Origin of the sequence: Syntrophothermus sp., from assembly GCF_013314835.1 — a bacterium.
GTDB lineage: Bacteria > Bacillota > Syntrophomonadia > Syntrophomonadales > Syntrophothermaceae > Syntrophothermus > Syntrophothermus lipocalidus.
The window spans coordinates 1-50,456 of the sequence record NZ_JABUEX010000019.1 but is presented as its reverse complement, the minus strand read 5'-3'; the positions used below and the strand labels follow the sequence as shown (position 1 = coordinate 50,456).

Here is a 50,456-nt window from a genome sequence, read left to right as displayed (position 1 = left end):
AAATCCCGAAACCCGACGGGGGCAAGAGGCTTCTTGGGATACCCACCGTATTGGACCGGCTAATCCAGCAGGCCCTGCTGCAAACCCTGACACCCATATTCGACCCAACCTTTTCACACTCAAGCTGTGGTGTGAGAGGACGGGGGTTAGCCGCCCCCTCCTACTCGATTTTTGGAGAGTATAAACGGCATTACTTAAAAAATTCTGATTACCTCGTAAGCCAATTCTTCTGACCCGGTGATAGAGGTGACATTATCGAGATAGGTCTTGGCTACCCTTACCGCTTCTTCGATCTGCTCGCGAGTCGGGCGGGGCCAGGGGCTACCCGCAACCGGAAGATAGGCATCTATGCGCAGCGGCAGCCCGCGGTCGACCTCGCTTATAAACCGGGCAATACGCTCAATCTCGTCCACGTCAACAAGCCCGGGGATGAAGACTGTCTCTACGTACAGTTTCTTCGGCAAACGATAAACCGTGACGAAGTTTTCCAGGATCTTTTGGTTGCTCTTGCCGGTGTAGGAACGATGAATAGAGTCGGTGTAGGCTTTTATGCTGAACACCACAACATCCACATACTCCAAAGAGGGCAACTCGAGCCCGTTGGTAAGCAGCACGTTCTGGGTCGCAAACCTATCGTGAAGCCACTCCGCCAGCTCGGGCATACTGGGATCGACGGTAGGCTCGGCTCCCATAAAGATGACCTGTTTCAGTTTGAGCTGCCCGAGGATTTCCTTTAATTCTTCCAGGTTTAAGAATCGTGCGGGTCTGCCCGGAGCAACTTTCTCCGGGTCGAACAAACCTTTTCTGGTTTCGGGAAGGTGACAATCGTAGATTTCCTTTTTCAACAGGCAAGCCCGGCAGCGCAGGTTGCAGCCCCAGAAATAAAGACAGGCAATCTGGAAATCGGGTGAGTAAGTAACATGATAAACATTCGTGGCTTTTGCCAGCTGTAAAGAAGGGTTTGACAACCCCGGTATTTCTCTCGCCTTCATCATGCTTTTCCACCGCCTTATTCCTCTAACGTCTTCTTCAATCGCACCTCACCACATGCAGGATCATTTTCACAATGTCTCGAACCATTAACATGAGAACTCGCCTTCACCCTCCTTTGTTGACATCGTGTTGGGGTTTGGTTACCTTATGGAGGCAACCTGCGGGGTTTCTTCTTCTACTTTCCGCCTTAATTTACCTGCTCAAATTTTATACTTTCGCGGGCTAAATGCGACACGCCTTAAAGCATTGTTCTTGACAATCGTGTTTGACAGGACGTATATTTACGACAGAGGTATCTTGGGGAAATTGGGGTTTGTTTACGTTACAGCTGGCCGGTTTCCCAGTAGCGGAGGTTTATAATGGCTGTTACCAGGCGGCAGATGGACTTCTTACGAATCATCAAACAGGTCTATGAAGCTACGAGCCTGCCCGTGCACTACGCTCGCGTGGCTGAATTGCTGGGGATAAGCAAATGGAGCGCTTATGAAATGCTGAAAACGCTGGAAAGAAAAGGATTATTGACCAGCCAGTATGAGGTTGACCAAAACAAAAAGTATCCTGGGCGGGCACGGGTAATGTTTGCGCCTACTCAACTGGTTAATCTGGTCCTGTCTGGAAAAACGTTGGAAGACATGGGACCCGTCAAAGAGTTTCAGTTGCTCAAAGAGAAATTAATGTCTTTGTACGAGAAAACCACCAAGACCGCTCCGGAAGAACTTGCGGAACAAATGAGGACTGAATTGTCCGGCGTCGAAAATCCCTTGGTTTTTTGTGCATATGTAATCACTATCTTGATATTGGAGCTGCAAACCTTGAGCAAAACCAGCATTTCTCTGCTCAAAAACGTGGCTTTAGAAGTATCCGAGGGAAAAATAGGGCTGGCCATGTTTGTAGGTGCTGCTTTTGGCACTATGGCGAAAGCAGCCTCCCAGGTTCAACTACTTTCTCACATGTCTGAGTGCCTGTCGGCGTTCCAAAAAAATCTGGCCAAATTGAACCAATTAGAGCAGACGCTGTTGATGGACTTTTTGAGTGAAGCATTGGCAAAAACGACGTAATTTTTTTGCGAGTTATTTGTGGAATTTGGGGACAATGTTGATATTGGGGTAATTTTTTTAAGATGATTTTGGGGATTTTGGGGAAATACATGGGGAGTGATGAATTTGAATCAAAACCTGGACAGCCTGATACTGCTCTTTGTGATTTACTCTTTTCTGGGATGGATTATAGAGACATTCTTCAAGAGTGTGCAGGCCAAGAGATTCGTTAACAGCGGGTTTCTATCTGGCCCGTTCTGCCCGGTGTATGGGTTTGGGGCCCTGCTGGTACTTCAGTCCAGGCAACTGGTGGATGGTGCCGCATCAATAGTAGACCCGACTACAAGAACGGTCGTCAGCGTAATACTGGCCATTATGGGTACCACGGCCTTGGAATATTTGACCGGCATGTTGCTGGAAAAGATTTTTAACCGCAAATGGTGGGATTATAGTGAAGAACGGTTCAACCTTCAAGGGAGAATCTGTCTTAAATATTCCGTATATTGGGGGATATTGGCCTATCTAATGTTGGAGTTTATTCACCCGTCCCTTATAAGTTTTGTAAACACTGTTCCAATGAACGTAAAATATCTGCTCGCCGGCATTATCATGCCTTATTTCATGTTTGATTTGATAAACTCCGTGGAAAACGCTTTGGAGACGGGTGAGCACAGGTCTTGGCCTTATCTCCGATATTCGTGGAAAAGACGGCTAAGAGAATACCTTCGGCTACCTTCGGCTTTTTCCCGGCTGAGCCTAGCCATTACCGATAAGGTTACATATTTCGGAAGCTCTCTGAATGAAAAATGGAGATATATCCGCGATATCGAGGAGTACAGGAATTGTATTCATTATGTGATCCACTCTGCTCCCGTTGAGAGAATGAAACAGATTAGGCATCACGGTCATGTAACGTGTTTCGAACACAGCTTGAATGTCTCTTTCTACAGTTTTATGCTCTGTAGAGCTTTGGGACTCGACTATAAGGCAGCCGCCAGGGCAGGACTGCTCCATGATTTATTCCTGTACGATTGGAGAACGACCAGACTGAGTCATGGGAAACATGCGTTTGTTCACCCGCGGCTTGCTTTGAACAACGCATCAGCAGTGTGTCTTTTGAATGAAGTAGAAAAAGACATCATACTAAAACACATGTTCCCCTTGACCTGGCAACTGCCATCGTACAAAGAATCGTGGATCGTGTGCTTAGTTGACAAGTGTTGTGCATGTGCGGAGATTGCCGATTCCATATTCTCTATAAAACAGCGGTCGTATGACTACACAAATGCAATCAGATGACCCAAAACCGGTGAAAGAAGCTTCCTGGAGTGTTTAGAAATGAGCATTGCCAACGTTTTGACCATCTTGCGGATTGCAATGATCCCAGCGCTGATAATTCTGTTCTATAGAGATACATCCGATGGTTACATGCTACAAGCCTTCGTTTTCTTGCTGGCGGTTCTAACAGACGGTATTGACGGGTTCATCGCCCGAAAATACAAGCAGGTGACTGTACTGGGGACTTTTCTTGATCCGCTGGCCGACAAACTACTGATAATGGCTGCCTTCGTGTGTCTGGTAGAACTGCATAAGATACCGGCCTGGATTGTAATAATCATTATTGCGCGCGAGTTTGCGGTTACAGGTCTGCGAGCAATTAAGGCAGCAGAAGGAGCAGTTATTCCTGCGAACAGATGGGGTAAGGTCAAAACGGTTACCCAAATTCTGGCCATACTCGTCGTCATTCTCCATCCCCAATGGCGGACATATATCTCTTATCCTTTGGATCTCTGGAGTGTATATATCGCAACTGCGGTGACTGTTTTGTCTGGATTGAAATATTTTCTGGAGTTGGAGCTTAGTAGCGTACAAAAGTTGTGAAACTTTTCCGAATTAGGAGGTGAGAAGTTGTCTTCTTAATTCCCTTTCGCCTTTTAGGTTCCAACGCGCGGTTAGCACAATCCCAAACCGATAACGGAAAGAAAGGAGTGACTCCCAAGTGTTTGAGTACGCCAAAAAAATGGTCGGAGAAGCCGTGATAACGGAAGCGGCGAATTACCTAGCCAAAGACCCGGAAAACAACATTGAAAAACTTCTAAATATCGCCGGTAAGCTGGCCATACGCCAAAACCATAAAGAACAGATTGCATCTGCCGGTAAACACCTTTCCGACAGAGATTCTCACTGGCACAAGCTGTTTGTCAGGACTTTGAGAGAAACCCATCCGAAAGTCCGCGAACGTCTGGCCGTCAATTTCATCATCAACTCGGTGCTGCTCGGGATACCCAAACAATACGAATTAGCGGAAAAGCTGGGTTATGCCGTACCGTGGGCTATTCTCATGGACCCTACCGACCGCTGCAACCTGCGGTGCAAAGGTTGCTGGGCGGGCGAATATGCCAAGAAAAACGACCTCACTTTTGAACTGATGGACCGAATAGTCAAGGAAGGCGAGGAACTCAACATATTTTTCTACCTCTTCTCCGGCGGCGAACCGCTCCTCAGGAAAGACGACATTTTAAAGCTGACAAGAAAACATCCCGACAGCGTTTTCCACATCTTCACCAACGGGACTCTGATTGACGAAAAGTTCGGCGAAGAATGCGCAGACGCAGCCAACATAATATTCGCGATCAGCATCGACGGTTTCGAGGAATCCACCGACATGCGCCGCGGAAAAGGGACCTTCGCCAAAGTCATGCAGGCTGCCGATATCCTGCACAAATATGGGCTTATTTACGGTTTCTCAACCACTTACCACCGCCACAACGTCGAAGAAATCACCTCCGACGAATACATCGACATGCTCGTCGACAAGGGTTTCCGTTTCGGATGGCTTTTCACCTATGTTCCGGTAGGCTCTGAATCTGATTTGGAATTCATGGCCACTCCTGAGCAGAGGGCGTATGTTTGTAAGCGCATCCGAGAAATCAGGGCCACCAAGCCTATCCTTGTTGCCGACTTCTGGAACGACGGCGAACTCACCGGCGGGTGCATCGCGGGGGGACGGCGCTATTTCCACATCAACGCGGCCGGCGATGTAGAGCCGTGTGCATTTGTCCATTACGCTTGCGTCAACATCAAGGACACGAGCTTAAAAGAAGCGCTCGGTAATCCGCTTTTCCTGGCTTATCAGAAGCGGCAACCGTTCAACCAGAACCACCTGCGCCCCTGTCCCCTTATAGACAATCCGCGGGGGTTGGCGGCCTGTGTCAAGGAGAGCGAGGCTCGTTGCACCCAGACGGTTTCGCTTGATGCCGAAAAGCTTGCCACGAGCTTAGAAGCCTACGCTGCCGAGTGGGGCAGGAAGGCCGACAGGATTTGGGAAGAAACAAAAACAAGTTGAGGGGAGGGCTGAGCGGCAAAGAGGGTTTGACTTGCTAGGTGTCTAGGTCTGGGGGTCCGCATCCGGGCTTAAGCATCTGGTTTTGAAGCAAGGATCGCGGGGTGTTCGATCCGACTCATTCAGCAATGTTTGGGAAAAGGAGCAATGCAGGGTGGACTTGAGGAACAGACCCAAAGCGGCGATTTGCGCTTTTGTGGTGTTAATCCTTGCTTTAGCTATTGTATACGGTGTTTTCCATCACATCCAGCAAGAGAAGAAGAAAGAGACGACTGCAAGCGGCAAAGGAAGCATTCCCGTGCAGGTGGCCGAGGCGAAAGTAACCAAGCTCGAAAACGTGCTGGAACTGACAGGGGAGATTAAGCCGGGAACTGCGGTGGATGTTTACCCCAAAGTGGGCGCAGAAATCATCGAGAAGATGTACGTAGAAACCGGAGATTACGTAAAAAAAGGGGACCTGATAGCCGTTCTAGATGACGATGTCATAAAAGCGCAGTTGGAGGAAGCAAAGGCCGGCCTGGCTGCAGCGGAGGCCGGCCTTGGGCAGAGCGAGGCCAATCTCGAAGTCTTAGAGAAGGACCGGTCGCGGATAGAGTATCTGTATGAGCAGAATGCTGTATCCAAACAAGAGCTGGATCACATAAATGCTCAGTACAAAGCGGCTGTGGAATCGAGAAAACTCGCGAGCGCTCAGATTGAAAAGGCCAAAGCAGCCCTAAACCAGCTTCAGGTGCTTTACGGGGAGTACACTATACGTGCGCCTATCTCGGGGTTTATCGCCGCCCGCTACATGGAGGAGGGGAGCCGGACAAGTCCGGGGCAGCCGATTGTTCGCATTTCCTACGAAGACGAGCTCAAAATCGTATGCAGTGTGACAGAAAAGGACTTTCACTCGCTCAGGAAGGGGATGAAAACAGAAGTAACCGTAGATGCTTTCCCCGGCAAGGTTTTTAAAGGTGTGGTCTCGGTTGTCAGTCCGACCATCGACCCTTCCACCCGCACAGCCCAAGTTGAGATACATATTCCGAACCAAAAACACCAGCTTCGATCCGGCATGTTTGCGCGTATTAAGTTATACCTTGGCGAACGGAAAGGCCTAGCGATTCCCAGTGTGGCCCTTAACAAGATGCCGGGAACAGGAAGCTATTACGTGTACGTCATCAAGGATAACAAAGCAATTCTCAAAAACGTAAAGACCGGCATTACGCAAGGTGATTTAACCGAGATAACCGACGGCTTATCGGAAAACGAACTGGTCGTTACCAGGGGACAAAACCGGCTGTATGACGGAGCTAGGGTTTCTGTAGAAGACAAAGAAGGAAAGGGAGGTTACAGACGGTGAGGCTTCCTGAATTCTCGGTGAAACAGCCTGTGGCCGCCTTAATGGCTTTTCTAGCTGTGATTGTTCTGGGAATTTTTTCTTTAACCAGGCTTTCCATCGACCTGCTTCCTAACGTGGAAATGCCGGCAGTAACCATCCTGACCGTCTGGCCGGGAGCGAGTGCTTTGGATGTAGAGACGGAAGTTACGAAGCACATCGAGGATCAGCTTAGTATGGTAAATAACTTGGATACAATTACGTCCAAGTCTTTGGACAACCTTTCTATGGTTTCCTGCCAATTCGAATGGGGTACCGATCTGGAGGATGCTACCAACGACGTTCGGGACAAACTGGAGCTGGCCAAAAAGAAGCTGCCAGATGATGCAGAAGAACCGGTGATTTTTAAGTTTAGCAGCGCCAGCATTCCCATTCTGGCCATGACCGTCACCGGGGACACCAGTTGGCCAAGGCTTTATTATCTGACGGAGAAACAGATCGCCGACGAATTAAAAAGTGTTCCCGGGGTCGGTGCTGTTCAGCTGTACGGGGGTGTGAAGAGGCAAATAAATGTTCATTTCGACCTGCAGAAAATAAACGGTTACCACCTGAATTTACTTCAGGTCAAACAGGTTCTGGCGGCAGAAAACCTAAACCTGCCGGCCGGCAGCATAAAATCGGGCCCCCAGGAGTTTTCTATTCGGGTCCCGGGCAGGTACAACGATGTGGACGAAATAAAGAACACGGTCGTCGGCTATTTTAACGGCAGGCCGGTTTACCTTAAGGACGTTGCCGAAGTTGAAGACGGCTACAAAGAGCAGACTGTGAACGGCTGGGGAGATGGGAAAAAAGCGATCGTTCTTATTGTACAAAAGCAGAGCGGCAAAAATACCGTGAAAGTTGCGCGGGACGTCGAAGACAAGCTTAGAGAAGTAGAGAAGAACCTGCCCGGCGATGTTAAAATCAATACTGTATTTGACACTTCTGAAAATATTTTACTGGCCATTAAGACTTTACGGGATGAGTTATTGAGGGCCATCTTTCTTGTGTTACTGGTAACGATTTTATTTTTAAGGAGAGTTAAGGCGGCTGCCATCGTTGCCCTTACTATCCCCTTTTCCCTTATAAGTGCTTTTATATTCCTTTACTTATTCGGTCGAACCATCAACATTATTTCTCTGCTGACGCTTGCCATTGCCTGTGGATTGGTGGTAGACGACGGTATCGTAGCCCTGGAAAATATCACCCGCCACCTGGAGCGCGGGGGCCGGCCGAGAACCAGCGCCATTCACGGTGCAAGCGAAGTGGGAATGGCCATGACGGCTTCAACTATGACGGTCGTGGTGGTTTTCGTCCCGCTGATGTTTGTAGGGGGAATTACGGGAGCCCTGTTTAAGGAACTAGGGTTTGTCATGGTCGTGACTCTGCTGGCGTCCCTTTTTACGGCTTTGTCCATGACGCCTATGCTGTGCTCGAAATGGCTGGAAAGCGGACGTAGAGAATTTTCTGGGAAACAAGGTTTGTGGGGCAGATTTTACGAAGCCGCTGAGAACTTTCTGATTTTCTTAGAGGAGTTTTACGGTCGAATCCTGGCCTGGGCCTTGTCGCACAAGAAGGCCGTTGTTATAGGATCAATACTTATTTTCGGCAGCAGCTTGGCTCTGGTCCCCCTGATAGGTACGAGCTTTTTGCCCGACATGGATTCGGGTGATGTCAACGTTGAATTTCGCCTGCCGGAAGCGACGAGAATAGAGGAAACAAACCGGGTTATGGAGAAAGTCCTGCAAACCATTGGTGAAACAGTAAAACCGGAGGAATTGAGGCATTCTTACGCCTTCGACGGGCAGAGCGAAGAGGGATTCGGCGCGGCTATGGGCATAGACGAGGGACCTAACGTGGGTATGATCGGCTTTAAGCTGGTGGACCGGGACAAGCGCGAACGCAGCGCCAGTGAAATTGCCAGCGAATTGAGAGAACGGCTGGAAAAGATACCCGGCCTAACCCGGATGAAGGTCACTGCGACGAGCCCCCTGTCCTCCCTTATGACCGGGGGAGGAAAGCCGATCGTGGTTGAGGTGTCAGGTCCCGACCTGGATGCGAACCTAAAAGTGGCAGAGCAGGTAAAGAAAATTGTTGAAAAAGTTCCCGGCACGACAGATGTTTCCATCAGTCAAAAAGACCCGCGGCCAGAGCTTTGGGTGGAAGTGGATCGCGAGAAAGCATCGTCGCTCGGGCTGAACGTGGCCACCATTGCAGGGCAGGTGCGCAAATACTTTTACGGGGATACTCCCACCGATTTCCGAGATGCAGGGGACAGCTTTGATGTCTTCATGCGTTTGACTGACGCGGACAAAAACAAGCTGGAGAGCCTGCCGGAAGTGCCGATCTTCACTCCTGACGGCAGGATGATTAAATTAAAGAATATCGCCGAGATAAAGACTGGCCAAGGACCTGTAGAGATTGAACGGGAAAACCGACAGCGTATCGTCAAGGTAGAAGCGGACAGGTACGGTCGTTCCCTAGGTGAAATCACCGCCGATATCAAGAGTGCCCTTGAAAACCTGGACATACCTGCCGGAGTTTCAATCAGTTTCGGCGGAGAAATTGAACAGCAGCAAGAGGCCTTTAAGGATCTCGGGTTGTTGCTGCTCCTGGGAATTATGCTTGTTTACATGGTTCTGGCCTCGCTCTACGGCAATTTGCGGGATCCCTTAATTATAATGTTCTCCGTACCCTTTGCTTTAACGGGTGTGTTTTACGCCTTTGCTCTAACCGGTACCACCCTGAGCTTAGTCTCTTACATGGGTATAATCATGTTGGTAGGAATTGTGGTTAAAAACGCCGTTATTTTCCTCGACTATACCCACCTGTTGCAAAACAGAGGTCAGCCTTTGCTGGAAGCAATAACTAATGCCGGACGCAGCAGGTTAAGACCAATTTTGATGACTACCGCCGCCATGTTTTTCGGCATGTTGCCTCTGGCCGTTTCCAGGGGTGTGGGCGCGGAAATATGGAATCCGCTGGGAATTACCATGCTGGGAGGGCTTACAGTGTCAACCCTGGTTACTCTGGTTCTCATTCCGACGGTTTACTGTTGGTTTGAGGAGAGGAGACTTCGGAAGGCGGTCAGCATCCGGGAGGTGGGGATGGATGTTTCCTGAGCAGCAAGATGTGGGAACTCGTGATTTCGGGCAAGGGCTGTTTTCTGGGGGGTGCGCCGATGAAGATGCTTTTTATTACCTATGATGCGGAACTTGACGAGGATGTTATGGAAATGCTCGAGTCGCTGGGTGTCAACGGGTTTACCAAATGGGACAGGGTGTTGGGCAAAGGTAAAAACAGTGAGCCCAAGCTGGACACCTCCGTATGGCCGGGATACAACTGTGCGTTAGCTGTGGTAGTCGGCGATGACGATGAGGCGAGGATCATAGAGGAGCTTAGGAAGTTTTCCGAACGGCTCGAAGGCAAAGGCGTTAGAGCCTTTGCCCTGCCGATTTTAAGGGCCATTTAGGGGAGGGAAGGCTTCACAGAGGTCGATAATACCATAATGTAGTCTTGCAAAATAAATGTCCATAGCATTTGTAGCATAGTGGACATTGTTTACCCCATCGGTGAGACGGCCCAATGAAATTTCTATTACGAGGGGGTTACAGTTTTTCCTCTGTCACCCTGTATTTTAAAATTTTAAAGCCTGTGAAGGCAGTCAACTAGTCTTTATACCATTCTTGAAACTCCTTAAACGACACCTTTAGGTCCCTGGCGACAGCCTCAACGAGCGGTGGCGGGTATTTCCTGGTGCTTCCATGTTTAACGTGCACGGCGAAAGGCTTTCCTTCCCTGTTGAGTCCAACCCATTTGTTATTGCGAAATCTAAGCGAGCCTGGCATGCTGAAATGTAGCAGGAAAGCTTCGAATTCCTTTCTATTTAGCTCCGGAAACTTGCTCATACGCTTACCTCAAGCACCCGGAAATCGACCTCCGGGCTAATGTCTTGGAACACTGCTTCCCGGCCAAATTCGTTAACCATTTCGTCTATGGCCTCTTTCAGGTTTTTCAACGCTTCGTCAGGCGTTTTTCCTACAGCAGTAGCTCTCAAGGGTTCGCAGTGCGCAATGTATTCTTTACTGTGTAACTTTATTGTTACAGGTAGTCTGTAGTTCAAACTAGGCTCACCACCCTTTGCCAGTGTCATTTTCATTATACCACGACCAGTAACTTAGAATCGCCCGTGCTTCCGTATGCGGCTGGCGGGGCTCTGAGGTATCTTTGTCAATCAAGGAGTTGACTACCTAGGGTAAGAAGTAAATGTTATACTGAGTTTGGGATTGGCGCTATGTTTTCATCTGTCATGCATTCGGAAGGAGGCATGTCTGCTGGATAATCGGCGTACATATAGATTAGAAGCCTGTAGGTTAACCTGGGTTGGCAACACAGAGCAGAGGCGAAAAGAGGGGTTAATCTGGCGGGGGAGGGGATGGCTCTTGAATGCCGGGGAGTTGCTCATAGATGCTATCACGACGGTCCCTTACATCGCCGCAATGATTGTAGACAAACAAGGCTACGTGGTGTTTGTCAACAAGACCTACCTCAAGATGCTGAAGCGGAGTGAAAAAGAAACCATAGGCAAGCACATCAGCGAGATCACACCTAACAGCCGCACTTTAGAAGTTCTCAAGACGGGCAAAGCTATCATCGGCTACTATTGGCCGATCAACGGGTATGAAGGGGTCGCTTCCAGTATACCTTTGTTCAAAAAAGATGAACTGGTCGGCTGCCTCGCGTACAGCATATTCCTGGATGTTTGGGACGGCAAGACCTTAATGGAAAACTTGGTTAACGAATTAAACGTATACAAGAGGGAAGTAACCAGTTTGTACGCGGCGAAGTATACGTTTGACGCCCTCATCGGCGAATCACAGGCTTTGCAGAAGGTCAAGAAACTGGCTTGTCAGGTAGCAAACCACCCGGATACTACAGTGCTGGTTACCGGAGAGAGCGGAACCGGAAAGGAGTTGCTGGCTCACTCGATTCATAATGCATCAAGCCGCGGCCGATTTCCTTTCGTGAAGGTAAACTGCGCAGCCATACCGGACAACCTGCTGGAAGCTGAACTATTTGGATACGGGGAAGGGGCTTATACCGGGGCCAAAAAGGGCGGTAAACCCGGCAAGTTTGAGGTAGCTAATGGCGGCACCGTTTTTCTGGATGAAGTCGGAGACATGTCTTTGGGAATGCAGGGGAAACTGCTGGTAGTCTTGCAGGAAAAAGAGATGGAAAGGCTGGGAGATAACAAACCGATACGGGTGAACGTCAGGGTCATAGCTGCTACCAATCGCAGCCTCGAAGAAATGGTCGAACAGGGGAGGTTCCGCGAAGACCTTTACTACCGGCTAAATGTTGTAAGGATCCACATGCCAGCGCTGCGCCACCGGTCTGGAGATATCCCTCTGTTAGTTAAACATCTACTGTGTAAACTGAACAAAAAGTTAAAAACGTCGGTGACGGGGGTATCCGCGCCGGCTATGGAAAGGATTATGAAGTACAGCTGGCCGGGTAACGTGCGTGAGCTGGAAAATGTTTTAGAAAGGGCGTTGATTCTTGCAGACATGAGCGGGTCCAACACCATAACCCCTGAGTACTTAGTGTTGATGAACGACAGGGCAAATGCGTCTGCGGTTTCATTTGGGAAAGGGCTAAAGGCCCTGACCGAGGAGTTCGAACGAAAGGTAATCGCCCGTGTCTTGGAAGAGACCGGCTACAATAAGATGGAGGCTGCCAGTCGCCTGGATATCGATGCTTCTTCGCTCTACCGCAAGATAAAACGGTACGGGCTTGGGATCGGCAAAGGCGCTGGGGTCTAATCGAAGAGGGTTTAAAATGTCGGCGGCAAAGCCAAAGAGGAACCTTAAGCTGCCAGTTCCGCCTAATTGAAACTGGCAGCTTGCATTTTCTCAGGCCTTTTTTACAGTCCCCTTCGAAATACCCCCTCGGGGTACACGACCCCAGTTTCCATAGGATGCCAAACCCTTGACCTTAGGGTTTAACGCCCTTTGTAAACGGGTTTCCGTTTCTCCATAAAAGCTTTCATCCCTTCTTTCTGGTCATGGGTAGAGAACAAGAGGGCGAATACTTTCTGTTCGAAAGCAAGCCCTGATGCGAGATCCACGTTCATACCGTAGTTGATAGCTTTTTTGAGAACATGCAGGGCCACCGGAGGTTTGGCCGCGAGTTTGGCTGCTATTTTTTTGGCTTCGTTCATTAATTGGTCTGGAGGAACCACTTTGGCGACGAGGCCGAGACGTAACGCGGTGTCTGCATCAATTGGGTCCCCCAGCATCGTCAAGTACTTACACCACCCCGGGCCAAGTAGGCGGGCCAGCCGCTGGGTTCCGCCCGCTCCCGGAATGATGCCCAGGTTGATCTCGGGCTGGGCGAACTTGGCATCTTCGGAACAAATGCGGATGTCACAGCACAGCGAAAGTTCGCACCCGCCTCCCAAAGCCATCCCAGCTATAGCCGCTACAACCGGTTTTTCCAGGTTGGCAATCTTATCAAAAGCCTGGTGACAAAGGGCGATAAACGATTCGGCGGTGAGCGAATCGGCCCCCGACATGAACGCTATGTCCCCACCGGCGGCAAAGACCTTTTCGCCGCCCGTTATTATGAGCACCTTTACTTCGTCGTCCGCCGCTATATTGTCCATAGCATTCGACAGCTCGGTTAACATTTCACCATTTATGGCATTCAGTTGTTTGGGGCGGTTCAAGGTAAGGATCCCGATACCTGTGTCTTTCTCGAAAAGCAAAGTCTTAAATTCCATGCCGACCTCTCCCCCTCATTTCAATCCACTCTCACCACAGCGCAGTCCCCCTGGGCCAGCCCTCCGCAGATGGCCGCGACCCCGTAGCCACCTCCCCGGCGGCGAAGCTCGTTCACCAGGGTCAGGGTTATCCGGAGGCCGCTCGCTCCAACAGGGTGACCAATGGCTATGGCCCCACCGTTGACATTAGTAATGTCGCGAAGCTTTTTTACCTTAGCTTCATCAAAATCTCCCAGGATTTTGGTAGAAACCAGGGGCATGGCTGCAAAAGCCTCGTTGATTTCTATGAGTTTGATGTCACCTAACGTCAGGCCAGTCGCGGCCAAACCTTTTTGAATGGCAGGAGCGGGAGCGATGGCGATTTCTCGGGCCGGGCGGGCGATGCTCACCACCCGCAGCAGGGTTGCTAGAGGCTTTAACCCCAGTTCTTGAGCCTTTTTTCTGGTAGTCACGACCACACCGGCAGCGCCCGTATTCATTCCCGGAGCGTTACCGGGAGTGACGGTAGGGCTCCCATACACCGTTGGCAGTTTGGCGAATTCCTCTAAAGTGGTATCCGGGCGGGGCTGGGTGTCCCGATCCAGTATTACCGGCGGTTTTTTCTTGCCCTGGGGTATTTGAATTGAAAATATCTCCTCTTTGAATACTCCCCGGGCTTCGGCTTGGGCATACAGCTTGTGGCTGCGTAAGGCCCATTCGTCCTGCATCTCGCGGGTCACCCCGTATTCGACAGCCACCTCCCCCGCATCGACTGCCAGGACCCCAAAGCCCGGGTAACCCAGTTGAAAAAGGATGTCCACCAGCTTGGTGTTCCCCAGGCGGGGGCCTTCCCACCGGTACTCGGGAGGCAAGTAATATGGGGCTCGGCTCATGTTTTCGACCCCTATAGCCATGCTGATCTCGGCCTCGCCCATCATCAGGTTCTTCCATGACTGCTGCAAGGCGGTCGTGGATGAGCAGCAAGCCCGGTCGATACTCATAGAAAGCGTTTCTTGCGGCAAGCCCGCTCTTATAAGAGCCTGGCGGGCGATGATACCGGTCTGGGTTCCGGCTTCCAGAAGCAGGCACTGCCCCAGGTTGACCTCGTCGATCATCTGGGGTTCCAGTCCGGACCGCTTCAACAGTTCGGTTATCGTCCACTCTGCCAGCACGGCGCTGGGCACGTTTTTGGTTACGCCGCCAAAGCGGTCAAAAGGCGTGCGCGCCGAAGCGATTATCACCACTTCGTTGTCAGGCATAGATTACCCCCCTTTCTTCTTCTGCAAGCTATTTGGGCTGCATCCTCAGGGCTCCGTCTAAGCGGATTACCTCGCCGTTCAGCATCGGATTTTCCACTATGTGCTGGACCAGGCGCGCATACTCATCCGGTTTCCCCAGGCGAGAGGGGAATGGAATCATTTTACCAAGGGCTTCCCGCACTTTATCCGGGAGCTGACCCAGCATCGGGGTATCGAAAATCCCCGGAGCCACGGTACATACCCTTATCCCGTGCTCGGACAAATCGCGGGCTATGGGCAACGTCATCCCTACCGTAGCTGCCTTGGATGCCGCGTAAGCCACCTGGCCTATCTGTCCCTCAAAGGCGGCTACCGACGCCGTGTTGATTATTACTCCCCTTTCTCCCTCTTCATTGGGAGGGTTCTCGAGCATGCGGGTGGCTACGGTTCGGATTACATCGAAGGTTCCGACTACGTTTACTTCGATGGTTCTTCTGAAGAGATCAAGATCATGGGGCCCTTTCTTCTTGTCAGTGGTCTTCATAGCTGCGGCAAACGCAGCGCAGTTCACGAGAATGTCGACTTTTCCGAACTTTTGTATGGTGAACTCCACGGCTTTCTGCACGTCATCCGGTTTAGCGATGTTCGTCTTTATGAAAGCTGCGCGTTCTCCCAGGCGTTCGGCCAGGGCCAGGCCTTTTTGTTCATTGAGGTCAGATATCACCACGTTAGCTCCGTTGTTAACAAACCTGATGGCGGTGGCTTCCCCTAGCCCCGAAGCCCCTCCAGTGATGATGGCGGTTCGATTCGCTAGTTCCATAATCTAATTCCCCCTTCCCAATTTCTATCACAGACCCTAATGACACTCGGACGTGTCCCAGTAGGCAAATCAAAAAGTAATACCGGTGCTAACCTGTGGCTGGTTCCTTCACAGCCCCAATCCCCGGGCGATTATCAGTTTCATAACTTCCGAAGTACCTGCGTAAATGCTCTGGACGCGGGTATCGGCCCACAGGCGAGAAATTTCGTACTCCGTGCAATAGCCGTACCCCCCGAACAATTGAACACAGCGGTTGGCAACCCGATGGGACATTTCGCATACCCAATACTTTGCCATGCTCACCTCCTGAACCACGTCCTTACCCGCCATGTGGTGTAACACCAGGGTATCGACGAAGCCCCGGGCGAGTTGGATCTCGGTTGCTATTTCCGCCAAGACGAACTGGGTGTTTTGAAAGGAACTAAGAGGCTTTCCGAAGAGATGTCTTTGCTTTACGTAATCGAGGGTCAGTTTTAAGCACCTTTCAGCCAGGGTGACGTTGACGATAGCGGCCAGCAGGCGTTCCTGCTGTAGCTTCTGCATCAGGTAAATGAATCCGTGCCCTTCCTTTCCCAACAGGTTGCTGGCAGGTACCCTGCAGTCCTCAAAAAAGAGTTCGGCCGTATCCTGGGCGTGCAGGCCGATCTTGGGTATTTGCTTGCTCCGAGAAAAACCGGGGGTATCTCTTTCCACTACAAACAGGCTTACCCCCTTGGCTCCGGCTGCGGGATCCGTCTTGGCAGCTACCACCACCAGGTCGGCCAGAATCCCGTTAGAAATGAAGGTTTTAGAACCGTTTAAAATATAGTGGTCTCCATCCCTGATGGCCCGGGTTCTAATTGCCGCCAGGTCCGAACCGGCACCCGGTTCAGTCATCGCAATGGCCAGTATAATGTCGCCGCTGACGCATTTTGGCAGCCACCGGGCTTTCTGTTCCTCTGTCCCGTAACTGGCGATGTACGGGGCGACGATATCGCTGTGCAAGAATGAGAAAAAGCTGATGACTCCTTTACTGCCTATTTCTTCGTTGATCACCACCGAAGCCAGGAAATCGGCCCCCGCCCCGCCGTATTTTTCATCCACCCAGGGACATAGAAAACCGTAGTCCCCCATTTTCTTATAGACTTCACGCGGGACGATGCCTTTTTCTTCCCACTCGTTGTAATAAGGGACGACCTCGTTATCGAGGAATTCGGAAAAGGCACGCCGCAGCATCTCGTGTTCCGGGGTAAAAGGGAGAATCCTTTCCATCACCTGTCCACCTCCTTAGGTCCGCGGCGATCACAGCATTTCGATGACTGCTGCAATTGCCGGGCCACCTCCGGCGCACAGCGAAGCACACCCGACTTTGGCACCTCTGCGCCGCATTTCATACAGCATCGTAACCACCAGCCGCACCCCTGTAGAACCGGTGGGGTGACCCAAACCGATGCCCGAACCGTTAGCATTGACCCTGCTCATGTCGATTTTCAGCTCGCGGTTACAGGCCAGCCACTGGGCGGCGAAGGCTTCGTTGATCTCGAAGTAGTCCACATCCTTCATCTCAAGGCCAGCATACTTCAGGGCCTTGGGAATCGCGTACACCGGTCCGATGCCCATTATGCGGGGGTGAACACCGCAGGACGCCGTGCTGAGTACCCTGGCCAGCGGCTTGATACCTAATGCTTCGGCCTTGACGCGGCTCATCAGGACCGCCGCCGCCGCGCCGTCGTTGAGGCCGGAAGAATTGCCCGCGGTCACGGTTCCGTCTTTTTTGAATACGGGCGGCAGTTTGCTCAAGGCTTCAACGGTGACATCAGCCCGGGGATGTTCGTCGGTATCGACGACGACCGTTCCCTTGCGGGCTTTGATTTCTACCGGAGCGATTTCGTCTTTGAATTTTCCCTCCTTGATGGCGGCTGCTGCCCGGATATGGCTGGTGTAGGCCAGTTCGTCCTGTTCCTCGCGGGATATCTTGTACTCTTCGGCTAGGGTCTCGGCGGTGATTCCCATGTGATAGCCCATGATGGCGCAGTTCAGCCCGTCCCATATCAAAGAATCGAACGGCCCATCGTCAGCGTGGAACAGGCGGTATCCCTGGCGGGCTTTGAAAAGATAGTATGGAGCCTGGCTCGGGCTTTCTACCCCGGCAGCTAGCACCACATCGTTTTTGCCCAGCATGATCTCCTGGCAGCCAATCTCCAGCGCCCGGAGCGAAGAGCTGCACTGCTGGTTGATGGTGGCCGCATAGGCCTCCCAGGGGACCCCGATTAGGCCCTGGACCTGGCGGGCAGGATTGCCCTTGGCCCCTCCCTGCAGACAATGGCCCACCAGTACCTGGTCGACCACGTCGGGACTAATGCCGGCTCTGTCCAGGGCCGCCTTTCCGGCTATCGCTGCTAACCGAATAAGCGGTACATCTTTAAGGCTGCCCATAAAGTCACCTATGGGAGTCCTGGCTGCACCCACTATTACTACCTCTCTCACCACTGGCAATGACACTCCTTTCGGCTTGATAAGGCTTTGCCCAAATCCAGCTTCTGAACCGGCATCCCCCCTTTCAGAGGCTTTGTGAATCCAACATGGAGCAAAAAGCGTGCCACTGGGATGAGGATGGTCTGAAAGCCCGGTTTGACGCCGTTCGACCGCTCCGGTTCTTCCTTAACCGTAGTCGGAGTTTGGCAAAAATTCTTGGCCGGTAACTTTTGGTTTGCCAAATTTTCCCCTAGGAGTCCGGCGTTGCGGGAGTTGGCAGAATTGACAAGGTTTTGAGATTCTGCAGAAGAAGCGGGCCCAAGGAAATTTTGCAAATGGTTGTCACTTGTGCAAAACGTACAACTGTACGTCTTTCGGGCAAGGAAAAGGTCTTTATGCTCATAAATTGGAAGCAATGCCGTTTCTGACGTAGCGCATGAGGGGAAACCGGGTCCTTTGCAGCGGGGGCAGAAGGGACTGCGTTGGAAATGACAGGTGCTGGCATGGTACTTGCAAAACCAGCAAACCGATGCGGCAAAGTTTGCACAAGGCCTCTATAGCGCGGTGGTTCGAGGTCGCTGGCGAGAAGGGAGGGAAGGACTTGGCTTCCAGCAAGGTAGTTTCTCTGAAAGAAGCAGTACAAGAAATACAGGACGGGGATGTGGTTTTCCTGGGCGGACTCATCGACTGCCGCCGGCCCATGGCTGCAGTTTACGAGATGGTCAGGCAGAAAAAAAGAGGGCTAATCCTCTTAGCCGAGTGTTCGCTGGCAGAGGACATCCTGGTCGGGGCTGGCTGCGTGGCTGCCTGGCGGGGGTGTTATACCGGTATGGCCAGTTTCGGCTTGTCGCCTGCTACGCAACGAAAAATCGAGCACGAGGAGCTTATCCCCGACGAAATCGGCCATATCGATATTATCCTGGGGGCCATGGCTGCTATGGCGGGAAGCTCCTTCGTCGCCACCCGGGTTACCCTGGGCAGTGATGTCCTTAACCCTTCGTACGACCGCACGGCTTGCATAAGAAACCTGGCCCGCAACCCGGATACGATTCCTCGCCAGAAGTTCGTTCTATTGGAAGACCCTTTCTACGGGCAGGGGACGGTGAAACTGCAGCCAGCCATGCGAATAGACGTAGCGGTCGTCCATGTGCAGGAAGCGGGGGAAGAGGGTACTGCAAGGATACAGGGCAGCCTGGCTTTTGATCACTACGCCGTACACGCGGCACGAAAGGTAATCATTACGGCGGAACGGGTGGTGCCTGAGGAGTACCTGCGGCGGGATCCTAACCGTAACCAGATTCCGGCAACCAGCGTGGACGTTGTAGTGGAGGTGCCGTGGGGCGGACATCCGAGCCAGGTTCCAGGGTTCTATGACGTGGATATGCCTTACATCCGCGATTACTCAGTGCGAGCCCGCACGGAGGAAGGGTTCAAGAACTGGCTGGATGAATGGGTGGTAAGCCTGCCGTCTCGTGAAGCCTACCTGGATAAGCTGGGAGCTGCTAGGCTGGAAAAACTGCGCAGCGTTCCTCCCTTCGGCTACCGTCCGCGCAGAGCGCATGAGGCCGACGAGAATAGGGGTATTCGTGAGGCGTATTGACCGGGCGAAGCGACGTATTGCGAGCAGGATGACCCTGCTCAAGCGGGCCGTTGGGCGGCGAGGGGGTGGGACTGGCCAGAAAAGAAGAAGCACAACCCAACTTTAGGAAAGGAGGCACATCATGAAAAAGAGCAAGGTAGTGAGCTTGCAGGAGGCCATGCAGGAGGTGAAAGACGGTGACTGCATAGTCATGGGAGGCGTGGTGGAGGATCGCCGTCCGGTTGCCGCTGCTTGCGAGCTGGTACGCCAAGGGAAAAGGGGCCTGATAATTCTGGCCGAGTGCTCTCTTTCCGAGGACATACTGGTGGGCGGCGGGTGCGCTGTTGCTTATCGGGGTACGTACAGTTCTATCGGGGCTTTTGGCATCTCCCCCTGTATTCAGCGGATGTCTGAGGAAGGCCGCATCATCATAGATGACATAGGGCACACGGAGGTGTGTCTTGAAGCCCTGGCAGCCATGGCGGGAGCGCCCTTTATTGCTACGAAACTTTGTTTAGGTACTGACGTGCTGAATCCCGCATACGACAACGTGGCCAAGATCAGGGAACTAGCGCGAAACAAAGAAGTTCTCCCCGCCAAGAAGTACGTGCTGATGGAAGACCCGTTTTTCGGAGAAGGGGTGGTGCAGCTTCACCCGGCCCTCAAGGCGGACGTTTTCATCGCCCACGTGCAGCAGGCAGGAGAAGAAGGGACGGCAAGAATTGACGGGAGCCTGGTGTTTGACCATTTTGCGGTCCATGCTGCCAAAAAGGTCATAGTCACGGCCGAACAGGTGGTGCCGGAAGAATACCTGCGCCGGGATCCGAACCGTAACCAGATACCTGCTACCAGTGTCGATATGGTGGTAGAAGTCCCCTGGGGAGCTCATCCCGGACAGCTTTACAACTACTACGATATGGACATTCCCTTTTTGACGGAGTACGCCAAAAAAGCTCGCACCCAGCAAGGGTTCGAAGAATGGGCCGACGAGTGGATATTCAGTGTCAAGGATCATTACGGCTATTTGAACAAGTTGGGGGCAGCTCGGTTAGAAAAACTCCGGGCCATACCTCCTTTTGGGTACCGCCCGAGAATGAGGGGAGGGATAAAGTAATGGCTCAGTTTGCGCGACCTGGAGATTATACACCGGCAGAGGCCATGGTAATTTACTCGGCCAGGGAGCTAAAAAATTTTGACGGGAGAATGGGGTTGATAGGTATCGGTTTACCACTTCTGGCGACCCAGGTAGCCAAAAAACTGTACTGTCCGAACATGATAATGATAGTAGAAACCGGCCAAGCGGATGCTAATCCAATCGAGATCCCCATTTCTATCATGGACAGCCGGCTGACCTACGGGTCTTCCTGGCAGATGGGAGATCCCGAAGGGTTATTCCCGTTGGTCAGGGGGGAAATCGACTTCGGCTTTATCGGCGGGGCTCAAATCGACAAATACGGCAACGTGAATTCCACGTTTATAGGCAGCGATTACAACAAACCGGCCAAACGGCTGGCGGGAACGGCAGGAGCGGTCGACATCGGGGGATTCGCCAAAACCACCATCACCACCATGCACCACCAGAAGCGTCGGGTAGTAGAAAAGGTAGATTACTTGACTACTCCGGGATGGATGGTAAAGAAGTGGCCAGAAGGCACCTGGGTGAGGAGGGAAGAGTTGGGCTTGCCCGGAGGGCCTAGCTGCTTTATTTCCACACTGGGTATCATGCGATACGACGACGAAACCAAAATCATGTACGTGGATCAGTACTTCCCCGGGGTCAGGGTGCAACAGATTAAGGAAAACACCGGATTTGACATCGATGTTTCCCGGGCCACTGAGGCGGAACCCATACTGGTCGAAGAACTGAGGGTGCTGAGGGAAGAAGCCGACCCCTTAAATATTTACCGGACCAGGTAGGCTGGTCCGGTTTAAGATTCGAGGGGTAGCAGGGCTTACAGGGTAGAAAGAAGGTGGTGAAAAAATGGGCTTGCCTCTGCAAGGAATCAGGGTGCTCGACCTCTCCATGTATCTTCCCGGCCCGCTTTGTTCCCAATTCTTAGCCGATTTTGGGGCCGAGGTTATCAAGGTGGAAGAGCTTACAGGGGAGTGGGGGCGCTGGGTACCCCCGAAGATGGGAAAACAGAGCGCGCGGTTTTACGCTGTAAACCGCAACAAGAAGAGCATAGCCTTGAATCTGAAAACAGAAGAAGGGAAAGACGTCTTCCGCAAACTGGTAGCGACCGCCGACGTGCTTGTGGAGCAGTTTCGGCCCGGGGTTATGGATAAGCTGGGGCTGGGCTACCAACAACTTAGAGGAATCAACCCGCGGCTGATCTACTGCGCCATAACCGGATACGGGCAGACCGGGCCGCTAAAGATGGCTGCAGGACATGACCTGAACTATCTCAGCCTGGCCGGGGTTACCGGCCTAACCGGAACCAAAAATGGGAGGCCTGCCATGTCCGCCGTGCAGATCGCCGACATCGCGGGGGGAACCCACGGGGCTGTAAACGCCATTCTGTTAGCCCTTCTCAGCCGGGAGAAGAGCGGGGAAGGGCAGTTCTGCGATGTAGCGATGATGGACGGGGCCGTCAACATGCTGGCCTATACCCTTGGAGAATGGTCCGGCGCCGGGCAGGAACCGCGAAGGGGAGCAGAGCTTCTCACCGGGGGCTATGCCTGTTACAACATCTACGAAACCAAGGACGGCAAGCACGTTTCCTTGGGGGCCATTGAAGACAAATTCTGGCAGGGGTTCTGCGCCAAGATAGGCAGGCTCGACTTCGTCCCGTTACAGTGGGTTCAGGACAAACAGGAAGAGATGATCAATGCCATAGGCGAAGTTTTTAGAGACATGACGCGGGACGAGTGGGTCGAGTTTTTTGCCGACACCGACATATGCTTTACTCCCGTTTTGAGCCTGGAAGAAATGGCGAAGCACCCGCAGGTCATGGAGCGGGAGATGGTCATAATGATAGATGATTTTCTCGGCACCGGAAAAGCCATGTTTGTACCTGGTATTCCCGTGAAGCTCTCGGAAACTCCGGGACAGGTCAGGCTCGACTTTCCCGAGGTAGGCAAGCATACCTGCGAGCTGCTTGAGGAACTGGGCTGCACCTCCGAAGAGATATCGAATCTCAAGAACTCGGGCGTTGTGCAGTTTTAGGGAAGATCAACAACCCGGCACTCAGCCTGTGGCTGGGAGAAACCCGCAGTTGTTGGGGGTTTCGTTTCCTTTCGACTCCGGCTGAGTGCCGGCTTGACTTCATAGGGGCGAAGACCTTTTGCAGTACTGCCACGAGGGGAGTATAAGCAGCGTGATCCGGCGGCGTACGCTCAGGTAAGAAGAAAGCGGTGAGAACCCAAGAAAAAGCGCGTTTCGGGGCACAATTGAATGGAAGATCAACATTGTGATATATTGAACGTAAACGGAGAAGAATTACCCAAAGAAAAGGACGTGAGGCGGGGTGCTGTCAGCGGACGGGCAGAAACTGTTCGAGGCCAGGTACGCCATCCGGGACGAGGACGGAACAGTGGCCGAAACCTTTGACCAAGCGGTAGGACGCCTGGCCCGGACTGTAGCGACAGCCGAAAAGGAACCGAGCCAGTGGGAGGAAAGGTTTGCCCGTATCATAGGGGAGCTCTTTTTTGTGCCGTCAACCCCAATCTGGGCCAACGTGGGCAAGTCCGACCGCCCTTGGCAACCGGCAGCCTGTTTTGTCCTACCCCTTGAGGATTCCCTGGAATCTGTATTCGAGACCCTGAAAGATACCGCCCTCGTGTTCAAATCGGGCGGAGGGGTCGGGTACAACTTCTCGACCATCCGGCCCCGCGGATTTCCGGTCCGCTCCAGCCAGGGCCAGGCCTTCGGGGTGGTGGAGCTCTTGCGGCTGTACGACCATGCGGCCGGCATCATCGTGCAGGGGGGCGTGCGGCGGGGGGCTTCAATGGGGATCTTGAACGCGGACCACCCCGAGATACTCGAGTTTATACGGGCAAAACTGGGTGGAGGACTGACGAACTTCAACATCTCGGTAGGCGTGAGCGATGCTTTCTTGGAGGCCGTCCGCGAGAACGGCACCTGGCGGCTAGTTTTCAACGGTCAGGCGGTCGCGGAATTACCAGCGGCCGAAGTGTGGGAAGCCATCGTCGAGGCCTCCCACGCTTGCGGAGAACCGGGGCTGGTTTTCCTTGATGCTCTTCAGAGGTCTAATCCCATTAGAGGAACAGTAATCGCTGCTACCAATCCCTGTGGCGAAGTCCCACTTCTTGCCGGGGAGTCCTGCATTTTAGGAAGCATTAACCTCGCCCGAATGGTAGACGGTGAAGGCAGGCTGAAGGAAGCGCAGATGGTGGACACGGTGAGGATAGCGGTCAGGTTTTTGGACAACCTGATCGACGTGGGACAGTACCCGTTGACGTTCATAGCCGAGACCACGAGGACTACTCGCAGAATCGGCGTTGGCTTTACCGGGCTGGCCGATGCTCTTATAAAATCAGGTTTGGCCTATGATTCGGAAGAGGGGCGGGCTTGGGCGGACCGGACTGCGGCCATCATCAAAGCAGCGGCTGAGGAAGCTTCGCGCGAGCTGGCGCGGGAAAAAGAGGCTTTCCCTTGGTGGGAGAAAAGCGTCTACTACCCGGATGACCCCCGGCGCAACGCCGCTCTCCTGAGTGTGGCTCCTACTGGGTCAGTCACGCTGATCGCCGGTTGCGAAGGTTACGGCATAGAGCCAATTTTCGCTGTGGCCTACACCAAGTCCACCAGTGCCGCCGGCAAGATAGAAGTGTTCTCTCCGCTATTCCTACAGGAATGCGAGAGGCATGGCATACCGGAAACGGTCCGGTCTGAGGTAGCCCGGCGGGGGAGTTGCCAGGGGGTTGACGGCATTCCCGCCGATATGGCCCGGGTTTTCAAAGGGGCCCGGGAGATCGCCCCGGAAGACCACCTTCTCATGCAGGCTGCGGTACAGAAGCACGTGGACAACGCGGTCAGCAAAACGGTCAACTTGCCTCGCGAAGCCACACCTGCCGACGTTGACCATACCTTCCGCTTAGCGTGGGAACTCGGACTCAAGGGGGTCACGGTCTTCCGGGAGGGCGCGAAACCGGCTCCCGTGACGGTGGGGGCAGGGGAGCCTGAGGAACCGCCTGAAGCACATCGAAACTGCTGCTGGGTGTGATACTTTATATGATATTGCACGCAGCCCGTGAGGACACTTGTCGGCATCACTGCTTAAATCTGGAACACATTTTATTTTCGAGGCAGGCCCCCCCCGTGGCACGCACAAGGACCACGACTAGGGAACGATCAACAATCCGGCTACGAAGGCGACGGCATCTTGTGCCAGCTCCACAGCATCCTGTGCCAGTCTCGCGTTGAAGACGCGTGCTGGAATGCTGTCCGGCAGACCGTTAGGATAACGGGTGGCGATGTAATAGCCGTCAAGACAAGACCAGAAAGAACGCTTCTCTTCAAAGCGGGGTTCGTATTTACTAGCGCGAGCAAGCAGGGAATCGACCGAGTGTCCCACTACTAATTCTTCTCCTTGCGCATAAAGGAACGCTTTTAAGGCCTTTTCGACCACTTGCTGCGAGAGAAAACAGGCAAGGTGATACCCGCCCTCGCGCGCAAGCAACTGTACCCACTTAAGATCTTCGTTGGCCTGTTCCAACCATCTTAATCCTTCCTCAAGCGGGGTTCGCCTCATACAACACCACTCCCTCAGCGAGAGCTTTTTTTAAAAAGGGGCTGTCTTTTAATGATTCAAACTCCTGCTCGGTATAGACTATGATATCGGCATCAACCCGGGGCATGAGCTTTTGGTAGACCCAGCCGCACCGTTCGACGAACGGCAAATTGCTGTGCATGACAACGAGGAGATCGATATCGGTGAAAAGGTCCAGGCGACCGCGAGCCATGGAACCGAAGAGCAGTATCTTACTGGCACCGAGCCTGCGAAGTTCGAGCGTCAAGCGCTTGACTTCCAGGCGGAGCAGGTTGGCATGGTTCTCTCTCTCTTTTCCCGTATTCGCTACGTCCAATGCAATCACTCCTTCAGCTTTTGCATATTCTACCCGTATCTAAATCTAACTGGCAGCGCCACAATGGTGTCATGGCGATCCGAGTTATTCAGCGTCTAAGTGGTATGGCCTTCGTGGGCGGTGACGCGCGATATGGCTTCGCTCTGCAGCCTTCGCCCCACGGTGTGGCGCACGATAGCCTGGATGAGCTCGTCTTTGCGCTGCCTGCTTTTAACCGGCGCTTTTAAGGCCCGGCCCAGGGCCAAAAGATTGGCATTGGTCTTGGTCGACGGGTGAGCGGCCAGAAAAGCACGGGCCTCGGCCTCATCCCGGACGGTGGCTAAGAAAGCTTCGATGTCGGCAAAGTCCGGTTTCCCCTCGGCAGCGGCCGGTTTTTCCGCTTTTTCCTTTGGCTTTTCCTTCTCCTCGAGGACCCAGCGCAGTTTTCCCTGGACTAAGGCCCGGAATTCTTCGTCGGTCATCTGCGACAGGATGTCGCTCAAGAAGCTGAGAGCTTTAATAAGTTCCTCTTTCTTCATCTCATCACCTGCCCCGAAGATAGCTACAGACCCGGAACTCAGCTCAAGCCCTGATTAGTGAACAGCGTTATCGGGACAAGCTGACACATTGCAATTTCGGCCAGCTGAGTGCCGGGCTGATGAACACAGATGGTCTTATAACCAAGAATTTTCCATCATATATTACAACGGCCCGGTTTTCATTCGCCACTGGTGACACTTTCAAGTGTCGTGGGGATGTGTAATATCTGCGACAATCTATAATAATCTGTGACCATCTACGGTAATCCGATGATAATCTGTGTTAATCTGTGCTTATCTGTGTTAATCTGTGTTAATCTGTGTTAATCTGTGGCTCTAAATCCCACACTTTTCCATAAACTCAGCTACTAACGCTTCCAATTCCTCTTTGACCTCACGCTGGGTGGGGTTGGCGGTTTTGCCCAGAATTACGGGGATGCCGTACTCAGGGGCATCGGCGTACATCGTCTTATTCTCTCGGACGTAGCTTTTGAAAGCCGGTAGACCGAGCTCTTTTTCTACCCGGTTCATGTAAGTGCGCTGCGCGGAGTACGGTTCTTTGGAGCGGAAGCTGACCATAGTGTACACGACTCCAGCCAAAACAGGATTAATCGGCTGGTAAGCACCATCGCTTTTTTCTGCGTACAGGTTGTAGCGGTTTACCAGGAACTGTACGTGGCCAAGTAGAGTCTCCATCCCCAAGGTTGAGAGGTAGTCAGGCTTGGTCGGGATGATGTAGTAATCGCACGCTGCAACCGCGGTCTGGGTGATAATGTTGAAGGCCGGGGGACAGTCGATGATGGCCACGTCGAAGCGCCAGGGCGGCATCTGCTCCAGTGCCCGTTTGAGCCGGGAAAGCACCCGCAGGAAATTGGCCTGGCTCTGGCGTTCCGATGCCCCGGCCAGGGCTCCTCCCAATTCTATGTCGATCTCGAACAAGGTGAGATGAGAGGGAACCAGCTTCAAAAACCCGGTGTTGCTGATAATTTCGCGTTCCGGCTCCGCCCATATCTCGTCCAAGGGCAGCTCCTTGCCTGATCTAATAAACTCGTCGTACCAGCGTTTTATCGTCCTTTTTTCCCGGAGGTTCCTATCCCAGAAAGGGACGCTGAAGAAAGAGAAAGTGAGGTTGGCCTGGGGGTCGAGGTCGATCAGGAGGACCTTCTTGCCGGCGGCAACGCACCCGGCACCCAAGTTAGCGGCCAAAGTGGTTTTCCCTACCCCGCCCTTAAAGTTAACTAAAGCCACGGTTTTCATTCCTCTTTTCCCCCTCATCTTCCCCAGCCCTTTTGATTTCTAGCCACAGATGAACACTGATTTTTCCAGTGTAACACAGATGCTGTCTGTGGGTGACCTTCAATCAACCGCAGAACGTTAAAAAACTGCTTCAAAAACCAGTGTCTGGCACTGCCCCGGTCTTTTTACTTTATAACACATAATCGATGCTTTTTAAAACAGGTTTCGGGCGGTATCTCCTTGACATCTGCCCCGAATTCTTATATATTTACTATCGTCAGAAACACTGGGGTGTAGCCAAGCGGTAAGGCACCAGACTTTGACTCTGGCATTCGTTGGTTCGAATCCAGCCACCCCAGCCACTCAAATTCAAGCGGGCCATTAGCTCAGTAGGCAGAGCACCTGACTTTTAATCAGGGTGTCCGGCGTTCGAGTCGCCGATGGCCCACCAGGGAAAACCAAGACCCCTCCGAAGTTGGAGGGGTTTTTTAATGTTTCAAATTTACCAATTTTTATCGCAAAATATCGTACTTTATCAGTAGTCAGGTAGTCAAAAAGTAGTCAGAACAACCGTTCGAAAGAGCACTTGATTAGGAGCACCTGATTTGATTTTATGACTTGCTCAGGTGGTAAATATTCTGAATCTGACGTGCGGCCTGGGTGATATGCTCGTCCTGAATGTGGGTGTAAATGTCCTTAGTCGTAGACAGGTCGGCATGGCCAAGGAGGTACTGGCAGGTTTTTGGGGGTATGCCTATTTTATCAAGCGTGGTGGCATAAGTATGCCGCAGCATGTGCCAGGTAAAATAAAAACTAACTTTCTTCTGTATGGGTTCAAGTAGTCGCCTGACTGCCGTCTTGGTCATCTGTGTCCCCTGGGCGGAGGGAATAACAAACATGGACTTCTTAGGCTGAGACTGGAGCATGTCCCAAAGATGCGGGGGAACAGGAATAATCCTTTCCCCCGCTTTGCTTTTTGGAGATTTCTCTTTAGGTTGGTTGTTGACGAACTCCACCGCCTTTTTCACGTGGATGGTCCGCGTATTCTCGTCTAAGTCTGACCACTTCAAAGCCACTATCTCGCCCCGACGCAAGCCGCAGTACAAGGCCAGGTGGATGGCGAGTTCCGCTCTGGTCCCCTTGCATGCCTCCAGGAGCTCCGCTACCTGTGCAGGCGTCAAAGCTTGCCGTTCGTTCGCCGGCACCTCATAGTATTCCGTGTACTGGGCCGGGTTACCACTTATCAGCCCGTTGCGGACCGCGTACTTGAACATCCCGTTTAGGGCCACCAGGACCTGCCGCTGAAGGCTCTTTGATTTGCCTTGTTCGCCCATTTGATTGATGAGGTTCTGGACATGGATGGGCCTCACATCTTTGAGCTTCATATTCCCCAGAGCGGGGAATATGTATTTGTTCAGCGCCAGCAGGTAGCCTTCTTGCGAACTGTTCCCTGTCTTGCCTTCCTTGACAGTCTTCCACCACTTCTCCGCCCACTCCTGGAGTGTGATTTTACTACTGTCGGGAACAACACCTGGGGCGTACTGCATCTTTAAGGCTTCTTTCTTCTCGTTTACTTCCCGGATAGTGCGCCCGTAAACGAATTTAGTCTTTCCGCCGGGCAGGGTGATTTTGGCTTGGTATCGACCGTCTGGACGTTTCTTCATGTTATTTCTTTCTCCCTTCGTTCTCATAAGTGGCCAGGGTACTTTGTGAGCACCCCTTCTTGTTAAAGAGCGTTGTTATCCTCATCGAACGGAATGGTCAGGATGGTAAGTGCAGCGTTTAACGAAGGCATGATAATGGATTGTTCATTTACATAGTCCAGGTTTTTCGGATTTTCCAGCCAGATGCTGGCACGTGTTTGTTTTAATAACTCGCTTGCAGCACCCTTGCTATAAAAGTCATAAATGTGAGCAGCAGGATCCATCGTCTTTGTAGCTCTGATGTAATAGCGAAAGTTTTGGGATTTCTTGAACCACTTTATTTGTCCATTTGCAGATAAAACTATGGCGGCACTGTCTGGCGTAACCTGAAGTAGCCTGACAGCTGCCGCCGTTATCGATACTTCATATTTATCGGCGATTTCCTTTACCGATTCAGCACTATACTCATAAGCCTTGGCGTCCTTTGCTATGTGATGATGTGGCATAAGTAGCTCGCTGGCAAATACATTTGCCTCCCATTCCTGCATTGTGCTGGGGTTGGATTCAAACGTCATAAGATCCGATGCAGAGCAGCCGATTATAAGCAGCTCGTGATGGGGCATATAGTAGTGTCCCAATTCATGTGCGAGCGAAAACTTCTGACGGAGGTGGTAAGGGGTACTGTCGCTGAGAATGATTTTCTTAGCCCCGCTTTGAATGAGTAATACAGCCTCACATTGGCGGAGGGGTTCATAGCAAACCTCGATGTTGAAGTGTTTGCATATCTGAAACGGATCTACCGGGACACTATCTATGTTCAGCAGTTGTAAAAGTTCCCGAGCGTAAATCTCGGCTTGTGAAAGTCGAATCATAGCTCCACCTCTATGTTTGTTGGTTTAGATGACGCAGGATAATTTCTTTGTCTCCTTCTAGGTTTTTTCCGTTAAAGTTCCGTGCCGCCAGAAGGGAATTGCTAGTAGAATTTATGATGCTTTCTATGTCTTTCCTCATAAATCGCCATTCACGACCTATTTTTACAGCTTTAAGACGCCCGTCTCGTATCATATTGTAAACAGTCTGATTACTGACCCTCAGTAAGTCTGCCACCTCAGTAACATTTAATAAATCTGGCCTTTCCTCTGGCCTTAAACTTGCCAGACTTTTCCCTAGCTCCATTAGCATATTAATCTCTTCGAACGGGTAAACTATTTCCCCGCACTCAGGGCACACGAACGCATTTACACCTTCTATAGTCAGCGTATATTTACCCCAGCCAGCTTGTGTCGATATAGTTTTTTCTTCCATCTCGGTGCCGCACATGAAGCACGTTCTTTTTGTCATTTTCGTTTCCTCCTCTTTAGATACCCATTGTGATACTCCCAAACCTCATCAATGGTCCTGCATACCGATACTACCAATGGGAAAGGATAGGCAGCAGCAACGATTACATAAATTTCTGGCCTTCCAGTTGTTGGCTCTTGAAATAACACATGGATATCGTCGAATTGCGTTTGCAACTCTATTACCTTGCCACGTAGAATACATTCAATGACCTGCTCTTTGTCTATAGTCCGTTCTATCATTCTGCACTTAGCATGGTCCGAAAAATCAAGCCACCCTTTTCGTACGCACCCTATTATCCATTGTTCAGGGAAACCTCCCATCAGGGTTCTTCTCCTCTCTATAACTGTATTATAAAATGCTATAAAATGCTATAAATAATTTAGACACATTGATCGCCATTTACTGGAATTAGTGAGGTTATCGTACCTATTCATGCCTCTCCTTCGATATGTTATCGTGAGGCTTCATCACTTCTTCTTTATCCTAGCCTCCAGCACAACCCAATAATCCGCACCTCTTCGGCCGTCAGGACATTTCTTCATCGGGCCTTCCCTTTCATCTTACTTTAGTTACTGCTAGAGACTGCATCGTAACATTTTATCAACAAACGTTCTAGCCTTTTCAGTTCACCGATATCGTTAATAATAATCCTATTGGTGCCATAGGCCTTGACCTCTTCAATACTCATGGAGGTGTCAGCAAGTAAATTGCGGACTTCCTCAATCGGTAGGTTCGGATACACATAATTCTTACTTCCGCCCAGCATTAATCTTATTATCCAGCGGGACGGGCTGCGATAGTTAATGGAAAAGTACGCCGTTGTGTCCTTATACTGGATATCGCTTATATCGCGCCCGTTTTCGGCAAGGATTGCCTTTACTAATTCAAATGCTTCCAATTCTTCTGCTGTTGTAGCTATTTTCCTTTCTGGTTCCTTTTCTGATGTATCGGCTTCTTTTTCGGTTGATCCTGAGCTTGGGGCAGCCAAGCCTTTTTGGACAAGACTGACAAGGGCTTGTGAAACTGAACGCTTAACTATAGGGCGAAAGCGTTCAATAACAGCCGGGGTAATTCTAGATAACTTGCCGGAGATGCTGGCATCGTTCAATAGATACTTAACGAACTCATCTGGTGGGTCCTTGAATATCGATTCTAGTTTAGAAGTAAGAGCGTTGGTAAATTTCAACTCCTCTGCGAAACTGCGGACCGCCTGCACATCAAAGGATTCTTTCCGGAAGTGCATCAATGTATCAATGTCTTCTTGGCTCAGGCAAGTAATAGTGCACTCAAAAAATGGTTCGTCATCCATGATATTGGGTTCGTCAAAGTCGGTATAGAAGCGGTATGTAATTCCGTTAGTGATGACAGCTATTCGGACGGTAGGTGTGGCATTGAAGTAGGCCCTTAACTGCGAGTGGTGTCCTTTCAGAGAATCTCCTACTGGCTTGACTTCGAAAAACATGATAGGGCTATCGTCTTTGCATATCGCATAGTCTATCCGGGCGTTCTTCCCGCCGCCGAAGGCGGCATAGTATTCCGGCTTAACCTCCAAGGGATTAAATACGTCGAACCCCAGTGTCTGGATAAACGGCAGAACCAACGCGTTCTTGGTCATCTCCTCGTTGGTTACGTGGTCTTTGCGTTCTCCAACCTGAGCTGACAGCTTAAGTATGTCTTCTTTGAACCCCACACAACCATCTCCTTTCATAATTGCCCAAATACCCGATACCTTATCATATCCACCGGCACGCCTACACTGGCCGCAAACTGCTCTAGGGTTTCATCTTCCTCCGGCCCCTCCCCCCAGGTCAACAACTCAACCGCAAACATGTGCGCTTCATATTCCATCTTCGACTCCATGAGAGTGTGGTCGGCTATCCAGAAATAGCCGTGGCCGCCTGGGGACAGGACCAGGTGGCCTAATTCATGGGCGAGAACCACCTGCTTTAGCCGCTCAGGGAGGTTGGAATTAAGGATGATCGTGACCTGCCCGGCTATATCAAGTATGATGCCCTTGATTCGCTCGAAGGGGTGTTCGTCTACTTCGATTCCCATCTGTCGGGCCAGGCGATACGGGTCATTGGTTTCCTGCTCGCCGACTAGATACTGAACGGCTTGGTTTATGTAATCTCTTTTCATGGTGAACACCTGCTTGTCCTCGGAGAAGGTGTCGAAAAATGTCGCAAAGGTTAGACATGATAAAACCTGCTACGCTAGCAGTAGCAGGTTGTCGGTTTTGCTATCTATAAGCATCCTTTCTGTGTTCTATTCTTTCGATGTAGACCGTTTTTCTGACATTATCTATGGTGTAGATTATGCGCATACTATTGATATCCCAACGATAGTGCCCGGCCCACTTGCCTCTAAGCTTCCTGATATGTCTGGAAGGGCTGCGAAAAGGGAACTTGGACAGTTCCTGAAATGCCCTATCGATACGCCTTTTTTCATCCTGCGGGAGGCCTAGGTAGTTTTTCTCCACCTTGCTAGAAGTAAATTCAATCACATATCTGTCGGAGGTATCCATCTTATAGTCTCGCCCCGCAGTATGCTCTCTCTGGCTTCATGCAATTCGGCGAGAGCGTCTTTGTCAAGGCATAGTTCTGCCGTAGCCTCCCAGTCCTCCAAAAATTGCCTTAGGTGTGCTACCCATTCATCAGCAGGGTAGCCTTCTAGAATATCGAACAATTCGGCTAGGAACTCCTTCAAGTCTTCTTCAGTGCCCAAGTTATTGTTTAGGAAGTATTCTCTTAAATGTTTCAGTGTCACTTCGCTATCACCCCTCCCGGAATCTGGTATGGTATAAGGGGACGACAGACCGGGGACGAATGGGGGTGTACCCGTCACCTCAAACGTCCTAGCAAGAATAAAGTTCACTCCAACAGTACTTTCCCTTTTGCGACTATCCGATAGTCCAGCCGTAGACCATATCTGTCTTCTAGCAGATGACCAGTTGTTCAGGATATCATCCACTATGTTAATCCCCCTTTACTTGTATTATGCTACTGGGAAGGGCAGGTTGCCAATCTTCTTTGTTACACTAACGGAAAACCAGAAGCTATCGTTTGTTTTCTTGCTGTTGGCTCGCTTGAAACTCGTCCAGTCTTTCCTGTAACCACTTAATAATGTCAGGTACTGACGACATCGGCAAGATTACCCCAATATGGCGTATTCGCTTGACCCTAGTTGTGTTAGTGCTCGCTGGTTCACGTTCTTCTAAATTGTCGGGGAGTATTAAGCGCACAACGTCTGGATATTCAGGGACATCTTCTATGATGTCGAATAAGAGTTCTCCAGCGGGATGTGTTATGCCCCAAAAGCCAGTAGCATGGACGCGACGGTACTCTGGTGGTGTTTCAAACTTAAATTCAATTATCTGTTTACTGTCCTTCACGCCTTATTGTTCCTCCTTCCGAGACGGTTGTTCGCTTTCCTTCTCCCTTTCCCGCTTCCTCTTCTCCCTCTCCCACTTCAGCCTGAGATAGTCCTTTACTTCTTCTATGTCATCTTCCGTCAGCCGCTGCCCCATGAACCAGATCCGGGCTGTCTTCAAAAACTCATCCAGTTCTACATCCGTGGGCGGTGTATCCCTGTACCACCAGGCGGGGGTGGAGGGGTCGGGTTCGGAAGTCTTTTCAGGTTCTTTACTTTCACGAGGCGGTTTAGGTTTGCGAAACCGTTGTGAACTATCCGCGCTTGGGAAACCAAAGACGCCCTCTGGCAGTGATTGGGACACTGTATACGTCTCCGGTTTGCTCTGGCCGGTGGGGAACGGTCGTTTGTCAGGCCAAGCAAGTAATCAGCAGAAGTGCTCAGGGCCTCAGCTAACCGGGCTATATCATCATAATCAGGGTCGGTGTAGCAGCGTTCCCAAGTAGATACCACCTGGGATGAAACGTTGATTTTTGCGCCAATTCCTTTTGTGTTAGTCCAGCAGCACTTCTCCTTTCACGTATACGATCACCTACCATCATACCTGCACCTATTGCTATTGTATCCAAAACTAATGCCGGGCGATAGATAACTAACGTAAATCGAGAGAAATTTTTGTACGACCACTGACAATAACCTACTCCGTTAGTTATGATGAAAGTAACCAAAGGCGTTAGCGACGGGAGGTGAAAGTTTCATCATCAAGCCGCGTACTATAAAGAAATACCAACGGAGTACAGGAGGCAGATACCGGAACATGAAAAGGAGTATTCTCCTTTTGATATCCCTCTTCTCAGTCTTTCTACTATTCTCGGGTGGCTGCACGACGGTCAGCTCCTCTGAAGATGTAGAAGAGTCCCCCGGGTAGGCGCTTACTCAAACAGAACAAAAGAGAATAGACCTATACCTCGCCGCCATGAAAGCGGTATTCGCAGAAGAAAACGGCGGTAGCCAGTTCATTGCGGTAAAGTTGGAGACCCTGGAAGGGTTGACTTCGGAGGGCAAACTGGCGGTGATGGCAGGACTGAAGGATTTGTCCCCTCACGTCTACGACTTTGAAAAGATAAAAGACGACACCAGCAAGTTCAATTTCGACAAGCAGGGAAGACGTGTGTCTGCAAAGAATGGTACATTACTTTGGGTCGACGTGGAGGAGTTCAATGAAGATAGAGCAGTTATCGAAGCTACATCATGGTTTGGAAACCTGGGAGCTGTTTTCCTGAAGTTCGATGCCAGATATGTGGATAACCAATGGGAGCTGAAGGTCATTCGTCGAGCGGTGGCCTGATGTATCCATTCGCAATATTGTGCTGGGTTTTTCTGCTTGCTTCAGAGCCAGTTACTGCTTGTTACTTGTTTCTAGTTCTGTTTTTTGGGGTTATGCAAGACCCTCGAGTAGCATTAACACAGTACCACCACTTTGGAAAACAGGCATTTTGCAAATAAATACACGCGAAGAAACGGGACGGGCCAAGTGAGTTGTTAGTGAAAAGTCGCCTTCGTGAAAGAGACGGAGGCGATTTCCTTTTTTTATGCGCCCGCTCGAACTCCCTGTGAGGCAGGGCTTGCCTGGCACTATCTCAGTCCCCGTTTCGCAGCCCTTTACAACCTACGAATAAAATCGAGCAATCTGTTCAATTGGTCCGCAGAAATGCTCAGCCTGGCTGGCTTTCGATCGAGTCTAGCCAAATAACACACTCCAATCATATGGGCCAGAAGAGTAGTCCTTCAGGTTTACTTTTTCGACGCATCAACGAGTAGCCTATTTCCCATGCCGGTTACTCACGGCTGTTTTTCGTTAAGACCCAAATACTCTTTCAAAGCATTTTGCAGTAAGTGCGAAAAATTCACGTTATGTTCCCGAGCCAGGTCGTCAAGCCACTTGGGTATGGTCAATGTTTTCTTGACAGATCGGTGCTTCATTTCGTCACGGAAAGGCGGCATCCAAGCTTCAACAAGAACCACCACCTGGTTGGGCTCCGCTTTTATCGTGTTTGCGGGGCTGGGATCGGGTATGGCGCAACCGTCTTCCTCCAACCCATAAAGGTGAAGGGCTAACGCTTCTTTTGCCATATACAGGGCTTCTTCGTCAGTATCGCCGCACGTGTAGCATCCGGGCAAGTCGGGAAATTCTACTGATATGCCGTCATTTGCATAGTCAAAGATGGCAGGATATACATATTTGTCCTTACCCATGGTTGAGTCCCCCTTTTCTAATTATTGCGTGTTATGACTCGTCTAAGCCCGCCTGTTTTAAGATACTCTTGACTGTCTTCACAGGCAGGCTTTTTCTCGGATGAGGGATGGTAACTAATCCAGGTTTTGTCGGATGCCTGAATTGATGGTGGCTGCCGCTGATTCTGACCATCATCCAACCGGCTTGCTGTATCAAGCGGATCAGTTCCCTTGACGAGTATGTCTTCGCACGCTTCACCTCGTAAGCTAATTGTAACACGTACAAAAATACGTGACAATCGAAACTCCGGGGAATGGTACTCTCATCAAAAGAGTGCTCCATGGTGCCGCGCAAAAAATATTTGCGCGACCCAATCAAGAGGGCGAGAGGCTTGTATTAGTTAGGAAGATATTATAGGGAGATCATAAAAAAACGCCCTTCGCGGGCGTTACTGCAGCCACAGGACTATGACGCGATAGCTGGAGGCGTTATCCCAGGAAACCAATTGCTCCTCCAGGTCCTTAATCTTCGCTTCAAGCTCCCTCTTCTGTGAGGCATCTTCGGTCGCGGCGAGCTGGGCGGTAAGGCCCCGGTACTGCTCCAAGGTCCGGGCGAACTCCTGGGTCACGTCCCGGGTCTCTTCCTGGTAGTCGACCACCTTACCCAGTCCCATAACCGCGTCTTCCAGGGCTTCCGCCTGAGCGGGATCCACCAGCATTCGGTACACGATCCATTTCTCGCTTCCGGCTGACTGCTGGGCCACCAGCTCCGGTTTGATTCCGTAGCGGGTAGCTATGGCCAGCGCCTGCGACTGGGCCGTAACGAGATCTGCAACCGACAAACGGACCAGGGTGCTAGTTATCTTGCGCTCCTTATTGAGAAACACCCGAGTCTGGGTGGTTGTCCCCGATGGCTTGACCGGAGCACTTGTTTGCCCAGGATTCACAACAGACGTTTGCCCTTCTTGGGACGCTGCTCCGTTCTCCGGCCCAAGTGCGCTGCTACCCGGCTTGACAGAAGGCTCTGACGCATTGCCCGACTGCTGAACCGATCCCGATCCATCTGAATCGCCTGAATCCGCCGTCTTAACTTCTGCCGGGGGTTTCTCCGTCTCATGGGCAACTTCACCAGGACGATGCGGGACATCAGGCTTTACTGCCCACCAGCCGAAAACGAGCACCGCCGCTGCCGCCGCTACCGCCACGAGTTCCTTCCAGCGTCTGAAGGCCACAAACTTGACCTTGGCTTTCCGAGGCTCCACGGCCGCGGCCTCTTCCCCGATCCTGGCCATCACGCGCTCGGAAAAACCGGACGGAGCCACCGCGTCGGGCCGGGCCTGCCTCGAGGCCTGGGACATGTCTTCCCACAGGGCCAGTTCCCGACTGCATTCCCCACACCCTTCCAGGTGCAGGCGCAAGGATACGGCAGAAGCCTCGTCGAGCTCCCCGTCCAACCAGGGCGAAAAAAGTTGTCTCGCATCGACACAGTTCATAATAAGCACACCCTATTATTTTTCGCGTAATGTCTTCACATAAGTATTCCATAAGACATCTGTGTAAATCTGTGCTAATCAGTGTTCATCTGTGGCCGTTAATCTGCGTCTAATCCTTATATCTGTGGCCCTAGAAAGTCCCGTAAAGCCTTTCTTGCCCGGTTAAGCCTCGACCTTACCGTGCCCACCGAGCACTCCATCATCTCTGCTATCTCCTCGTAGCTGTATCCCTCGAACTCCCTCAAGGTCAGGGCTACGCGGAACTCGAAGGGCAGCTTCTTCAGCCCCTCCAAGACCAGTTCCCGCAGTTCTCCCCGCTCGACCGCTTCTAGGGGATCCTCCTCAGCCGCTGCCACCTGGCGAGCCACCTCACCGTCCCCGGTATCCACCGGTTCATCCAGGGAGATTACATTATCCTTCTCCCGACGCCGGGAGTTCAGGTACTGATTCACCGCTATGCGGTACAGCCAGGTGCCGAGGTCCGCGTCGCTTCTGAAAGACCCTATCCCCCGGTAGGCCCGGACGAAAACCTCCTGGGCCAGGTCCTGGGCATCGTCGTAGTTCCCGGTGAGCCGGTAGCACTGGCTGAACACCTTATCCTGGTAAGAGACGACCAGCTTCTCGAACGCTCGCAGGTCTCCAGCTTGCGCCTTTTTCACCAGGTCCTTAGCTTCATTATTGTATTTACCCAACGTCAGACACTCCTGACACGCCGGGCAACCCCGGCTATGTATTTAGACACACATATTTCACAAAAAGTTCCTTCAATTTGAGCCACAGATACCCACGGATGTTAACGGATGGACACAGATAACCTAATTGATAAGAAAATCACGAGATAATAACGGCATTTCCCCTCAGCAGCGCGCTGCGAGAGCCCGCACTTAAAGTCTCTGTGCCGGCAGACCTACTATTCTACTATTACTATAACAGCTTATTCCCCCAGCCTTTTCAAGGTCTTGCCGTGCCGGGCATTTACTCGAGTCAATGCCTCCTCGAACTTCCGGTCGCGCTCAGCATCAGGTAAGGGCGATATAATCAGGCCCTTGCCGTCGGTCGCGATCTTCAGAGGCGTCTTCATGTTGATGTCTAGCAGTTCGAGTACGGCCTTATCAATGATAAGGGCGGCGCTGTTGCCGTGAGTCGTCAGGGTCTTAATCATGCTTGTTACCTCTTGTGGAAGCATGTCATAAATACATTGTATCATGAAACCGCAGCCACAGATGCACCCAGATTATCGCTGATGGGCACAGGTAAAAACAGATCAGAACTCAGAAATAGCATTTCCTAATAGCGATGTTCTGTGCTAAGGAAGCGCGCTGCACTTTTGTGCCGGAACACCCGAACTCCCATTATAAATTAAAGTCAAAAAATTTGTGTAAATCAGTGCTCATCTGTGTTTATCTGTGGCTCAATCCTGTGGCTAATGGTAATCCAAAAAATTCCCTCCGGCCCCGGGAACTTTTTCACCCCCTTCCGTGTCTAACTAATACAGACAGCCGTATCCCAGGCATCACAGCCCAGTCACACCAGCACACGCGAACGGCTGCACGCTAGAAAGGGAGGGATGGACAAGAAAAAGCGGCTTCTATCGGGTTAGCACTCGATGATCACCTCTCTACGGAGGCTTCCGCCTCAAGACCACCTAGCAACATAAAAGAAGGAGGGAAACTAATTGCGTAAAGCAAGAAACAGCAAACTAGCTCTATTACTAGTACTCACCATGCTGGCAACCCTGTTCGTAGCAATACCGACAGCAAGCGCGGCGACAACGTACAGCGCAGCCACCACGGCTACCTTCGATCCCTCAACTAGCGGGGCTGCCACGCAGAATTTAGGTTATGCGCAGATCAGTATCGATCCGTTGCTAGCAAGTACTAGCGAAGCACTGATTGAAGTTAGGGATTCCGGAGGGAATAAGCTAGAGATCACTGCCGTGAATGATTACCAAAACCTAACAGACGGCTGGAGTGGAGGTAACATATCGCTAGCCAGAGTAAATGAGTACACGTACAAGATTACCATTTCACCGGGCGCGGGCAATGCCGGGCTGGAATTCAAGTATGCCCTCCAACTCCAGGTCAACGCAAAGGGCTGTGCCAGTGGGGACGTTACCTTGAAGATCAGTAAGCTGTCTGGCCAGCTCAGTAGCGGAGAAGTAGTGGTTGGTAAAGCTACGGGAGCAACAGTTACTGCGGAGACGCTGTCAGTAGATACTATCACCGAAAGCGGCGGCTCCGTTACGATTAGGCTCACTGAGAACGTCGGAGACGGACTCGAACAGGGCGACAGAAGCGTCAAGCTGGTTTTGCCTAACGGGTTTACTTGGGACAACGAGTCGTGCGAGGTAATTACTGGCAACATCGAATGTGATGTACAGCATGATGGCAACAATGCCCGTTACCTCTACTTAATTGTGGACGACCTATCTGAGACCCACAGTAGATCCATCATTGATATCACAGCGGATATAGTTGTTGACGAAACCAAGGCGAATTACGGTGATGTTAATGTCAGCATCAGCGGTGATTCCTCGGTTACTCCTTCAAGTTTGACGGTCGCGCGATACAGCGAGACTGGGGTAGAGGTTACCGTTGAAAACAAGACCACGGTAGTAGCTGGTAAGGTCAAGCAAGAAATAGGCGATATAGTCATTTCGGAAAACGCGCCCGAGTCGCTTGTAAATGGTAAGACTATTACCATAACCTTACCTGCCAATGCGAAGTGGGCTGAGCTTCCTGACGTTGATGAAGAACGAGTCGGGGTCGACCAGGCGAACGTTCGTATAATTGGAACCGATGGAAGAACCATAAGATACACGGTAAACGATACGTCCGATGGTGAGACTAAGGGTGGCGTATTGAGATTCAAGAATGCTACGGTAAACCTAGCAGTTAATGCAAGTGGTGAACTGAAGGTCGATATAAGTGGAACAGCAGGAGCGGATAAGAAGGGGCTAGTCGTAGCAGACATTAAAGCTCCGCTGGCTTCGGGTAACATTTCCAAGCCTGAAGTTAAGATCGGTATCCAAAACCAGGCGGCTGGCGATATAGTACTTGTAGAAAACCAGGCTGGCGCTCTTGCGGCGAATAAAGACCTGATTATATTACTTCCTTCCGGATGCGAGTTTAGCGAAGCTCCGACGGTTAGCGTTATTAAGGGAGACCTAGAGATTGACGAACGGAACGTGGATGCGGACGAAGGAGTGCTGACAATTCCCATTACGGGCGAGAGTACAACTGCGAGCGAGATACAGATCAGCGGCATCAAATACGATGTGGACCGTACAGTCGAGGAAGGAAATGTCAAAGTGAAGGTGCAAGGTGACGCAGTAAATGAAGTTAATGACATGGACAAAATAGAGGATGAGTTTACAGACGCCGATGCAGATGTCGGAGACTTTGGAATTGATCTTAACAATGATGCCGATGCTGATTATACGTTCGACGCGAGTGGTGCAGATGCAGGAATGTTCCCGGCCATTGAGACGGCGCTCGAAGTTGTCAATGCTATCTGTATCACCCCGGCTCCTGGTCAGACCAAGGGCAGTGCGGTGTTCACTCTGGGCCAAGCCAGCTACACGCTGAACGGCTCGACCGTCAGCATGCCGGTTGCTCCGTATGCTAAGAACGGGCGGACTTACCTGCCGCTCAGGTTCTGCGGCAACGCCATCGGCATCGATGACGCCAACATCTATTGGGACAGCGCTACCAAGAAAGCGACCCTGAAGAAGGATAGCACCATCGTTCAGGTCGTACTCGGCAGCCAGGCCTTGTATGTGAACGGCGTACAGGTAGCGACCATGGACGTTGCTCCTGAGGCCAAGGACGGCTACACCATGCTGCCTATCCGGCCCGTACTCGAAGCCTTCGGCGCCAAGGTAACCTATGACGCCGCTACTCAGGCCATCAGCATCGAGTACTAGGAGTAAGTCCACAGCCTAAACGGCAAAAAGAAAGGCTCGGATCCATCGATCCGGGCCTTCTTTTATCCTTAGACGCAGATTTACGCAGACGTTGGACGCAGATCATCATTAAAGTTCCCAGCGGGAAGGTTCTTGTGTTGAGTTTTTCTGGAGGGGCGCGACCGCCGGCGGGGATTCGGGACTGCTAATGATCTAATTTCCTAGCTCGCGCTTGAGCACTAACACTTCATTCAAAGGAAGGCCGGTTATTTCGGCCACGTCCTCGGGCGAAAACCCTTTTTTCAGAGCTGTCCGGGCAGTTTCTATCTTTGCCTCGATTTTTCCTTCAATTCTCCCCTCTATTCTCCCTTCTATTCTGCCTTCAATTCTCCCTTCTTTTCTGCCTTCTTCTTTTATCCACTGTTCAATCTGGGTCATCGCTATCACCTCCAATAAACGTTCTTTCTGAGCGTCTGTCATATATTTGTCGCTCAAAGCTATAATAGCAGCAAACACCAAATTCTGCTTGTCGTCCCTTATTTTCTTGGCCAGTGCCGCCGCCTTTAATGCCATTTCTCCCTCGCTTTCCTCATGTTTCATCAAAGGAAGAAATATCAGCTGCACCACCTCGCTTTTGCTCAATTCTTCCCCGCTTTCAATCTTCTGGCTTAGGTGTCGGTAGTTCTCTTCTCCATCTAGACGGTTTAAGTGGACGTTCTTTACTTTGTATACCAGTGAGCCGCATTCAAATCCGTCTTGTGCTTCTTTTACTCGGCCCGAATATATTACCACGGTTCTTATAGTACGCCAGTAGCGGTCAAGCAGTTTCAGATCGTAGCCTGCGAAGCGGTGAAGATCATTTCTGGTTGCTGGGGACGTTTGAAATTCCAGGTGCAAGAGAGTTTCATCTGCCAGGCGAAAAAGAAAATCACACGCGTTCCTCCTTAACTTCAGCGGTGGGCAGTACGGTCGGGAGCATATCGACTATGGGCGGAACATCGAGACCGATAGCCTCCAGGGTCTGCCCGCGGAAGGCTTCGGCTGTGGCCTTAAGAATGATGTCGTCTCTCTGGCGGCTTATTCTAGTCTCCATTCAGTGATTTCCTCCTTGGCTCCATTATACACAGCAAGCGTCTTGGCCAGCAAGCGATTGAGAAAGTCATCCACAGGCTCAAAATGGGTCCTAGTTACCGCTTAATAACTGTGTCTTCTTTACTACTAACTCTAACTACCTAGGTGGACGCACGTGGGGGCGGGAGCTATAATATAACCAGGGAGGGATGATAACTGGAGCCGAGTATAAGCCGCCAGGCGAATGACGTAGTCTTAAAAGCCACAGCCGAAGCCTTCAGGGGTGAGGCTTTGAAAGCGATAGGACTGGACCTCCCGCCGATACGAGATATGCTTCCCACCGTAATCCCGGTAGCTGAGGTCAAAGAAGAACGGATAGACTTTTTGTTCCGCTTAGAAGACGGCAGCCTTTTACACCTGGAGTTTCAGACGACCGCAGCGACCAGAGCTGACATGGAGAGATTTGCCGGTTACGACTTAAAACTGTTGGAAAGATATCGGGAAATAATAAGGACGGTCGTAATATATTCAGGAAGGGTTAAAGAAGCACCGGTTGGGTTTGACGGAGGGTCTCTCGTATATCGGGTAACGAACGTATACCTGAAGAGTTGGGACGGGGAAAAAGAATACGAATATCTAAGGGAGAGAATCGATCGTGGAGAGGAACTGAGCAGGGCTGAGATAGTAAGGCTAATATTTCTTCCCTTGATGAAGCACGATGGCGCGGAAGGGGAAGTAGCGATAAAGGCGGCGGAGCTGGCGAAGAGAATAAGAGACGAGAAGCAGAACCTGGTATTTGCCGCGATAATAGCGCTGAGCGACAGGTACATGACGGAGGCGCAGAAAAAACGTTTGCTGGAGGTGGTAACGATGACCCAGATTGAGCAGTGGATAAGAGAAGAGGGAAGAAAAGAGGGTAGAATTGAAGGAAAGATCGAGGGAGAGCGTCAGAAAGCCTTGAACGCTGCCCGGGTGGCATTGAAGAAGGGGATAATGCCCGAAGACGTAGCCGAGATCACCGGACTTTCGCTGGACGAGGTGCTGGCCATAAGAAAAGAGATGGGGAACTAGGGAGGAAACCGGACACGATTTGCTCGAAAACTGGTCGAAAATAAGAGGACCTGGGTCACAAGACCCGGGTTTTTTCATCCCGAGACGCAGATTTGCGCAGATTCTCAAACTAATCTAGACATGACTTCCGTGCGGACTATGATGGGACTATGATTGCGCTGAAAGGTCTTAGGGTATGTACAAAGGGGAAATCGTTTGCTTATCTGTGTCTTCCTTAACCACCCCATACATGTTATACTTATTGTATAACATGTACCCAGGGGGTTTTAGAATGCGTGAAAAGACGCGCCTTAAGGCTATTAGGTTTCCCGAATCCCTTGTCCGTGACTTAGGCAAGTATGTTCGACAGGGTAAACAGAGCCAGTTTATTATCAGGGCTACCGAAGAAGCACTCTTACGCCTGAAGCAGGCAGAGGCTCTTAAAGAAGCTCATGGTTTGTTCAAACCCGATGAATACCCCGAATTTAGGGACCGGGAGAGCACTGAAAAATGGGTGAGAAACCTGCGGCAAGAAGCCGACAAGAGGGTGTCCGGGTGGTCAGAGCGTGAAAAGTAAACGAGGAGTAGAGGCATTCCTCCTTGACACGACTGCGCTGATTGATTTTTTGCGGGGCGACAGAGAAACCCTTGCTCTCTTGCAAGTCCTCTCAGAAAAGGCTCGCTTAGCCGCCTGCCCAATAACCGTAGCCGAGGTTTTTGCGGGTGCCAAAGAAAAAGAACTGCCGGGAGTAGAACGCTTCTTGTCCAGCCTCAAATTCTATTCCATAGATTATGAAGCGTCGCGCTTGGCCGGGCGCTGGCGCTACACTTACGCAAGGGCAGGTGTTACTCTGAGCTTGCCGGATACCCTCATCGCAGCGGTAGCCGTACTCAACAACCTGGCCCTGGTAACGGCCAATCGCAGGCATTATCCAATGGAGGAGTTAATTGTCATTACTCACTGAAAAGGATGGCCCCGCCTGGTTCTCGTGCCGGGTTTTCTGTTTGATACCCGGTTGACCGGTCGGTCGGTCGGGAGTATACTGAACGGTAAGGAGGACTGTATTTCGGACAGGGGAGGATACATAGTATGAAGCGTTGGTTAAAGTCGTTGAGGAAGGTACGGGTGGGCAAGGGGATCCTAGGCCTGGGGCTGGCTTTTGCCCTGCTGGTGGCACAAGGAGGTTGGCAGGCGGCGCAGGCTAAGGAGCCGGCAACTCCCGAGCTCAGCCTGAACCGGGCCATCGAGCTCGCTCTGACGCAGTCGGAGAGCGTGAAGAAGGCTACCAAGGAAGTGGACCGGACGGAGGAGTGGAGAAACTACCGCTCAGACCAGCTCGACTACACTCCGACCGAGCCCCCGGGGAACGCCTTGGTGGAGGTGGCTTGGGCTCAGCTACTCAGCGCTGATCTTTCCTGGCGCATGAGCAAGAAATCGCTGACGGCAGAACAGGATAAGGTGGCTCTAGATACCTGCAAAAAATACTTCGACGTTTTGGCTGCCCAGGAGAAGCTGAAATCCGCAGAAGCGTCGCTCAGCAACGCGCGCAAGCAGCTGCAGGTGGCCCGAGCCCTGTACAACGTGGGGATGGCTACCCAGGCGGCCCTGACGGCGGCGGAGGCGCAGTACCAGGCGGCCCAGGCGACCCTGAACGCAGCACAAAATGACCTAGATAAGGGGTATGTCCTTTTGAACCAGCTGGTCGGGCTGTGGCCGGAAGACCGACCGGTGCTCACCGATAAGGTGGACTTCAAGGCCCTGCAGATCACGAACCTGGACTACGAGGTGGAGAAGGTCCTGGAGTCCTGCCCGACGGTGTGGCTGGCCCAGGAGACCGTGACCATGAAGAAATACCTGGAAGACATGACCCTGTACACCGGTGAGTACCGGCCCTACCAGGCCCGCAAGATCGAGGTCGAGCAGGCGGAGCTGGATGCCCTGACGACCAAGGAGATGTTCGAGCGGATTACCCGGTCGCTGTATTACGGGGTGAAGAACCTGGAAGAATCATACGCCGGGGCTGAACAGGGGGTGCGGGCGGCCCAGGAGAACCTAAAGGTGGTGAAGGCGAAGTACGAGGTGGGCCTGGCTACTTCGGCGGAAGTGGCGGCTGCCGAGAAGTCGCTGGCTGAGGCTCAGTACACCGCTTACAACCTGGCCTGCCAGCACGCTTACATGAAGCTGGCCTTCGAGAAACCGTGGGCGTATCTATCGAGCCTGAGCAGTAACTAGAGCCACAAGCCACAGATGCACACAAGCTTGTAACCACAGATGAACACTGATAGGCACTGATTGACACAGATGAAGAACTTAAAATCACCGGAATCACATCTAAAACTTACAGGCGACGCGGACAAGTCTTCAACTGTTGCTTGTAGCTAACTGGTATCTAAGATGCAAACAATGGATATCTTCCTGCAGTGTTAGCAGTCCCATCAGTGTAAATCCGTGTTAATCTGTGTGTATCTGTGGCTTATTAGGGTTTATCCTAGAAAGGAGTGGAGAAGGGGTTGTGGGAGAGGGTTAGGAAGGTCTTGGCCGGGCTGGCGGTGTTGGTTCTTTTAGGCACAGGAGCAGCCGGCTGCGGCAATAAAAAAGAGCAAGCGGTCGAACCGTCCCAGATTCCGGTTCAGGTAGAAAAAGCCAGGCTGGCCGATGTGGAGAAGATAGCGGTATACAGCGGAACCTTGAGGGGAGTAGAGGAAGCTGTCGCCTACCCCAAGCTCTCGGCGGCAGCCGGGGCAGTGAAGGTAGTCGAAGTCATGGTCAAGCCGGGGGACCGGGTGTCGCAGGGCCAGACCCTGATCCGGCTTGATTCCGGTGACTTGGAGTACCAGATCCGGGCTTACGAGGCCCAGTTGGCAGGGCTCGTGGCTCAGAGGGAAGGGGCCCAGGTTCGGCTGTCGAATTTGAAGCAGACCCTGGATCGAACCAGGTTTTTGTATGATCAGGGGGCTGTGTCCAAGTCTGACCTGGAAAGGGCTGAGACCGAGTACGAAGCGGCGGTGGCGGGTTTGAAACAGATCGACGCCGGCATCGCCGGGGCCCAGGCTAACCTGGACAACGCCCGCCGCAACCTGGCCAACTGCAACGTGCCGTCTCCCGTAGGCGGTACCGTGGGAACGGTCAACGTAAGCGCTGGAGACAGCGTGACAGCCCAGACCCCGGTGGCGGTCGTCTCGAACACGTCCCGGCTCGAGGTCCAGGTGAACGTGGCCGAAGCCGAGGCAAGCTATGTCAAGCCCGGAGCCCAGGTTAAGGTCTACGTGCAGGCGGCATCGCCGGAGCCGTTCACGGGAATGGTCGACACGGTGGCTACGACGGCGGACAGCCGCATGAAGACATATCCGGTCAAGATCCTGCTCGACAACCCGAAAGGAATCTTGAGGTCAGGGATGTTTGCTGAGGTGCACCTTCCTACCCTGGTCAGGCGCCAGGTAGTGGCGGTTCCCCAGGAGGCGGTCGTGGCCAAGGGAGCCCGCCGGGTGGTGTACGTGGTGGACTCGAAGAGCATGGCCCATGAGAGACCTGTAACCGTAGGGATAGAGAACGAAAACCTGGCCGAGACTACGGAAGGGCTAAAAGCTGGCGAGCCGGTTGTGGTAAAGGGATCGACCCTCATCCGCGACGGGGATAAGGTAAAGGTTGTGGCAGGAGGCGTTGACAAGTGAGGCTTTCGCGGTTTGCAGTTCACCGCCCGGTCACCGTAGCCATTTTGGTAGGCGTCTTGATAGTCCTCGGCATCGTGGCTTTTTCCCGGCTGGCGGTGGATCTCTACCCCGACATTAAACTGCCGGTGGCGGCAGTCATAACCACCTACTCCGGGGCCGGCCCGGAAGAGGTGGAATCCCAGGTGTCGCGGCCTATCGAAAGCATCATGGGCACCCTGGCCAACGTGAAGGAGATACAGTCCAGGTCGGCCCCGGGCTCGTCCATCGTCATTGTACGCTTCAACTGGGGCACCGATATGGATTTTGCGACCCTTAACATGAGGGAAAAGCTGGCCTTGATCGAGACCTACCTGCCGGACGGGGTAGATAAACCGACGGTGGTGAAAATGGACCCCACCATGATGCCCGTCCTCCAGATAGGGGTTACCGGCGGTACAGATCTTGCCCAATTGCAGGACCTGGTGGAAGACAAGATTAAGCCGGAGCTGGAGCGGATCGACGGGGTGGCTTCGGTGGTCCTAACCGGTGGACTGACCCGTGAGGTTAGAGTGGACGTTGACCCGGTGAAGCTCGCCAACTACGGCCTGACCATGAGCCAGATTACCCAGGTTCTACGGGCCGACAACTTCAACCTGGCGGGAGGGACTGTAAACCACGGCGACCGGCAGCTTTTCATCCGCAGCCTGCAGCAGTTTGAAAACATCGATGACATCGAGAACGTGGCCGTTACTACCCCTGCGGGAGCCAATGTGCTGCTTTCCCAGGTAGCGGAGATAACCGACGGCTATAAAGACGCGGAACAGTACACGCGGGTAAACGGAAAGCCCAGCATCGGCATCCACATCCTGAAGCAGACCGATGCCAACTCGGTCAAGGTGTCGGAGAAGGTTCGAGCGACCTTGCAGGAGCTGAGCAAGACCATTCCCGGCGGCATTGAGGTCGGGGTGGTCTTCGACCAGGCCGATTTCATAAACCAATCGATGGGCACCATCAAGCGGTCCATGCTGGAAGGGGCACTCCTGGCCATGCTGGTCATTTACGTGTTCCTGCGCAGCGTGCCCAGCACCCTGGTCATCGCAACTTCTATACCGCTGTCGGTGGTTGCCACTTTCCTTTTGATGTATTTTTCTAAAATGACCATGAACATGGTGACTATGGGCGGGGTGGCTCTGGCCATCGGGCGCATCGTGGACGACTCTATCGTGGTCCTGGAAAGCATATTCCGCCACCGCCAGGCCGGCAAACCTGCAGTTCAGGCCGCCGTGGAGGGGGCGTCCGAAGTCGGCAACGCCGTTATGGCCGCGACTTTCACTACGGTGGCCGTGTTTTTCCCGGTGGTGTTCGTGGAAGGCATCTCCGCCATTTTGTTTAAACCGCTGGCGATGACCGTTTCTTTCGGGATACTGAGCTCCTTGGTGGTGGCCCTCACTATCATTCCCCTCCTTTCCAGCCGGATGATGACCGGGGACATCGTGCATGAGGTGAAAACGGAAGAAGGTTTATCCGGCCCCCGTCGTGTTCTGGCACGGCTCTATCTTTTCCTCGACAGCCTGGGCGAGCGCTACCGTCGGGTCATCCGCTGGGCCTTAGGGCACAGGCGGCTGATAGTGGTTACCGTAACAGTGCTGATGGTAGCAAGCGTAGCCCTGGTGCCTCTCATAGGAGCTGAGTTTTTGCCCAAGTCTGATGCCGGCCAGATAGGTATCACCATAGAAATGGATAAAGGAACAGTGCTGCAAGAGACTGACCGAGTAGCATCCAAAGTCGAGGCACTGGTCAAAGCAATACCCGAGGTTACCACGGTGTTTACCAGTGTCGGCTCAGAAGGCAGCATGATGTACATGACCGGGGCCTCAAGCACGGACACCTCTACCTTGAAGGTCATGCTCTGCAAGAAAAGCCAGCGCAGCCGTTCTACGGCCGAGATTGCAGAAGAAATCCGGAAGAAGACAGGCGATATTCCGGGGGCAAAGATCACGGTTACCGAGGTTGACCCCATGATGACCGGCATGTCTTCTTCTACGCCGGTGAATATTGAGATCTCGGGTGACGACCTGGAGGTGCTCAAGGGGCTGTCTGACCAAGCGGTTGACATCGTGCGCGCGGTGGCAGGTACACGGGAGGTCCAATCGAATCTGACGGAAGGCAAACCCGAAGTCAGGATCAAGGTGGATCGTCGCAAGGCTGCTTATTACGGCATCACGCCGGGCCAGGTGGCGCAGACGGTGCAGGCTGCTTTCGAAGGCACGGTCGCCACCCGCTACCGGGTGGAGGGGGACGAAGTCGACGTGCGCGTCCGCTACCAGCCCTCGGCTCGGGATGACTTGTCGGAACTGGGTTCACTTATGATAACCACAACCAGTGGTGCCCAGGTGCCTTTGAGCCAGGTAGCCGAATTCGAACTGGCGCGGGGGCCGATGACCATTACCAGGATCCACCAGGTACGAACTGCCCAGATAACGGCCAACATTTCCGGACGCGACCTCAACAGCGTGATACGGGACATCCAAAAACGTATGGATAAAGAACTGGTGCTGCCTACGGGTTACACCGTCAAGTACACGGGGGAAAACAAGGAGATGGTGGAGTCCTTCCAGAGCCTTTTGTACGCCCTGCTTTTGGCGGTGGTCCTGGTGTACGCGGTCATGGCCATACAGTACGAATCTTTCTTCGACCCGTTCGTTATCATGTTCTCGGTGCCGACCTGTTTCATCGGCGGGGCTTTCGGGCTGGCGGTTACGGGCAGAACCTTCAACGTGGTCGCCTTCATCGGGGTCATCATGCTGGTGGGTATCGCGGTCTCGAATGCCATCGTTTTAGTCGACTATATCAAGACCCTGCGGGAACGGGGAATGGAGCGGAACCAGGCCATAGAGGAAGCCGGGGCCGTAAGACTGCGCCCGGTATTGATGACGGCCCTCTGTACCATCATCGCCCTTTTCCCGCTGGCCTTGGGCTTGGGTGAAGGGGGAGAACTAGAGGCACCCTTGGCGACGGTGGTCATCGGGGGATTGACGGCATCGACGGTGATTACCCTGGTCCTGGTGCCGGTGGTATATACGATATTCGACGACTACGGGCGCAAAATCAGCGGGTGGATCAAGAGACGGAAACAGCAAGCCACAGATGCACACTGATTATCACAGATGAACACAGATTTTTTAAAAAATGAGACACAGATTGACGCAGATTTAATTAACAAAATAATATTAAAATAATAATATTGAATTATAATAAGTTAGTCCATTAGCACCTTATGCTGACCTCACCTGTAGTATTCTATGCCTCATCCTGA

50 protein-coding genes, 2 tRNA genes and 1 pseudogene are annotated in these 50,456 nt (G+C 52.1%); 24 read left to right on the top strand and 29 right to left on the bottom strand.

Annotation, left to right across the window (positions count from 1 at the left end):
- Positions 1-137, top strand: a pseudogene (locus tag HPY90_RS07665) (group II intron reverse transcriptase/maturase); the annotation flags it as partial.
- Positions 138-194: 57 nt separating this feature from the next.
- On the opposite strand, the gene HPY90_RS07660 reads toward HPY90_RS07665, so the two are convergent.
- Positions 195-995 carry a radical SAM protein gene (locus HPY90_RS07660; protein WP_287193171.1) on the bottom strand — a complete coding sequence of 267 codons (801 nt, stop codon included), beginning with the start codon at positions 993-995 and terminating at the stop codon, positions 195-197.
- Positions 996-1,352: 357 nt separating this feature from the next.
- On the opposite strand from HPY90_RS07660, the gene HPY90_RS07655 reads away from it, so the two are divergent.
- The 7 genes from HPY90_RS07655 to HPY90_RS07625 all read left to right on the top strand — a co-directional run bounded on the left by HPY90_RS07655 (position 1,353) and on the right by HPY90_RS07625 (position 10,202).
- Complete coding sequence (locus HPY90_RS07655; protein WP_287193168.1) at positions 1,353-2,051, top strand: LexA family protein; 699 nt, start codon at positions 1,353-1,355, stop codon at positions 2,049-2,051.
- A gap of 99 nt (positions 2,052-2,150) precedes the next feature.
- Positions 2,151-3,329 carry a putative ABC transporter permease gene (locus HPY90_RS07650; RefSeq protein WP_287193166.1) on the top strand — a complete coding sequence of 393 codons (1,179 nt, stop codon included), beginning with the start codon at positions 2,151-2,153 and terminating at the stop codon, positions 3,327-3,329.
- Positions 3,330-3,368: 39 nt separating this feature from the next.
- Entirely contained in the window at positions 3,369-3,911 is a 543-nt protein-coding gene (gene pgsA, locus HPY90_RS07645) for a CDP-diacylglycerol--glycerol-3-phosphate 3-phosphatidyltransferase (protein WP_287193162.1), read from the top strand.
- 118 nt (positions 3,912-4,029) lie between these two features.
- Positions 4,030-5,376, top strand: a complete 1,347-nt coding sequence (locus HPY90_RS07640; RefSeq protein WP_287193159.1) for a radical SAM protein — start codon at positions 4,030-4,032, stop codon at positions 5,374-5,376.
- A gap of 151 nt (positions 5,377-5,527) precedes the next feature.
- Positions 5,528-6,715, top strand: coding sequence for an efflux RND transporter periplasmic adaptor subunit (locus HPY90_RS07635; RefSeq protein ID WP_287193156.1), 1,188 nt, complete (start codon positions 5,528-5,530; stop codon positions 6,713-6,715).
- Entirely contained in the window at positions 6,712-9,852 is a 3,141-nt protein-coding gene (locus HPY90_RS07630) for an efflux RND transporter permease subunit (protein ID WP_287193153.1), read from the top strand. The genes HPY90_RS07635 and HPY90_RS07630 overlap by 4 nt, the downstream gene beginning before the upstream one ends.
- Positions 9,853-9,911: 59 nt before the next feature.
- Positions 9,912-10,202, top strand: a complete 291-nt coding sequence (locus tag HPY90_RS07625) for a PG0541 family transporter-associated protein (protein ID WP_287193150.1) — start codon at positions 9,912-9,914, stop codon at positions 10,200-10,202.
- A 196-nt stretch (positions 10,203-10,398) separates the two neighbouring features.
- Here the strand turns inward: HPY90_RS07625 and HPY90_RS07620 are convergent, their stop codons facing one another.
- Together HPY90_RS07620 and HPY90_RS07615 are read right to left on the bottom strand one after the other, a co-directional pair.
- Positions 10,399-10,638, bottom strand: a complete 240-nt coding sequence (locus HPY90_RS07620; RefSeq protein WP_287193147.1) for a hypothetical protein — start codon at positions 10,636-10,638, stop codon at positions 10,399-10,401.
- A complete protein-coding gene (locus HPY90_RS07615) occupies positions 10,635-10,853 on the bottom strand; it encodes a type II toxin-antitoxin system HicB family antitoxin (protein ID WP_287193144.1) in 219 nt (72 codons plus the stop codon). The genes HPY90_RS07620 and HPY90_RS07615 overlap by 4 nt, the downstream gene beginning before the upstream one ends.
- A gap of 319 nt (positions 10,854-11,172) precedes the next feature.
- On the opposite strand from HPY90_RS07615, the gene HPY90_RS07610 reads away from it, so the two are divergent.
- Complete coding sequence (locus HPY90_RS07610) at positions 11,173-12,552, top strand: sigma-54 interaction domain-containing protein (RefSeq protein ID WP_287193142.1); 1,380 nt, start codon at positions 11,173-11,175, stop codon at positions 12,550-12,552.
- A 179-nt stretch (positions 12,553-12,731) separates the two neighbouring features.
- Here HPY90_RS07610 and HPY90_RS07605 read toward each other — a convergent pair whose 3' ends face one another.
- From HPY90_RS07605 to HPY90_RS07585, 5 genes are all read right to left on the bottom strand, one after another.
- Positions 12,732-13,511 (bottom strand): enoyl-CoA hydratase/isomerase family protein, encoded by a 780-nt coding sequence (locus HPY90_RS07605; protein ID WP_287193139.1) that lies wholly within the window; start codon positions 13,509-13,511, stop codon positions 12,732-12,734.
- 20 nt (positions 13,512-13,531) lie between these two features.
- The gene (locus tag HPY90_RS07600) at positions 13,532-14,749 is read right to left on the bottom strand and encodes a thiolase family protein (RefSeq protein WP_287193136.1); all 1,218 of its coding nucleotides are present in this window, start codon (positions 14,747-14,749) and stop codon (positions 13,532-13,534) included.
- A gap of 28 nt (positions 14,750-14,777) precedes the next feature.
- Positions 14,778-15,548: a 3-hydroxyacyl-CoA dehydrogenase gene (locus HPY90_RS07595; RefSeq protein ID WP_287193134.1), complete on the bottom strand. Its 771-nt coding sequence runs from the start codon at positions 15,546-15,548 to the stop codon at positions 14,778-14,780.
- Between the two features lie 108 nt (positions 15,549-15,656).
- Positions 15,657-16,799 (bottom strand): acyl-CoA dehydrogenase family protein, encoded by a 1,143-nt coding sequence (locus tag HPY90_RS07590; protein WP_287193180.1) that lies wholly within the window; start codon positions 16,797-16,799, stop codon positions 15,657-15,659.
- 30 nt (positions 16,800-16,829) lie between these two features.
- On the bottom strand, positions 16,830-18,014 hold the full coding sequence (locus HPY90_RS07585; RefSeq protein WP_287193177.1) for a thiolase family protein: 1,185 nt from the start codon (positions 18,012-18,014) through the stop codon (positions 16,830-16,832).
- 589 nt (positions 18,015-18,603) lie between these two features.
- Here HPY90_RS07585 and HPY90_RS07580 point away from each other — a divergent pair.
- The 5 genes from HPY90_RS07580 (at position 18,604) to HPY90_RS07560 (ending at position 24,764) form a co-directional block, all read left to right on the top strand.
- A complete protein-coding gene (locus HPY90_RS07580; RefSeq protein ID WP_287193131.1) occupies positions 18,604-19,602 on the top strand; it encodes a CoA transferase subunit A in 999 nt (332 codons plus the stop codon).
- A 121-nt stretch (positions 19,603-19,723) separates the two neighbouring features.
- The gene (locus tag HPY90_RS07575; protein ID WP_287193129.1) at positions 19,724-20,695 is read left to right on the top strand and encodes a CoA transferase subunit A; all 972 of its coding nucleotides are present in this window, start codon (positions 19,724-19,726) and stop codon (positions 20,693-20,695) included.
- Entirely contained in the window at positions 20,695-21,498 is an 804-nt protein-coding gene (locus HPY90_RS07570; protein ID WP_287193127.1) for a CoA-transferase subunit beta, read from the top strand. Before HPY90_RS07575 ends, HPY90_RS07570 begins: the two co-directional genes overlap by 1 nt.
- 64 nt (positions 21,499-21,562) lie before the next feature.
- The gene (locus HPY90_RS07565; RefSeq protein WP_287193125.1) at positions 21,563-22,747 is read left to right on the top strand and encodes a CaiB/BaiF CoA transferase family protein; all 1,185 of its coding nucleotides are present in this window, start codon (positions 21,563-21,565) and stop codon (positions 22,745-22,747) included.
- A 301-nt stretch (positions 22,748-23,048) separates the two neighbouring features.
- Positions 23,049-24,764, top strand: a complete 1,716-nt coding sequence (locus tag HPY90_RS07560) for an adenosylcobalamin-dependent ribonucleoside-diphosphate reductase (RefSeq protein WP_287193122.1) — start codon at positions 23,049-23,051, stop codon at positions 24,762-24,764.
- A gap of 117 nt (positions 24,765-24,881) precedes the next feature.
- On the opposite strand, the gene HPY90_RS07555 is transcribed toward HPY90_RS07560, so the two are convergent.
- The 4 genes from HPY90_RS07555 to HPY90_RS07540 form a co-directional block, all read right to left on the bottom strand.
- Entirely contained in the window at positions 24,882-25,292 is a 411-nt protein-coding gene (locus HPY90_RS07555) for a HEPN domain-containing protein (RefSeq protein ID WP_287193119.1), read from the bottom strand.
- The gene (locus HPY90_RS07550; protein WP_287193116.1) at positions 25,273-25,635 is read right to left on the bottom strand and encodes a nucleotidyltransferase domain-containing protein; all 363 of its coding nucleotides are present in this window, start codon (positions 25,633-25,635) and stop codon (positions 25,273-25,275) included. The genes HPY90_RS07555 and HPY90_RS07550 overlap by 20 nt, the downstream gene beginning before the upstream one ends.
- 86 nt (positions 25,636-25,721) lie before the next feature.
- Positions 25,722-26,144, bottom strand: coding sequence for a hypothetical protein (locus HPY90_RS07545; protein WP_287193113.1), 423 nt, complete (start codon positions 26,142-26,144; stop codon positions 25,722-25,724).
- 336 nt (positions 26,145-26,480) lie between these two features.
- The gene (locus tag HPY90_RS07540) at positions 26,481-27,401 is read right to left on the bottom strand and encodes a ParA family protein (protein WP_287193110.1); all 921 of its coding nucleotides are present in this window, start codon (positions 27,399-27,401) and stop codon (positions 26,481-26,483) included.
- A 266-nt stretch (positions 27,402-27,667) separates the two neighbouring features.
- Between HPY90_RS07540 and HPY90_RS07535 the strand changes: the two genes are divergently transcribed.
- Both HPY90_RS07535 and HPY90_RS07530 read left to right on the top strand, forming a co-directional pair.
- Positions 27,668-27,742 (top strand) — tRNA-Gln (locus tag HPY90_RS07535).
- 13 nt (positions 27,743-27,755) lie between these two features.
- Positions 27,756-27,831, top strand: a tRNA-Lys gene (locus tag HPY90_RS07530).
- 160 nt (positions 27,832-27,991) lie between these two features.
- Here the strand turns inward: HPY90_RS07530 and HPY90_RS07525 are convergent.
- The 10 genes from HPY90_RS07525 to HPY90_RS07480 form a co-directional block, all read right to left on the bottom strand.
- The gene (locus tag HPY90_RS07525) at positions 27,992-29,044 is read right to left on the bottom strand and encodes a site-specific integrase (RefSeq protein WP_287193106.1); all 1,053 of its coding nucleotides are present in this window, start codon (positions 29,042-29,044) and stop codon (positions 27,992-27,994) included.
- A 62-nt stretch (positions 29,045-29,106) separates the two neighbouring features.
- Positions 29,107-29,895 carry an ImmA/IrrE family metallo-endopeptidase gene (locus HPY90_RS07520; protein WP_287193101.1) on the bottom strand — a complete coding sequence of 263 codons (789 nt, stop codon included), beginning with the start codon at positions 29,893-29,895 and terminating at the stop codon, positions 29,107-29,109.
- A gap of 10 nt (positions 29,896-29,905) precedes the next feature.
- On the bottom strand, positions 29,906-30,364 hold the full coding sequence (locus tag HPY90_RS07515) for a helix-turn-helix domain-containing protein (RefSeq protein WP_287193098.1): 459 nt from the start codon (positions 30,362-30,364) through the stop codon (positions 29,906-29,908).
- On the bottom strand, positions 30,361-30,687 hold the full coding sequence (locus HPY90_RS07510) for a DUF4258 domain-containing protein (RefSeq protein WP_287193095.1): 327 nt from the start codon (positions 30,685-30,687) through the stop codon (positions 30,361-30,363). The genes HPY90_RS07515 and HPY90_RS07510 overlap by 4 nt, the downstream gene beginning before the upstream one ends.
- Positions 30,688-30,932: 245 nt before the next feature.
- Entirely contained in the window at positions 30,933-32,057 is a 1,125-nt protein-coding gene (locus tag HPY90_RS07505) for a type I restriction endonuclease (RefSeq protein ID WP_287193093.1), read from the bottom strand.
- Between the two features lie 14 nt (positions 32,058-32,071).
- Positions 32,072-32,506 carry an ImmA/IrrE family metallo-endopeptidase gene (locus HPY90_RS07500; RefSeq protein WP_287193090.1) on the bottom strand — a complete coding sequence of 145 codons (435 nt, stop codon included), beginning with the start codon at positions 32,504-32,506 and terminating at the stop codon, positions 32,072-32,074.
- A gap of 100 nt (positions 32,507-32,606) precedes the next feature.
- The gene (locus HPY90_RS07495) at positions 32,607-32,891 is read right to left on the bottom strand and encodes a type II toxin-antitoxin system RelE family toxin (protein WP_287193087.1); all 285 of its coding nucleotides are present in this window, start codon (positions 32,889-32,891) and stop codon (positions 32,607-32,609) included.
- A complete protein-coding gene (locus HPY90_RS07490; RefSeq protein WP_287193085.1) occupies positions 32,867-33,133 on the bottom strand; it encodes a hypothetical protein in 267 nt (88 codons plus the stop codon). The genes HPY90_RS07495 and HPY90_RS07490 overlap by 25 nt, the downstream gene beginning before the upstream one ends.
- A gap of 289 nt (positions 33,134-33,422) precedes the next feature.
- Positions 33,423-33,758, bottom strand: a complete 336-nt coding sequence (locus HPY90_RS07485) for a hypothetical protein (protein WP_287193082.1) — start codon at positions 33,756-33,758, stop codon at positions 33,423-33,425.
- A 3-nt stretch (positions 33,759-33,761) separates the two neighbouring features.
- Positions 33,762-34,100: a hypothetical protein gene (locus HPY90_RS07480; RefSeq protein ID WP_287193079.1), complete on the bottom strand. Its 339-nt coding sequence runs from the start codon at positions 34,098-34,100 to the stop codon at positions 33,762-33,764.
- Between the two features lie 612 nt (positions 34,101-34,712).
- Here HPY90_RS07480 and HPY90_RS07475 point away from each other — a divergent pair.
- Positions 34,713-35,084 carry a hypothetical protein gene (locus HPY90_RS07475; protein WP_287193076.1) on the top strand — a complete coding sequence of 124 codons (372 nt, stop codon included), beginning with the start codon at positions 34,713-34,715 and terminating at the stop codon, positions 35,082-35,084.
- 494 nt (positions 35,085-35,578) lie between these two features.
- Here the strand turns inward: HPY90_RS07475 and HPY90_RS07470 are convergent, their stop codons facing one another.
- The 5 genes from HPY90_RS07470 to HPY90_RS07450 form a co-directional block, all read right to left on the bottom strand.
- Positions 35,579-35,992, bottom strand: a complete 414-nt coding sequence (locus HPY90_RS07470; RefSeq protein WP_013176121.1) for a type II toxin-antitoxin system HicB family antitoxin — start codon at positions 35,990-35,992, stop codon at positions 35,579-35,581.
- A gap of 31 nt (positions 35,993-36,023) precedes the next feature.
- The gene (locus tag HPY90_RS07465; protein ID WP_353733644.1) at positions 36,024-36,314 is read right to left on the bottom strand and encodes a type II toxin-antitoxin system HicA family toxin; all 291 of its coding nucleotides are present in this window, start codon (positions 36,312-36,314) and stop codon (positions 36,024-36,026) included.
- A gap of 106 nt (positions 36,315-36,420) precedes the next feature.
- On the bottom strand, positions 36,421-37,464 hold the full coding sequence (locus HPY90_RS07460) for a zf-HC2 domain-containing protein (protein WP_287193071.1): 1,044 nt from the start codon (positions 37,462-37,464) through the stop codon (positions 36,421-36,423).
- 116 nt (positions 37,465-37,580) lie between these two features.
- Entirely contained in the window at positions 37,581-38,156 is a 576-nt protein-coding gene (locus HPY90_RS07455; protein WP_287193068.1) for a sigma-70 family RNA polymerase sigma factor, read from the bottom strand.
- Positions 38,157-38,398: 242 nt separating this feature from the next.
- Positions 38,399-38,626 (bottom strand): AbrB/MazE/SpoVT family DNA-binding domain-containing protein, encoded by a 228-nt coding sequence (locus tag HPY90_RS07450; protein WP_287193065.1) that lies wholly within the window; start codon positions 38,624-38,626, stop codon positions 38,399-38,401.
- Positions 38,627-39,139: 513 nt separating this feature from the next.
- Here HPY90_RS07450 and HPY90_RS07445 point away from each other — a divergent pair.
- Positions 39,140-41,389, top strand: a complete 2,250-nt coding sequence (locus HPY90_RS07445; protein WP_287193063.1) for a copper amine oxidase N-terminal domain-containing protein — start codon at positions 39,140-39,142, stop codon at positions 41,387-41,389.
- A 192-nt stretch (positions 41,390-41,581) separates the two neighbouring features.
- Here HPY90_RS07445 and HPY90_RS07440 read toward each other — a convergent pair whose 3' ends face one another.
- Complete coding sequence (locus HPY90_RS07440; RefSeq protein ID WP_287193060.1) at positions 41,582-42,265, bottom strand: RpnC/YadD family protein; 684 nt, start codon at positions 42,263-42,265, stop codon at positions 41,582-41,584.
- 31 nt (positions 42,266-42,296) lie between these two features.
- Complete coding sequence (locus tag HPY90_RS07435; RefSeq protein WP_287193058.1) at positions 42,297-42,461, bottom strand: hypothetical protein; 165 nt, start codon at positions 42,459-42,461, stop codon at positions 42,297-42,299.
- 269 nt (positions 42,462-42,730) lie between these two features.
- Between HPY90_RS07435 and HPY90_RS07430 the strand changes: the two genes are divergently transcribed.
- From HPY90_RS07430 to HPY90_RS07405, 6 genes are all read left to right on the top strand, one after another.
- A complete protein-coding gene (locus HPY90_RS07430; protein WP_287193055.1) occupies positions 42,731-43,510 on the top strand; it encodes an RpnC/YadD family protein in 780 nt (259 codons plus the stop codon).
- 271 nt (positions 43,511-43,781) lie between these two features.
- Complete coding sequence (locus HPY90_RS07425; protein WP_287193052.1) at positions 43,782-44,066, top strand: hypothetical protein; 285 nt, start codon at positions 43,782-43,784, stop codon at positions 44,064-44,066.
- The gene (locus HPY90_RS07420) at positions 44,056-44,454 is read left to right on the top strand and encodes a type II toxin-antitoxin system VapC family toxin (RefSeq protein WP_287193049.1); all 399 of its coding nucleotides are present in this window, start codon (positions 44,056-44,058) and stop codon (positions 44,452-44,454) included. The genes HPY90_RS07425 and HPY90_RS07420 overlap by 11 nt, the downstream gene beginning before the upstream one ends.
- Before the next feature lie 125 nt (positions 44,455-44,579).
- Complete coding sequence (locus tag HPY90_RS07415) at positions 44,580-45,722, top strand: TolC family protein (RefSeq protein WP_287193047.1); 1,143 nt, start codon at positions 44,580-44,582, stop codon at positions 45,720-45,722.
- A gap of 278 nt (positions 45,723-46,000) precedes the next feature.
- A complete protein-coding gene (locus HPY90_RS07410; protein WP_287193044.1) occupies positions 46,001-47,161 on the top strand; it encodes an efflux RND transporter periplasmic adaptor subunit in 1,161 nt (386 codons plus the stop codon).
- On the top strand, positions 47,158-50,298 hold the full coding sequence (locus HPY90_RS07405; protein WP_287193041.1) for an efflux RND transporter permease subunit: 3,141 nt from the start codon (positions 47,158-47,160) through the stop codon (positions 50,296-50,298). The genes HPY90_RS07410 and HPY90_RS07405 overlap by 4 nt, the downstream gene beginning before the upstream one ends.
- Positions 50,299-50,456 lie beyond the last annotated feature (158 nt).

Excerpts from the sequence above, each read along its gene's own strand:
- HPY90_RS07660 (WP_287193171.1), bottom strand. The coding sequence starts at position 995 with ATGATGAAGGCGAGAGAAATACCGGGGTTGTCAAACCCTTCTTTACAG.
- HPY90_RS07655 (WP_287193168.1), top strand. The coding sequence starts at position 1,353 with ATGGCTGTTACCAGGCGGCAGATGGACTTCTTACGAATCATCAAACAG.
- HPY90_RS07650 (WP_287193166.1), top strand. The coding sequence starts at position 2,151 with ATGAATTTGAATCAAAACCTGGACAGCCTGATACTGCTCTTTGTGATT.
- pgsA (WP_287193162.1), top strand. The coding sequence starts at position 3,369 with ATGAGCATTGCCAACGTTTTGACCATCTTGCGGATTGCAATGATCCCA.
- HPY90_RS07625 (WP_287193150.1), top strand. The coding sequence starts at position 9,912 with ATGAAGATGCTTTTTATTACCTATGATGCGGAACTTGACGAGGATGTT.
- HPY90_RS07620 (WP_287193147.1), bottom strand. The coding sequence starts at position 10,638 with ATGAGCAAGTTTCCGGAGCTAAATAGAAAGGAATTCGAAGCTTTCCTG.
- HPY90_RS07605 (WP_287193139.1), bottom strand. The coding sequence starts at position 13,511 with ATGGAATTTAAGACTTTGCTTTTCGAGAAAGACACAGGTATCGGGATC.
- HPY90_RS07600 (WP_287193136.1), bottom strand. The coding sequence starts at position 14,749 with ATGCCTGACAACGAAGTGGTGATAATCGCTTCGGCGCGCACGCCTTTT.
- HPY90_RS07595 (WP_287193134.1), bottom strand. The coding sequence starts at position 15,548 with ATGGAACTAGCGAATCGAACCGCCATCATCACTGGAGGGGCTTCGGGG.
- HPY90_RS07590 (WP_287193180.1), bottom strand. The coding sequence starts at position 16,799 with ATGGAAAGGATTCTCCCTTTTACCCCGGAACACGAGATGCTGCGGCGT.
- HPY90_RS07575 (WP_287193129.1), top strand. The coding sequence starts at position 19,724 with ATGAAAAAGAGCAAGGTAGTGAGCTTGCAGGAGGCCATGCAGGAGGTG.
- HPY90_RS07570 (WP_287193127.1), top strand. The coding sequence starts at position 20,695 with ATGGCTCAGTTTGCGCGACCTGGAGATTATACACCGGCAGAGGCCATG.
- HPY90_RS07565 (WP_287193125.1), top strand. The coding sequence starts at position 21,563 with ATGGGCTTGCCTCTGCAAGGAATCAGGGTGCTCGACCTCTCCATGTAT.
- HPY90_RS07555 (WP_287193119.1), bottom strand. The coding sequence starts at position 25,292 with ATGAGGCGAACCCCGCTTGAGGAAGGATTAAGATGGTTGGAACAGGCC.
- HPY90_RS07545 (WP_287193113.1), bottom strand. The coding sequence starts at position 26,144 with ATGAAGAAAGAGGAACTTATTAAAGCTCTCAGCTTCTTGAGCGACATC.
- HPY90_RS07540 (WP_287193110.1), bottom strand. The coding sequence starts at position 27,401 with ATGAAAACCGTGGCTTTAGTTAACTTTAAGGGCGGGGTAGGGAAAACC.
- HPY90_RS07525 (WP_287193106.1), bottom strand. The coding sequence starts at position 29,044 with ATGAAGAAACGTCCAGACGGTCGATACCAAGCCAAAATCACCCTGCCC.
- HPY90_RS07520 (WP_287193101.1), bottom strand. The coding sequence starts at position 29,895 with ATGATTCGACTTTCACAAGCCGAGATTTACGCTCGGGAACTTTTACAA.
- HPY90_RS07515 (WP_287193098.1), bottom strand. The coding sequence starts at position 30,364 with ATGACAAAAAGAACGTGCTTCATGTGCGGCACCGAGATGGAAGAAAAA.
- HPY90_RS07510 (WP_287193095.1), bottom strand. The coding sequence starts at position 30,687 with ATGGGAGGTTTCCCTGAACAATGGATAATAGGGTGCGTACGAAAAGGG.
- HPY90_RS07500 (WP_287193090.1), bottom strand. The coding sequence starts at position 32,506 with ATGAAAAGAGATTACATAAACCAAGCCGTTCAGTATCTAGTCGGCGAG.
- HPY90_RS07495 (WP_287193087.1), bottom strand. The coding sequence starts at position 32,891 with ATGGATACCTCCGACAGATATGTGATTGAATTTACTTCTAGCAAGGTG.
- HPY90_RS07475 (WP_287193076.1), top strand. The coding sequence starts at position 34,713 with ATGAAAGCGGTATTCGCAGAAGAAAACGGCGGTAGCCAGTTCATTGCG.
- HPY90_RS07470 (WP_013176121.1), bottom strand. The coding sequence starts at position 35,992 with ATGGGTAAGGACAAATATGTATATCCTGCCATCTTTGACTATGCAAAT.
- HPY90_RS07465 (WP_353733644.1), bottom strand. The coding sequence starts at position 36,314 with ATGGAGCACTCTTTTGATGAGAGTACCATTCCCCGGAGTTTCGATTGT.
- HPY90_RS07460 (WP_287193071.1), bottom strand. The coding sequence starts at position 37,464 with ATGAACTGTGTCGATGCGAGACAACTTTTTTCGCCCTGGTTGGACGGG.
- HPY90_RS07450 (WP_287193065.1), bottom strand. The coding sequence starts at position 38,626 with ATGATTAAGACCCTGACGACTCACGGCAACAGCGCCGCCCTTATCATT.
- HPY90_RS07435 (WP_287193058.1), bottom strand. The coding sequence starts at position 42,461 with ATGGAGACTAGAATAAGCCGCCAGAGAGACGACATCATTCTTAAGGCC.
- HPY90_RS07425 (WP_287193052.1), top strand. The coding sequence starts at position 43,782 with ATGCGTGAAAAGACGCGCCTTAAGGCTATTAGGTTTCCCGAATCCCTT.
- HPY90_RS07415 (WP_287193047.1), top strand. The coding sequence starts at position 44,580 with ATGAAGCGTTGGTTAAAGTCGTTGAGGAAGGTACGGGTGGGCAAGGGG.